Below are 57,671 nucleotides of genomic sequence, written 5' to 3' on the forward strand. Positions count from 1 at the left end.
CTTGGAAAGGGAGGGCGTCATCTCAGTCTTTATGGGCGACAGACAGAAAGCGGTCCATTGCTTGTGATTACCGATCTTACAGAAGAATTTCGTCAGGAACAGGCGCGGCGTGACTTTATCGCTGATGCTGGACATGAATTTCAGACACCGCTGACAACAATTCGCCTCACGGCGGAATACCTGCAGGACGAATTGCGGGGTAATGAAGACGCGGCAGGACACTTACAATCTATTATCCAGCAACAGGAAAGAATGACGCAACTTGTAGATGATCTGCTTCTTCTTTCCCGTCTCGAAAGCCAGCCTCCCCAGGAAGCGGAAGAAGAACTGGATCTGGCTTTTCTTGTGGAAACCATAACAGGTGAAAGCCTCCACCACCCACTAGCCGAGGCTATTGACATAGAAAAAGTGTTGCCGGAAGAAGCTTTAATGATAGGCCAAAGCAGAGACCTTGCACGGGCTATACGAAATATCATTGATAACGCTATAAAATACGTTCACGAAAAATTTGGGGAAAGTCGCGGAGGCAAGGTAAGAATCAAACTTTTCAGCAGAGATTCTTGGTGGATCATTCAAGTGCAAGACAATGGGGTAGGCATTTCAGAAGAAGCCGCCGCTACCATTTTTGACCGTTTCAGCCGCGGCGACAGCCATCGTGCACGGGGACAATGGGGATCAGGCGGTTACGGATTGGGCCTCGCCATAGCAAGAAGAATATTTATGGCCCATGGCGGCGACATCGCCCTCATTGCCGCCAATGGAGGTCAAACAATCTTTGAAATCACTCTGCCGAAGGAAATCTCGAAAGTGTAACCTGCAAACTTTTTGAAGCCGCAAAATAAAACAAGGGGCGGGTTCTTATTAAACCTGCCCCTGTTTGTATTTACATATCACTACCCTGCCATAACCAGAAGCCTTTTAGCTATTCCACGCAGTAATATAGCATACAGAGGAACCTGTATGAGTTGTGTTTGCAGTTGGGCTGGAACTGTTGTTACGAGGGGTATTCCAAACAACATCTGCAAAAAATAGGGAACGAGAAGCACAGATGTTACCAATTGGCTTATCCCGATAACAACCATAACTTGCCATAGGGGATGCTGATCTTTTGATTTAAAAACCTTCAGCAGAAGGGCTGGAAGGATCCCCGTTAAAGCGGCTGTTAGTGTGAAATGGGGCATATACGCTCCCATGGGATTGATCCAGAAACCCACCACGTCTCCTACTGCACCCACTACCCCGCCGGCCTTGGCGCCAAAATAGTATCCGGCAAAGATAACCGGCAGCGCTCCAAATCCGATACGAAGAGTTTCGATACCCGCTATTGGAATTCTGATGCTGGCCATACGGGTCAAAACAATGTTCAACGCTATGAGAAGAGAAAAATAGACCAGTTCCTGAACTGAAAAGTGATTCCTTTGCATAAAAAAACCTCCTCTAATATGGGCAGTTCTGCCACATCAAAGGAGATCTATAGTCTTACTGTAAACCATCTTTCGACGTAACAGCGAACGCGGGGCTTTACCGCAAGTCTTTACAGACTTTTCGTCTCAAAGCAACGTCCCATCTTTGAGCACTTTACGTAAAGCTCCTACTCTGCCTAATTCAATTTCCTGCACATTATATCATTTATTCCATGAATATCAATTATTTGAATACAGCAGTCTGAGGCACCCTTCCGCAAGGGCTCCCAAACTCGAAACCATGCCAAACTCAGGCAAATCAGAAGCATCGTAAGCCAGGGGTAATTCCGTACAGGCAGCTACAATAGGAACTTCCCGTTCCTTCCAGAGCTTCTCCACAACATCCTGAAGAAGCAACCCAGCTTCTCTCAACCTGTTGGCCTTAACAAGAATAATGGTTTCCTGCACTTTGTCCTGATCTTCCTCTGTAGGCAAAAAGAAGGGATACCCCTTCTTTTCGGCATATCGCTCATACATTCCACTCTGCTTCGTTCCACTTGTGGCAAGAAGCCATGCCCCCTCACGGCTTCTCTCTGCAGCCAGTCCCATTGTGGCCTCAATAATATGCACAAAAGGCACAGGCAACTCATCTCGGAAAGAGTCGATAAAATAGTGGGCTGTGTTACAGGGAACAGCTAAAATATCTGCTCCCCATCGCGCAAGGGTCAGCAATCCTTCCTTCAGCGCTGGAGCCGGGCTTTTCCCCCGCCCAAGAATCGCACTGCTGCGGTCAGGGATTTGAGGATTGGAAAGAACGTACAATTTAGGATGTTCCTGATCACGTGCAGCCGGAGCCTTCACCGCAAGCAACCTCATAAATTCAGCAGTGGCTGCCGGCCCCATACCACCGAGAATCCCAAGTACTTTAGAAGGTTCTTTTGTTGTCAAGCTCATCTTGTCACATCCTCATCTTATAATAAATTGCCATGGGGAAAAATCCTCATGCCACCAAATACGTAATTTAGCTGAAAAAGAGCCCCGTAAAAGTGACGGGGTCACCATGGCGCCACTCATGTAATATATACTTAACTTATGCCATAAAAGATATCTCCCATCGTAAAGATGTCACAATGGCACTCAAGAAAAATATCTCCCTTTTTTTGCAGAGGCCTTCCCCCAAGGCCTCTTATTTTTTTGCTGTTTCACTGTTCACAATATCTATAATAACAACTTCAGGGGTGGCTAAAAAACGCATGGGGGGGCCCCACGTCCCTGCCCCGGAGGTAACATAAAGCATTACCTCGTTTTTTAGTCTATGAAGGCCTGTTCCCATAGGATACACAGCCCGAGTCACCAAAGTAAAGGGCCACATTTGCCCGCCATGGACATGTCCCGATAACTGCAAATCAAAAAAATCAATGGAGTCTTCCATCACTATGGGCCGGTGCTTTAAAAACAAACGAAACCGGTGAGGGGACAAAGAAGAAAGAAGATTCTGCTCTGACGGGGAAAAGGATTCTGCCATTTTTATATCGTCATCATCCACGCCAGCAAGTAGAAGGGGGGCGAGATTTAGAACCTCATTTCTGATCACCTGAAAACCGCACTCCTCAATAAATGATGTGGCCTGATTGAGGCCCGCGTATACTTCATGGTTCCCGGTTACGGCAAATTTGCCCAAGGGGGCAGAAAGGCTTTGCAACAGATCGATCTCCTTCTGCCGTCCATCCATCTGTCCATCCACCAAATCCCCAGTGGAAACCACGCGGTGGGGACTAGAGGCTTCAATGGCTTCAACGATCTTTTTAAGTCGATCTTCACGAACTATAAGCCCCAAGTGAATATCTGAAATCTGGGCAACACGCACATATGGCCACTCCGGGGGCAACTTGGCAGTTTCCACCTTGATGTAGTTCACCTTAATATCCCAGGCTTGAGAGTATCCCAAAAGACAACATAGAAAAGCCAGAAAAAGAGCTATTGACGAACAACACCTCAGCCCTAAATCACTCAACGCAACCCTTCGACGCCAAAAAAGAATGCGAAAAACAAAAAAAGCAACAAAAGGCAAAAGGCAAAAAAGACAAAACCCATCCACACATAAGCAATCCACGCCGCGATATGGCGAAGTTCGCTGTGTCCCAGCCCATCCCATCGACGGAGTAAAAGGGGTGAAACCACCATGAGAGCTCCCCACATATTGCATATCCACACGGCTATCCCTCGCAAGGCCAAAACTCGAACAAGGGAAGATAATACCAACCACGTCATTCCGCCATAAATAGCTATATATAGAGTAATAACAAGTCCAAAACGCCCCATACCCGATCTCACCTCAATGGTGTCAGGTCTTGAAAATGTGCATTTGTATGCATTTGCACATTTTCAAGACCTGACACTGCCCTCTCATTCTAACAGAATATTTAAAATCTATTTTATTGACACAGTTGTGAATCTAATATAATATCCATTCTATAATAAATCTTGTTTACTAATGTAAAACTTCTTTTTGCACACCAGAACAAGGAGGGGATTTATTGGAACAAGCTAAAAAAAACCCACCAGTACTCTCCGTAACAAAAGCCTTGAAAATTCTGGAACTCCTTAATGAAAAGGGCACACTCACTATATCGGAGATCAGCGCCTCTTTAAAGATAAATAAAAGCACTGTTTCCAGGCTTCTATCTACTCTTTCCGAGGGGGGGTATACAAAAAGGATCTCTCGCAATACCGGCTACGTTAATACCTTGAAATTATTCGAAATGGGAAACAGAGAAGTTGAACGCCTTGGCATACGACAAATGGCCCAACCTTATCTTAAGCATTTAGCATGTGAAACCAGGGAAACCATAAACCTGGCTATTTTATCAGGAGCATCACTAATATATATCGATAAGATCGAAAGCCCTGATGCAGTGCGAGTAGGGCTCGGTTCCAGCAAAAGGGTTCCCGCATACTGCACGGGCCTTGGCAAAGCCATGCTCGCTTTTATGGAAAAAGAAAAGGTTAAGAGAATATTGAGCACTGTGGATTTTGTGCATTTTACACCTACAACCATTACTTCCCTTGAGCTCCTTTTCAAGAATTTTGAAGAGATAAGAAAACGAGGTGTTGCCTACGACGATTGTGAATATGAAGAAGGATTAGCCTGTGTCGCTGCTCCCATAATTAATGCAAGAGGTGAAGTTGTTGCATCCATGAGCATAGCTTACCCTCGTTCTCGCTATGGAAAAAACAGTTCAGAAGAGAGGGCTTTTTCTAATCTAATTCGTAATGTAACACATTCTTTTTCTCTGGATCTCAGATATATGGGGGATAATCTGATCTTTTAAGAAGGAGGCACAGTTTTTATGAAAAAAGCGTTTCATCTCTTATGGTTTACACTTGGCAAAATACAGCGCTACATTATGGTTATAACATCTGTTATTCTTGTAAGCCTTGTTATAGCACAGGTTTTATTACGGTATGTTTTGAAGCTTCCTATTATGGGCATTGAGGAACTGGCGTGCCTGGTAGGATTCTGGATGTATATGACCGGTGCCGCAACTGGCTCGCGAGAAAGAAGCCACATCCAGGCTGATTTGCTTCATGTAATGATCAGAAATGCTCGGGGCTTTGCCTGGGCAAAAACAGTCACATCTATTATGACCACTATTCTCACTTTTATCATGACACAATGGGCATGGAATTATGTTGTATGGTCTTTTAAAAGCTGGGAACGTTCACCTGCCCTTATGATCCCCATGATCTTTGCCCAAACGAGCCTCCTGGTGAGCTCTTTCCTAATGAGTTTCTATTCTTTTGTTATGACAGTGGATTATGCGCGCTCAGCGTTAGGGTATCCAAAACTTGATCTGCCCTACAACAGTAAAGACTGGCAAGGTTTTTGCAATGAAATTTCAAGGAAGGAGGAGGGCTTTTAATGCATATCATTATTGACCTTCTTATACTTGTTACCACTATCATCCTGGGTATACCCGTTCCCTTCTGCTTTATGGCTGCCGCTCTGTATATGGGACTGGTATTTTTCCCAGACTTCTCATTCCTTATGACAGTCGGGTTCCGCGGCCTTAACTCTCTTACTTTGCTGTCGATCCCTTTTTTCATTATGGCCGGGGCCCTTATGGGTTCAGCTGGTATCGCTGAGAAGCTTACAAACTTTGCCAACTCTATGCTCGGGCGAATCCGGGGTGGCATGGGAGCAGCCACCATTGTAGCCTGTGCCATTTTTGGTGCCATTTCTGGAACAGCTTCATCTGCGGTAGCCTGTATAGGAACCATTATGATACCCCGCCTCGAAGAACTGGGATATCCAAGAAATTACAGTACGGCTATGGTAAGCTGTGCGGCAGTGCTTGGCCAGCTTATTCCTCCAAGCGTTCCCATGATCCTCTATGGATGGGTAACGCAGCAATCAGTAGCCGCCTGCTTCCTTTCTACAGTTGTACCAGGGATCCTTACCATGACCCTTTTCTGCGTCATCAACTATTTTATGTGTAAAAAGTTCCCTAATTTACAGGTGGGGGAAAAGATCTCCAAAAAAGAGCGCAACCAAGAAATCTTCGTGGCAACAAAAAAAGGCTTCTGGAGCTTGCTTATGCCCTTCATCATTCTTGGTGGTATCTATGGAGGAATAACAACTCCTACCGAATCAGCTGCCGTTGCCGTTCTTTATGCAATCTTAGTAGGATTTTTCATTCATAAGGAGCTCAAAATGGACATTTTAGGCGAAGCCTTCCACAATTCGGCAACAACAAGTGGGGTTATCGTTCTTATGCTCTTCTTCGTCACCATACTTGGGCGCCTATATACTATGCAGCGAGTTCCCATGATGGTCGCTGACTTCCTTCTCGGAGTATCTGACAACAAATTCGTTATCCTGTTCATGGTCAACATTTTCCTTATCATCATTGGAATGTTGATGGACGACTTGAGCGGAACCATGCTCGTCGCACCCCTTCTCATGCCCCTTATGCTCAAGATCGGCGTCCACCCCATACACTTTGCGGCAATTCTTGGTACGAACCTGGGACTTGGAAATGTCACTCCTCCGACAGCACCAATCCTCTATTTAGGGGGACGCATTGGCGGCGTAAACATAGACGAGTACATCAAGCCGGCTCTTATATTCATGATCTTTGGCTCTATACCAATCGTTCTTTTAACAACGTATATCCCTGAGCTGTCTCTATTCCTTCCCAGACTTATTATGGGAATCAAATAAATAAGGGAGGTGGTTGCTTTACAGGGTAGATTAAAGTTTTCTTATCAAGGTGGGGTAAGTTGTCGTTTGAATTCTGCTTGATTCTACAACACGAAACGGAGGTGCGATATGAACCATAGAAAACGTTGGGCCTTTACATTACTTGTTTTATTTGCACTCGCATTGACCCTTGGCACTTTTGTACAGCAAGCTGAAGCAGCGAAACCCAAATACCAGTGGCGTATGGCACAAGTCCACCCGGTAGACAGTGACTTTGACATTCGCGCGAAAGAATTTGCGAGAAAAGTTTTTGAGAGAACAGATGGACAGATCAAAATTGATGTCTTCTCTGGCGGGGTTCTTGGAGACTGGACAGAAACCTTTGAAATGCTCATGCGAGGCACTATCGAGCTCAATGTGGCCCAGGCAAACTCTAACTTTGATCCCAAATTGAATTTGGCATACTACTTCCCTTACGTCGTAAAAGACATTGAAGAAGCCAAAAAGGCTTATGGCCCTGAAGGATGGGCTTTTGACATCATTAAAGACCTTTGGGCAACCCATAACATCAAAGCCCTGGCCGTTCTGCCCATAGGGATGTCTGGTGTTTCTCTAAGCAAGAAACCCGACAACTATGCAGATCCAACAGTAAGCAAAGGGATGAAAGTACGCGTTATGCCCATTAAACCCTGCGAAGCCACATATGAAGCGCTAGGATATATTCCTACGCCTATTCCATACGCAGAGGCATACAGTGCCATTCAGACTGGTATTGCTAATGGCCAGATGGGCGGACCCCCTTTCCAGGCCTGGCAGTTCAAAGACGTCAATAAGGTCTGGATCCAGTATAATGATTATTTCGAATCATGGTGGTTCTCCATCAACATGGATGTCTGGAACAAGCTGACTCCGGAAGAGCAGGGAATTATACAGCAGGCTGCTAATGAAGAATCCCTCATTCGTTGGGATAATGTTGCAAAGGAAGACGAAGAATATCGTCAGAAGCTGCACAACGAATATGGCTGGGAAATCGTTATACTGACTCCGGAAGAACTGGAAAACTGTGCAAAAGTTGTAAGGCAAAAAGTTTGGCCGAAAATGGAAGAGCTCGTTGGCAAGGATATTATGGATCGAGTTTATGAGGGATCAGGCGTTCCTCGTCAATAAGATATAATCTGCTACAATTAAAGAGCTTTTCAGCGATCCTTTGCTGAAAAGCTCTTTAAATCATGTAAAGGGGATGAATGTTATGGCTTTGCATATTCCTAAGTGTTTAGAGCTCGTTGACCTTGATCAGCAAATGACCTCTCCCGCAGCAAAAGTTCCCTATTACCCCCTGGTTGTCGATAAAGGAAAAGGAGCTACAGTTACAGATGTGGACGGAAATCAGTATATTGACCTTCTTGCCAGCGCAGGCGCTATAAATACTGGACACTGCCACCCTAAAGTCGTTGAAGCCATAAAAAAACAGACAGAGCAGCTTATTCTTTACACGCCAGTATATATGTATCACCGCCCTCTTATTGATCTTTCCCAAAAACTTATTGAAATCACACCAGGAAATTACAGGAAGAGAGTCTTCTATGGCTTATGCGGATCCGACGCAAACGACGGTGCCATAAAAATGGCCCGTACCGCCACAAAGAGAAAGAAGATCATTTCATTCCTCAGGGCCTATCATGGAAGCACCTATGGGGCTATTTCTCTAAGTGCCGTCAGCCTGCCCATGCGGCGGGGACTCGGCCCGCTACTTCCGGAAATACACCATATCCCCTACCCAGACACCTATAGGACTCCATTTGCGGGGATGAGTGAAGAAGACGTCACTGCCTATTCCATAGAGAGAATAAAGGAACTCTTCACAACATGCGTACCGGCAGAAGAAGTTGCAGCAATATTTTTTGAGCCTATCCAGGGAGACGCTGGACTTATAGTTCCCCCTACAGGTTACGTTAAAGCTTTACGGGAACTCTGTGACACATACGGAATACTTCTGATTTCTGAAGAAGTGCAACAAGGCTTCGGCCGTACAGGCAAATGGTTCGGCATAGAAAACTTCGACGTTATACCCGATGCCATTGTCATGGGTAAGGCCATAGCTTCTGGCATGCCTCTTGGCGGCGTGGTGGCAAAAGCAGAATTAATGGAACAGTGGGAGGCTCCTGCCCATCTCTTCACCGCCGCAGGAAATCCTGTATGTTGCGCTGCTGCCTCTGCTACAATCGATGTCATTAAAGAAGAAAAATTAAGAGAAAACGCCACAGAAATTGGTGCCTACACCCTTTCCCGCTTCAAAGAAATGCAAAAACGGTTTGAATTCATCGGAGATGTGAGAGGCATTGGCCTCTCCATAGGCGTTGATCTTGTAAAAGACAGAACCACTAAAGAAAGAAACACCGAAGCGGCAGCCAAGGTCTGCTATCAAGCATGGCAAAAGGGACTTCTTCTCTCTTTCTTCAGCGGTTCCGTATTGAGAATACAGCCTCCACTTGTCATTTCAAAACAGCAGATCGACACGGCTCTTGCCAAAATAGAAGAAGCCTTTGAAGAGTACGAAGCGGGAGCAATTCCTGACAGTGTATTGGAAACTGTGAAAGGCTGGTAGATATATCATGGCAGAAGAAATAATCAAAAAAGGAAGCTGGGTTCAAATCCACTATATCGTTCTTCAGCCGTCAGAACGGGCAGATAATGTTCCTGAAGATACAAAACAGGTTCCCCTGGAGCTCTGGGTAAAAGGGTATTTGGACCATGACGCTTCTATTGGAAGTTCCGTCACAATAACAACCGTGACCGACAGAAAAGTACAGGGAACTCTGGTGGCTCAAAATCCTCCCTACATACACACCTTTGGCCGTCAGATTCCTGAACTCCTATCTGTTGGCAAAGAGTTTCATGCCCTTATCTCCAAGGCAGGTGAACAAGCATGAACCCCGTATTTGACGCTGTAGCCAACCGAAAAAACGAAATTCTAAAAAAAGCGTTAGGCATTGATTACTCGGAGTTTGAACTGCCGGGCATCGCTTTCGACTACGAAGGAATGATGGGCAAGACAGGGTACACCCTTGAAGAAATCCGTGCCATACAGGCCGAAACCAACATAGGAAACACCCCCATGCTTGAACTGCGGAACCTTACCGCCGCAGCCAGGGCCCTCGCTGGACCAGGAAAAGGCGCTCGCATTTTCCTTAAAGACGAAGCGACAAATCCTTCAGGAAGCTTTAAAGCGAGAAGGGCTGCCATGTCATGCTATTATGCCCAGCAAAAGGGATACGCCGGTGTCATCGCCGCTTCAAGCGGAAACTACGGAGCGGCTGTAGCTTCCCAGGCAAACATGAGAAATCTGAAAGCTATCATCGTCCAAGAACTCTTCGATAGCAGACATGTGGGGCAACCTGAAATTCTGGAAAAAGGCCGCATCAGCGAAGCCTTTGGGGCAGAAGTGGTTCAGTTGACGGTAGGACCGGAGCTCTTTATCGAGTTTTTGAGACTCTTGGACGAAACAGGGTACTGCAGTGCCTCCCTCTATTCCCCCTTCGCAATTGCCGGAATAGAAACACTGGGAGATGAAATAGCAACTCAGATCAGGCAAAAATGCGGCAGAGATCCTGACGCTGTTGTTATAACAAACGCAGGAGGCGGAAACCTGACAGGTACTGCAAGAGGCCTTATCAAAGCCGGCTGTTCCAATACCCAGATCGTAGCAGCCAGCGTGGATATCACAGGGTTACATATGGCCAGCGACAAAGCCTTCAACCGAAAATCCTTTACCACAGGGCATACGGGATTTGGAATGCCCTTCTCAACGTGGCCCGACAGAACAGACGTCCCCCGCAACGCAGCAAGGAGCTTGCGGTATACGGATCGTTACGTCCTCGTAAGCCAGGGGGAAGTCTTCTATATGACCGAAGCCCTTGCCCAGCTTGAAGGGCTGGAACGAGGGCCTGCGGGCAATACCTCCCTCACAGCGGCCTTTGCTCTTGCCCAGGAAATGGACAGGGACCAGGTTGTCGTTATTCAGGAAACGGAGTACACAGGGGCAGGGAAACATGTTACAGCACAGCTCTCTTTTGCTCGAGAACAGCTGGGCATCGAAGTCCGAAGAGGAAACCCAGAAGAGCAGATCCCTGGCAAAAACATTATAATCCCGGAAAATCCAGGCCAGGTAAAAGCTCGTGACATAAGCCTTGATGACCTGAGACGGTCCTATTGCAAAAACGTTCTCAAAATGAACAACATAACCAAAGATCAGCTTACCAACAATGATATAAAATTCATGGCAGAGGACACAAAAACCACAGAGGACTACATCCGCAGCATCCTATAACAATTGGTGTCAGGTCTTGAAATTGTGCAATTGTACGTAGCGAATACAATTTGATCAGAAAAAAGAGGAGGGAAAATAATCCCTCCTCTTTTGTTGTGTTTCTTTTCACACATGCACAATTTCAAGACCTGGCACCATTTATTGAGACTTTAAACTTTCAAGCGTGGCACGAAGAGTCTCGTGCTTTACTCGGGTTACATCGAACTTAAGAACAGAAAAAACTATCTGAACACAAAAACCAACCCCAAAGGCCGCCAGCACGGTTCCAAAACCTACTGGTCCGCCTAAAAGACAGCCTATTAGCACTGCTGTTCCTTCTACAATGCCCCTGGAAACACCTACGGCCAAACCAGTTTTCCTTTCAACAGCCACCATAAGGCTATCTCTCGGTCCTGCTCCAAAACCAGAGCCGATATAAAAATAAGAAGCAAAAGCAATGGTAAAAAGACCTGCTATCATCATAGCAACACCTGATATAAAATCGCCCATTTCTGGTAATATGTTCAACTCCAGAATTCGATCAATAAAAAATCCCACTAGCAACATATTGAGCAACGTTCCCAGCCCTATCTTTTCTCCCATAAGAAAAACAAGGATACAAATGACCAGCCCCATCAAAATAGATACATTGCCTATAGACATGCCCACGGTCTTTGCTATCCCCTGATGAAAAACATCCCATGGGGCGAACCCAAGATTTGCTTTCATGGTAATAACGACTCCCAGAGCAAATAAGAATAGGCCAAATAATAAGTTTGTTATCCTTTTTAAGAAGTTGTTCATCTTGGAAACTCCCTTTATTCAAGAAAATATAAACCACAAGCTTGAATGATAGCGTACTTTTGTATATAAAGATAGTTGTTTCCAAAAATTTGCGGAGCAACTATTGAAAATACACAGTTCATAGAAACGGCCACAGTCAATACATGCAGTCAAGACCTGGCACCATTACCAGGCTGCGATAGAACCATCCGCACGAGGTTCCGTAGCCCCGACTAACGTTCCATCCGATGTTCTCAAGATCATTTGCCCACGGCCAAATTCGTTTGAGTCTAGTGCGGCCCCCATATGATGGCCCATACGTGCCAGTGCCTGGGCTTCGGCTATAGGAAAGCCTGGTTCCACAGAAACATTCATATCTCCCACCCACTGCCACCGCGGAGCATCGATCGCTTCCTGAGGGTTCATTGCAAAGTCCACCATATTCATAATCACCTGCACATGCCCCTGAGGCTGCATATATCCTCCCATTACTCCGAATGGCCCCACTGGCTCGCCATCTTTCGTTATAAAGCCAGGAATAATCGTATGGTAAGGACGTTTCCCAGGCGCTAGAACGTTAGGGTGATTAGGGTCAAGAGAGAATCCTTTTGCCCTATTATTCAAAGCTATGCCGGTTTCAGGTATTACAACAGCTGAACCAAACCCTGCGTAATTGCTCTGTATAAAAGACACCATATTCCCCTCACCGTCAGCAGCACTCAGATAAACTGTGCCGCTTGCCTCTGGTTCCCCCGCTTTAGGCAAGCAGGCTCTTTCTTTGATGCATGCCCGCCGGACATCACCATAGTTATCAGAAAGCATTTCAGCCACGGGCACTTGGCTAAAGCGCTGGTCCGCCACATATCTATGGGCATCGGCAAATGCCAGCTTGATCGCTTCTATCTGTGCATGGAAGGTTTCGGCATTGCGAAAGGTGAAATTGAATCCCTTTAACATGTTGAGAGCCATAAGTACAATAATCCCCTGCCCATTTGGAGGAATCTCCCATATATCGTACCCTTTGTAATTTACGCTTATGGGGTCCACCCACTCAGGATTGTGCTGTTCAAAATCTTCCTGACTGTAAAACCCACCCGTTCTGTTGGAAAAAGCTATGATCTTTTCTGCTATCTCTCCGGCATAAAAAGACTCTGCATTCGTTTTCGCTATAAGCTCAAGTGTATAGGCCTGATCAAGACATCGCCACAATTCTCCAGCTCTGGGGGAACGGCCTTCCGGACAAAAGGTATTAAACCAGACTTCGAATTCCCGACCCTTCAAAATATGGCTGTACTTTTCAAAGGCCAAGCGCCAGTTATGAGCCACAGTCACCCCCACTGCATGGCCGTCACGAGCATAAGAAATGGCTGGCGCAAGGGTTTCTGTAAGAGGCAGATTTCCCATTGTTTCGGCCAGGACAGCCCACGTTTTAGGTGCTGCTGGAACCGTTGCCGATGGCCACCCCTGTTCAGGGACCTTCTCCCATCCTCTGCCCCGAAATTTGTCAAGATCGAAGGACATAGGAGCCCGTCCACTGCCATTAATCCCATGCAGTTTCCCGTCTTTCCATATAATGGCGAAATTATCGCTGCCAAGACCATTGCTTGTGGGTTCCACTACAGTCAAAGCTGCCGCTGCAGCAATTGCGGCATCTATGGCATTCCCACCTTTTTTTAATATTTCAAGTCCCGCCTGAGCCGCTAAAGGATGGGATGTAGCTACCATCCCCCTAGAACCATATACAACATTTCTTCGTGAAGGGTACCCATAGTGGTAAGGATCAAAATTCACAGTCATCACCTCAAGTTCATTATAGTGCCTGGGCAAACCTTTCTCCACTCGGTAGAAACCCATGGCCTGGGGTAGGTTTTTATCCATCATACTTGCTGGAATAAATTCGTTTTCTTCCTCTTTAGTGAGTACGTAACGAGGGCGGGAAACCATTTCCCCGCCCTCTCTGTGTTTATATTCGCCGTAAAAGCCCTTTCTTATTTCTATTTATTGCATACATTTAATACAACTTGCACAAATTCAAGACCTGGCACCATTATTGGTTCATGGAGAGCACCAAGTTGACCATTTGAAGGAAATTATCATTCATCTCTTTTGTTACATCTTCTCCCTTTTTAACTTTTTCCCTCATGGTATAAATAAATTTTCTCCATTCATCATTGACCCCGGCCTCGTAGAACTCACTATATTTAAAGCTCCCTCTTTGAGTCTCGTAAACCGTTCCATCAACAAGGGCTTTAGGTGTAGCGCTTGCCCCCATCAGGAAAGGAATAGAATAACCATATGCTGGCAATGTTACAAAAATAGTTGTCAAAGTTTCTGGGTTTTCAGGGTCAATCAAAATTGTGGCGCTGGACTGTGCACGGGCAAAATTCCACAAGGCAGAGTGTTTTGAAACCTTGGGAGAATTAACTAGTTCTATTGTTATCTCACCATAGTTAGAAACAAGGGCATCTTCCGGAGAACCATAATCATTTCTTCTGGAAACGGTAAAATATATACCCTCATATTCATCCCCGGCATTTAAAAGGGGCGGGTTTTCTCTTTCTTCGATAATCTTATAGCAATTATCCGCTATTTGAAGAATCTTCCCTTTTGCATCGACAAACAAATAATTTGTTCCTAACTTTCCGCTGGCAATGTATCCCTTTTCAGCAAAAGAATGGAGAACTTCTTTTGCTTCGTCGACATTTTTACAGTGTTCAGCAATATAACGGGGGATATAATGATTCATAAACCCATCATATTTAGGAGGATCAACGTAGGGTAGCTCTCCCTCGTAAGAACCAACATAACATTCCTTATGCTGCCATTGGGCAGGAACATCTGCGCCTCCTGCGAGGCCTTTCTCGTTGACAAAAAAGGATACGCCTGTGTCTGCTGTGCCCATTTCTCCGAAAAACTTATAAGGTTTTTTATCACCCGAGGGCACCTCTGTTATCTTTTTAAGATAGGCAGATTGAAGATCCACCGCGGTTTCCCTCGTTTTATGGAAGATTATCTGCCCATCCTTTGTTGCTGGAGGAGCAACTGCAAACGAGGTGCATCCCACACCTTCGTAAAGAAGGGCTAAATCACGATATCTTCCAAAAGTGAAAGCGATGTAAAGTTCCCGGTCTATTCCAACCGTATCAGCAATAGCGTTAAGCTCGTCGATCCAATAAGAACAATTAATCTTTTTGGAAAGGTCTATTGAAAGCTTTGCGAATCTCCTTAACGCATCTTCTTTACCCTCAGCTCGTGACATAAATGTATTGTATGCCTTTAAAATAGATTCGCGGTTGACTTCTCCCCACATTGTCCCCACTTCAACTGCTGATCCTTGCAAAAACATAACTTCTTCTGAAGGGGCTGCAGCAAAAGCAGAAGTACTTAAAAGAACCGTTATAGCCATTATTAACACTATTAAACGCTTCATTTTAATGCCTCCTTTTAATAAAAAAGAAGGAGGTGTTTCTCTCCTTCTTTTTTCCAACCATGGAGCGACCCCACCATATTCTTACTTCAACATATAGTATGCATTTTACACAACTTGCACAAATTCAAGACCTGGCACCATTTTTTATTCGATGAATTTGGGGAGATACTGTTTTTCCAGGTCGCGGAACTGTTCGAAACCTACAAGGTCTTTAAACTCTGAGAATGCCGCAACGAGGTCTGTTCTGCCCTCAGCGAGCTTGCCTCCCTGTATCTCATTGAGGTAATTGACCATGCCTTTCACAGCCGCAAAAAGAGGGCCAACAGGAATGCTTATTCTTCCCACGCCAAGTTCTTTAAGCTTTTCGATGGGAACGAGAGGCGTTTTCCCCCCAACAACGGCATCCATGAGATTGATGCTCACTGGCGCATTGATCTCTTTAACAGCCTGTTCTATCTGGTCTATTGACCGTGGAGCCTCTACGAAGATCAGGTCTGCTCCAGCCTCGGCGTATGCGTTTCCTCGTTTTATAGCCTCTTCTATTCCGTGAACCGCAATGGCATCGGTGCGAGCATTGATGACAAAATCAGGATCAATTTCATCCTTCACAGCCTTGCATGCCTTGATTTTCATGACCATTTCCTCTATAGGAATGATCTGCTTCCCCTCGAGATGGCCGCACCGTTTAGGGAACACCTGATCTTCGATATTCATTCCAGCGGCGCCTGCTTTGATGAATTCCCTCGTGACATGCATGGCATTGATGCTATTTCCATATCCAGTATCAGCATCGGCCATGACAGGAATTCCAACAGAATCAACTATATTTTTTGTAAAATGAACGACATCACTGAACCCGATGAAAGCCATGTCCGGCAATCCTAAATAGGTAGCCGACAACCCAAACCCGCTGACCTGAAGGGCTTCAAAACCCGCTCTTTCAATAAGCTTGGCAGAAATCGCATCGTGAGCTCCCGGGCACACTAGGGCCCGCCGTTCAAGGATCATATTTTTAAGCTTCGTTGTTTTTTTCAACACTTACCCCTCCATTGAGACCAGAACATTCTTGTTTTAAGATTTGCTTGTTCCATACAAAGGCTACAGCCACGCCGACCATACCCGCTGCTGAAAGTTTGAAGTCAGGGAACAGCAGCAATATACCACTCACAAAAAAGAGAACTCTGCTCAATACAGCCATTGCGCCTTTGCCGAAGCCAAAGAACCCGTACGCAATGGCAATGGCCCCTACAAATGCTGTTAAACCATGGATCACAATAGAACTAACAGGGCCTCTCCCCACCAGTGAGGGGTTGAGAGCAAAGAAATAGGGCAGAATAAAGGCCACAGCCCCAAGCTTCACCGCATTCAGGCCAGTTTTGACCCAGTTCCCCTTCGAAATACTTGCCGCCGCCACTGCTGCCGTGCAGGTAGGAGGTGTAACCCCTCCAAGAATGGCCCAATAGATAAAGAAAAGATGGGCCGCAACCGGGTCAATTCCTATTTTCATCAAAGGCGGCACAAGGATGGAAACAGAAAGAACGTACGTAGGGACAACAGGAAGAGAGGTTCCCAAAAGGAAGGGAACAATAGTGGCCACAAGAAGAGCGATAAAAATATTGGAACCGCCATGCTGCAAAATCAACCCGCTTATTTTAGGGGCAATACCCGTGATTCCTATGAGGTTTACAAGCACACTCACCGAGATAAGGATGGGAGCAATCCGCGCCACATCTGCCCCGGCCTCGCTTAAGGCATCAAGAATCTTACGGGGGGTTTCATTGATTTTTTTCTTCAGCAAATCACTTAAAACCAAAACGATAATGGAAGAAACACAGGCATAAAAACCCGCTTTCAGCAAAGGCTGGCCCGTTCCAATGAGATAAAGAAGAACAACAGTGGGAATAACAAGGCCCGCCATCCGTTCAAAGGTTAATATATCCTTCCATTTTGGAATTTCATCTTCTGGAACCGCAGAAAGCCCTCTTCGTTTTGTCTGAAAATGGACGCCGCTAAACACCCCTGTATAAAACAATAGACAAGGCAGCAAGGCATATCCGATGATGTTCATATAGGAAATATTTAAGAATTCCGCCATCATGAAAGCAGTGATACTCATGATGGGGGGCGTAATTCCCCCCCCGGTCGAGGCAATGGCTTCCACAGCTCCGGCAAATTCTGGTTTATACCCAAGACGTTTCATGAGAGGTATGGTGTAGCTTCCCGTCACCATCACATTGGCTACAGAACTTCCAGAGATGCTGCCAAAAAGAGCACTTGAAATAACAGCTGCTTTGGCAGGGCCTCCAACAAAGCGGCCTGTCAGAGCCAGGGCCAGATCTATAAAGGTCTTGCCCCCGCCCGTAGCAGACAGAAGAGACCCAAATATGATGAACATGGCAATAAAGGTCGCCGACATCCCCGTCACACTGCCAAACAATCCAAGGGGAGAATAATACACGGAATTCATAATAAAATTAAAAGATAAACCCCGAATTTTCCAGAGCCCCCCTAAATAGGGCGCCACATAGATATAGACAAAAAGCATTGCAACGAGTATGGGTATGGCCGCTCCAACGGTGCGACGAGCCGCCTCTAATACAATGATCAGAAGAGCAGTTCCCAGAAGCAAATCCAGCGATGTGGCTCCTCCAGGCTTCATGTAAATATCAAGGGCCTTTACCACAACATTAAAACAGGCGAGAACAATGACAGCAATCAGAAAAACATCCCATATGAAAGAACGCTCATGTTCTTGACCTTCCCTTTGACGAAATGGGAAACAGAGCAAAGCTATAGATACGCCCAGAGTCACATGAAGAGCTCGCACCTGAATGTCGAGCAAATTCTGAAAAAACATGGGTACAATCAGCTGGGTTAGAGAAAAGACGATACCGCTCCAGAATAAAAAGTGATTCATATGTTTATTTAAAAAATTTCGCACATTCACCCTTTCTTCCCCCCTCTTTTAACTCATGCGCTGCCGACGAGGGTGCGGGAAACAGCGAGGCGTTTATACCTTCTGTTTCCCGCTCTCATAAAGTCTATTTCTTGTATTCCGGTGGAAGGAAAAACTCTGGAACCTCTATGCCCTTTTCTTTGGCGTAACGAATAAGACCTGGGTGGGCAGGAACAAAGGCATCTTTTGTTGCGTATTTAAAGTAATCTGCAACAGGATCCCATCCCTTTACGGCCCCATAGGCCGCTGCAACTTCTTCAAACCCTTCCACATAGGCTTTAACGATGTTATAAGCCACTTCTTCTGACATTCTGGTGCTGGCCACTGCTCCAGCGATAGGGCACTCTTCCCAAATTGGGCCCACATCTGGAAGCTGGCTGATAGAACCTTTTTGAGTTTCAAGGAAGCTCATGCTAGGAATTTTTTCCCGTATTTTCTTTATGTCATCTTCTGAGTAACCAATGACCACTAGCGGGGTTGTAATATTCACTTCTATGAGGGAGGCATCCATAGAGGTCAAACCGCTCGATTTCTGAACCCCCACGATGCGCCCTTCTTTAAGAGCATTGACGGCATCCCCATAGGCCATGGGCATAAGGTTGATATTGGCCCCTGTAATGTCGTTGTACTCCATAACGTAAGAAGCTGAAGCAGAACCTGGAATGCCCGGGCAGAACCGTTTTCCAGCAAGATCTTTAAAGGTGGTAACATTGGCATCTTTCCTAACATAGAGACGGTCGGCAAATACGTTTCTCAAAAACAGCCAACGGACATCTTGATAGGGTTTTTCCCCTTCAAAAGCCCCTGTTCCTTCATAGAGCTGAAGGGTTGACGGCAAGTCGATGCACATAGCAAAGTCAAAAACACCATCGCGAACTTTCTTCAGGTTATCAATACCGGCTCCACTTTCCACAACAGTCACATTAAGCCCAACATTCGCTTTGTTGACCACGTTGGCGGCGGCTACGCACCATGCATAGACACCGGAAGAAGAGGACGTACTGCCCATATTCAAACTCGTTTGGCCATAGCCTGCTCCTGCAACGACGAAAGAGAAGAGCACTAGCAGACACCCAAGAAGCAACTTCTTTCTACTTTTCTGCATTGTGTTTCCCCCTTTTTTCCCTTTTAAAAATCATCTCTGTTCCATGGAAAACCACGGAAAAGCCTCAAGCACCCAAGCTTTTTCAGCCTTCCTGCACTGTACTTCGTCTTTTGCCTTCCTTATAAGCGTCCCTCCTTCTCCTTCATGGTAGCATAATCATCAATAGCGGCCGTGCCATCAGCGGCGACCCGATATGTCAAAAGACTTATGCTGTTTTAAGTAAGGGGTTAGCCCCCCCGCGGAAAGAATTCGGATCATTACATCAGGAAGCGGTTCCATAGGAATTATCTGGTTTGTAGTGAGATTGAAGATTCTTTGAGTAGAGAGATCAATGCGCAATTGATCGAGGTCGTGGATATCGTCAGTATTACATACTATAACAGGAACCCCAAGATTTATGGCGTTTCTAAAGAATATGCGTGCAAAGGATTTCGCTAAAACACCCCCTACTCCAGCATATTTCAATGCTACAGGCGCCTGCTCTCTTGAGGAACCGCACCCGAAATTTCGACCGGCCACAACAAAATCCCCAGGCTGTATCTTCTTGCTGAACCCGGGTGAAATGTCTTCGAAAAGGTGTTCCACCCAAACGGTATGATCGAGGGTTTTGGTGTATTTACCGGCGATGATGTAGTCGGTATTTATATTGTCGCCAAAGATATGGGCCTGTCCCTGAATCATCGTACATCCCCCATTTCAAGAAACTCTCGGGGATCAGTAATGCATCCCTTTAAGGCCGAAGCAGCACAGGTTACAGGTGAAGCCAGATAGACAGAGGCTTTATTGTTCCCCATCCGCCCCTTGAAGTTCCTATTGGCCGTAGAAAGCACCGTTTCGCCATCTCCAGGCACTCCTAAATGGGTTCCGGGACAGGGACCGCAGCCTGGAGGGATAAGAGTAGCTCCCGCTTTAAGGAATGTTTCCACAAGACCTTCTTTAACCGCCTCGAGAAAGATTTGCCGCGATGCCGGCCCTATGATCAGGCGACAGTTGGGGTTCACCCTTCCCTTTCGCAAAATAGCCGCAGCTGCTCGTAAATCTTCAAGTCTTCCATTGGTGCATGTTCCGATAAATACCTGCTGCACCTCTCTCCCCGCCACATCCTCCACTGGATGAACGTTGTCAACGGCGTGGGGACAGGCGACTTGCGGCCCAATGGCATTAACGTCTATTTCCATCACATTGTGGTAAACAGCGTCTGCATCGTCAAAAATAGGGGTGTAGCTTTTATGGGTTCTGCCAGTCAGATAGGCGGACGTTTTTTCGTCACACTCCATAATTCCGGCTTTCGCCCCGCACTCAATGGCCATATTGCACATGGTCATACGATCACAGATCTCCATATCGGCAATAGTTTTTCCTGTAAAGCTGATGGCCAGGTAATCGGCCCCATCAAATCCCAGTCTGCCAATGGTGTAGAGCATTACGTCTTTCGCGGTCACTCCTTTGCCCATGGCTCCACTGTAAACTATCTTCAGCGTCTCCGGCACCTTCAGCCAAAGCTGTCCTGTGAGCATCACTCCGCTCATGTCAGTGGAACCAATTCCAAAAGAGAGAGCGTTCATGGCTCCATAGGTACAGGTGTGTGAATCGCATCCCAGCACGATCTCTGAGGGAACCACGAGTCCCTTTTCCACAAGAAGCTGGTGGCAAACCCCTTCCCCAACCTCGAAAAGACGCACATTCTGTTCCTTGGCGAAGTCCCGCATGAGGGAGTGAAGGCGGCTCGCCTGCTCATTAGGGCAGGGAACGGCGTGATCAAGCACAAACACCAGACGGGAAGCATCCCAAATGTGAGGTTCCCCATATTCGCGGAAAGCCTGAATCGCCAGGGAAGCCGTGCTGTCGTGGGCCATGGCAAGATCTACATTGACCACAGCAATATCTCCGGCCCGCACATCCTGACCACAGTGAGATGATATTATTTTTTCAACAATGGTCTTCCCCCGCCCCATACTTACGCCTCTTTTCTAAGAAGATTTGTCAGAACTTTCACGTTATCAAGATCTTCAAGATGCATCACAGCGTCAACAATCTTCTTCCGCCGGTCTGCGCAATCAAAGACCTTCCCCGCCAGAGAATCGAATTTCCAAAGAAGCTCTTCTTCTGTAAAGGGATTCAGCGGGTGTCCCTTGGGATATTCTGTTCTCAGATTGAAGACACGGCCGTCGTTGAGTTCGATCTGGACCTTCACTGTATAACGAAGGTTTCTTGGCAGATTCTCAATTTCTTCGTCGGGATATACCTCGACTTTTTTGGCGTACTCGAGAATCCTCTGATCGCGGATCTTTTCTTCGTTAAACTGATCCACAAAGGCGTTTCCTTCAAGCATGGTCACGGCGCATACATAGGGGTGGCTCAGCTGGGCCGCTACAACACTGGTAATGGCGTCAGCGTTCACCGAATATTTATGTGTAATGGAAGTGGTTCCAACCCTGATCTTTTTCACGTCGTCGGGATTGATCTCAGGGTGCTCTTGTCTGAATCTCCGCAGCGTATCGATGGTGGAATGTTTGCTTCGGCAAGTGGAGTAGAACTTCAGGCCTATGCCAAGGAGTTCCCACCGCTCTCCCAGTTCTCCAGCTGTGCGCTCTACGTTATAGATATCGTCTGTAAAGCAGTTGTAGAACCCGCCGAATTTATTCTCAAAAACATCCTCGATGCCGGTAAAGCCCTCTTTAGCCAGCAGACATCCAATAATGGCCCCTTCAGAAGACTTGGAGGGAACTATTCGCTTGGCCATGGAAGCGAACTGTACAGCCTGCAATCCGCTCGACCAGTTTCCGGTAATGCCCATGGCGTGGATCATCTGATCTTTGCTCAGCCCCAGCATCTTCCCCACCCCTGCGGCAGAACCGAAGGGGCAGCACGTACCCGTATTGTTAAAACCCTGATGGGCCAGCTCCATACCAATGGGAGCCGCTACCCGGCAGGCCACTTCAAAGGCCAGAACCGCGGCGGTGAGAAAATCTTTTCCCGAAACAGTGCCAAGGGTTTCGGCAAAGGCTGTAATGCAGCCAAGAACACCTGTGGAGACGTGGATGATACCGTCGGTGTGGGTATCGTCAAGCTCAAAGGAATTGATGGCAGAACCGTTGAGCATCATGGCCGATGTAACCGATGTCTTAACATTCGTACCCCAAACAGAGGCTTCCTGCCTGTCAGACATTTTCAAAAGTACGTCTTTATAGATCTTCATCCATGGAGTGGTGGAACCAAAGAGACCGCATCCATAGGAATCCAGCAGAATGTTCTTCAAATGGGTTGTGACCTCAACGGGGATATCTTCATATTTGAGCTGTGCGATAAATCGAGAAAGACCTTCATTAATTCTGTCTGCCATCTTGCTTCTCCTCCTTATAATTCACCTGATCTTATTTCAGATGCTGCACGTGATCGTACTGCCATTACCATAGAAGCATGTCGGTCAGTTCTTGAATCGGATTCGTTAAAGTGCCTTCATCCATTATCCAGTCCATAACTTTTTTCTGACGCCCAGCCGTCAGAACAGTCTGGGTCACATCCCTGAACTTATCCATCAGATCTTCATCAGACATGGGGTTAAGGGGATCTCCCTTGGCATAATCCACCCTTGACGCAAAAATCTGCCCGTCGGTATCGGTTATTTCTACAATGGTGGTTCGTATTTCAGGATAGGTCTTCTGAATCTCGGGATCTGCCTCTATTTCTATAAGAGAAGCTATCTTTTTAACCCTCTCGTCTTTAATACTCTCTTCCGTGTATTCCTGGAGACCGGCTCTTCCCCGCACGATCATGGAACCCATGCCGTACTGAAGGCTCAGTCTGGCGTGAAGCACTGTCTGGTAGTCGGGAATATCTGAACCCTGTTTGGCATTTTTGTGGGTCAGCACCCGAATGGATTGAATGTCATCCATCGTCATGGGGTGCCCCCTTAAAATATTTTCCACAGCCTCAACAGCGTAATGAACATACCGGCATGAACAGTAAGGTTTGAAGTATATTTTCTGGAATTCCCACTTCTCGCCAAGGTCTTTTTCAAGAATGGAAGGATTGAAGGTATCTGAAAAACAGTGGGCGAAGCCCAGACGGCCTTCAAGAATTTCTTCTGGCCCCGTAAAGCCATTTTGAGCGAGAAGGGCGGCAAACATGCCGTTTCGCGCCGCATTGCCCGGGTGAAGGTGTTTCACAAAAGAGCCGTCGATTTCGTACTGGTTAATACCTGAGGCCAGACTGCCAACAATGCCAATGGCCGAAACAAGCTCGTCCGCATTCAGCCCCAGCAGGCTGGCACTCACCACTGTGGTGCCAAAGGTTCCCACCGTTCCCGTGGGGTGAAAGCCCTTAAGATAGTGGGAGGGGTTAACCGAGGTGCCAATTCGAAGAGAAACTTCATACCCCAACGCAATGGCAAGAAGTACATCCTCCACAGTGGCTCCCCGCTCTTCCGCAAGAGCCAATGCAGCTGGAATCATAGAAGCCCCGGGATGGTAGGTCGCATACTTTGACCCGTCATCGAGCTCCAGGGCATGGGCCGCTACTCCATTGGCAAGAGCGGCATGAGCGCTATCAGTCTTAAGGAGTGTTCCGATCACCGATGCCTTGCCGGCAGGGGCGCATTTTTTGACAAAACCCTGAATGGCCTGAGCCGAATCTGCCATGGCTGAGCCAGCAATGATCACACCCACAGTATCGAGAAGACACCGTCGTGCCTGATGAACAATAGCTTCAGGCAGGCTTGAAAAGGATGTATCAGCGGCAAATTCCGCCAGCTTCCTCGAAAAGGTTTTGTCACTCATCCCAGGGAACCTCCAGAGAGAAGAGTGGGGCATACTGCTGGCACCCGTACACGTCTGTTTCTGAAGGGCCTCCGCTGGCTATCGACCGCCGAATATTGGCCTTAATACCCATCCCGGGATCGAAGAACATAAAATCAAGCACTTTTTCTGTTGGCACATCGTAGGCCCGGGCAATGGCTTCTTGAGTAACGACACCGCTTTGTTTCACTTTTTCATAGATTGAACGGTCACTGAAGATAATCTCGAGGGTAATCATAAAGCTCCCCGCATTCTTGCTGCGAACCGTTCTGGCTAAATCACATATATTTTTTGTTTTCATGAGTGGAACCTCCCGAAATGGTCAACTATTTCCCCATAGGCGACTGAGTCTATGGGTCTTTCCACACACAGATCCCACAAGCCCGCTAAAAATTCTGCCGGGTAATACACATTCACCATGCCCTGAAGTTTCTCTAAAAGATCCTGATCGTTCACTGGATTTTCAGGCTCTCCCTTGGCTACGGGAATATGCTTTTCAAAAGAACGTCCGTCCTTGAGCTCAATTCTCATCCAGGCTCCCCGCTCCTCTGGATAGATGCGGTTCATGGCTTCATCTTCTTCGAGGTTCATTTTCAGGGCGGTTTGGCGAAGTTTCTCGTTCTTCAGAGTTTTTTCGTCATAATCCCGCAGAGTCACATGGCCCCGCTCAAGGGCAATAGACACGGAGAATGGAAGACTGAACATGGCTTCTTCAAAGGTAGCGGGGGTAAAGATCCGTCCCACTTCCGCAATCCCCAGGGCATAGGTCTTTACGTGGATGGATTCAATATCGTCAAGGGTGAGGCCAAGAGCCTGTTTCCCCTCTTTGGCCAGGTCGATGGCAGCGTGGCAGTGGCGGCAGGTAGGATAAAGCTTGGTATAGGTGTACATAATCTCCCACCGATCTCCCAGCTCTCCCATGAGGGCTTCTTCAGAAAATTCGTTGCGGCACATGGCCTTTAACCAACCGTGCTCTCCCTCGAAAAGAGACCTGGGCCCTTTCGCTCCCCGATCAACGAGGTCTGCTGCCAATACTCCCGCCATGGCGGCCTTGCCCGGCTGAAGTGGCTTGATTCCCGGATGGTCGTGAAGCATCTCCTGAAGTCCGGCGCTTTGCAGCCCTCCAAGTGCAACAGCGTAGGCAAAAGATTCAGGGCCGAAATTCTTAAGGCTGGCGCAGGCAGCGGCAGCGCCAAGGGATCCGCATGTACCTGTAGAATGAAATCCCCACTTCAGATGGGAAGGGTTAATGGCTCTCGCCGCCCGAAGCATTACATCGTACCCCACCACAATGGCCCGAAGAAGGCTGGTAAAGTCAGATCCTTCCCGTTCTGCCATCACAAGGGCAGCCGGAATAATAGCCACTGCAGGGTGGCATGTTCCCCACCGATGGCCGTCATCAAGCTCTATGGAATGCCCCAGAGCTCCCAGGGCCAACGCTCCATTAATAGCAGGAACCTTGCTTCCATGACAAAGGATGGTGGATTCCGGAGCCCCGCCAAGGGAAATGAGGTACTCTGCGCAGAGGGCAGGAAACTCTCCTGTTTTGTGTCCGGCCGCTACTTCCGAAAGAAAATCCACTAGAACGCGGCGAGCCTTATCAAGAACTGCTTCCGGTATGGGGGAAGCCCCCCTATCGCCATAGAATCGGCTTAATTTTGAAAGATAGGTGGCATTTACATCAAGTGTTTGAGTCATTACTAACCCCCTACCGTCTCAAAATGATATTTAAAGATTTTGCTGTCCAGTGGATCTTTGAGGGTCAGCAGATGATCGATGGTCCACCGATAACACTTGTTCTGAGGATAAAGGGGTTCGTCGGTAAGAAGGGCCACAGAGCCGCCCGATGAGTTCATCTGGCCAGGGTAGCTCATATAGAAGAAACGGAACTTGGCGCACTTTGCCACAGTGGTGGCAAGATCCAGATCTTGAGAAACCACTTCTATAAAAACTCCCAGCTCATGGGCCTGGGTTTTTATAACGGGCTCATACTCTCTCATAACGGCGTTTCGGCCATATACGTGGAAATAGAGATCATAGTCTTTGTCCCGGGAAGGCCCAATAATGTGAGACACTTTCTTTCTCGTGTCTTCAAGAATCATGTCGATATTATCGATGGCCCTGGGGTCGCGGATTCCAACAAAGTGATAGACACGGTGCCCCGCTTCGCCGGCCCCTTCCAGTTTCACCTTATAGCTTCCGTCGGGAGAAGAAACAAACTTGCTTCCCGATACTTTGGCGATACGGTCGGTAACAGACTCATAAACGCTCTCATGCATATCGAGAATTCCGCCGGGCAACCCCTGAACGAAGGGATTCGTTCGCTCGTACATAGAGTGGGCCGCAAGGCTGTGTGGCGTTGCCTGCTGTTTCGGATGCATGGGCTCGATTGTAAAATGGTCTGGATGGACAGTGGCAATAATCGACTCTTTCACCATCTGGGGCCAACAGACAAGGGAGGCGCATTCCGCCGCTTTCCCCATATGAAGGCTGATCCCCCTGTCAAAACCCTTAAAGATGGGATAAGCTGCCAAAACGGCATCGTCACAGGCCCGGCCGGCCATAATTACATCCGCTCCCTGCTCAAGGGCATAAACAAACTGCTCAATACCCATACTGGCAGTTACATTCGTCGTCTGCTCAATTACTTCTTTCGTAAGGGGAAAATCTGCTTCAAGAGGTTCAGTGTCTCCGTTTTCTACGCGTTTTAACAGTTCATTTTTGTCCACTTGAGAATAGATAAGAGCCATTTTGAAGGGGGCGAGGCGATGTTCTTTTGCTATATCGCGAATAAGGTCGGCGTACAAATCCACAGTTCTGTCTGTTCCAGTGGTGCTGCATGATCCAACAATCATGGGAACATTCTTTTTTCTTGACTCCACAAGCATTACTTCAAGGTCGTGTCTTTCCCATTCAATTGGGTTGTGGGGCTTGTTGGCTCCTAAAAAGGTGGGGCCGGCATCGGCTGTTCCCGCATCGGCTGCGAAACAGTCGATATGATGCTTCACACCTTCGTAAAAGGATTCTTCTTCGATAATGTTATCGCCCAAGTTGCCGGTAGACACGAGAAGCGAACATTTTTCCACAACATTCCCTCCTCTATTTTCGGAAATTGACTTCCGTTTGGCTATAGGTTAATATACTCAGACTCTTTTGTCAACTTCAAATAGTGCGGGTTTAATAGCTATAAAAAGGCTAAAATAGGGGTGTTTGGCGCAAACACGGCGCAAAAAAGAAAATTTTTAATTTATTTCATCGGATAGCAACTTCCGAAAATAGAGAGGGCTTTAAAATGCAAAATTTTACGTATAATAGTAGCAAAACCAGCAAAGGAGTTTCACTCATGTTTGCCAATGAAAAATATGCGGCCACAGTTATAGAGATTCTACGCATCCTCTACTTCTCTGATGGCATTCAGTCATCAAGCCATATACGCAGCCAGCTCGGAGAGCGAGGATTCGACCTCGACTCCAGAACGGTACGGTATCATCTTTCAAACATGGAATCTGAGAACCTTGTGAAGAGAAAGGGAAACAGAGGGGCTTACCTTACCGAAAAAGGAATCAGCGAAGCAAAAATGCTCTTCGTTTTCGACCGCGTTGGCACTCCATCCTTCGAAACTGAAAAACTTTCTTCTTTTTACTCTTTCAATGGGGAAAAAAAGAAGGGCTTCATCGTCGCCAACTGCCTCCTTCTAGAAAAGAACAAGCTATCAATCGCCTTGCAAGAACTTAAAAAGGCTGCTTTTACAAACGTATGGGTATCGTCTCTCCTCGGCATTTCAAAAGAACCGGAAAAGCTGTGGAAGTGCGACCTTCCTGACAAGTATGTAGGTCTTGTCTGCGTATCATCCAGGAATTACGATGTGGCTCTTCAGAAGAAAGGAATCTATGTGGAAACCTCGGCAACAGGTCTTTACAGCCTCAAAAACTTCACTCCCCGGGGATTTACAGAGATCATATCTCATACAGGAACAACCCTCAGCCCTGGAGAAATCCTCATTCGAGGGCGATACACATCTGTCTGCCGTCTGGCAGAAACCGGGGAGGGGCTTGTTACCGCTGCCATCAAGACCTTTCCATCATTCTTATACAAAGAACTTCAAGAAGCCCTGGCGCACCTTGATCCATCTATCTTTTCAGGTCTCATTTTCCATGGCGGGCTCATTCCCCCCTCATATCGCATCAGCTCAAAAGACCGCAACAAAGGCTACATGGTCATATACGGCGGCGCCAACCTCTTCTCTCCCCTTATTGAAAAAGGAATCGCCACCAACCTTTCCATCGCCAGCAGCCTCTACGACGTAGAACAAATGACCGACATCAACAGCCTGTAGTGGCACCACTCATTAATGTTATTTAAAATTACGCTATCCCCTTTTAACAAAACTATTCAAGCCACATTTGACTCGAAATGTTATTTTTAGTATCATTTGGAATGAAAATGGATACGAAGTATCGAAAGGAGGCTCTAAGGTGAAAAGGTTATCAACAACTAAACTTGCAGAGACACTAAAAACAAAACGTGAAGAAAAGGGTTTTACACAAAATGAGCTTAGCAGCCTCACTGGAATAAACCGAGTGATGATCAGTCGCATAGAACACAAAAGTTTTATTCCTTCCATTACCCAGTTTGAAGCTTTAGCGAGAGTGCTGGACTTTGAAATTACCGACATGTTTGTTGAAAAGCAGCAAACAAACTCATTTATTGCGCTACGTAGCGAAACCTTAAGTGGAAATGAGAAAAAAGGCGTCGATAAGCTCTTCTCTATGATACTGTCTCTCAGACAGCAAGTCTTGCTAAGGAGCAAATTCGAAAATGAACAACTTCGTCGTTCTTGACGAATTCCAGATCGAGAAAATACGGAAACTAGCTAGCGAGAAACGCCTGGCATTAGGCTTCGTAGGGGAAACACCAATCGCAAATGATATTTTTATGATTCTCGATAATATGAACATTATTTTGTTGGAATACCCTATTGAATCAGAGAACAACAAACCTGCTTTCTCTGCCGCCCTCATGTATTCAGAGGAAGGCGGCCAGAAACTTGTTTTTATTGGACTAAATACCGCTGATTTTTTTGATAAGCAAATCTTTGCAACAGCGCATGAGCTCTATCATTTCTATACAAAAACTGGTACGCCTCATATTAGCCGATTGGACAACGAAAATAATGATGCAATAGAAGCTCAGGCCAACCGGTTCGCGGCGGAATTTCTGCTACCCAAAAATATATTGGAAAGCATTATTCTTAGAGAATTCAAAACATCCTCGCTCCTAAAGGTCCAAAGCAAAACATTAATGCGCTTTATCGCCAGATTGCAGTGTACGTGGTGGCTTCCATATCATTCATTAGTCAAAAGGTTAAAAGAAATCGGCGCAATTTCTGACAAACAATACGAAACCCTCTACTCCATTGACGAAAGAGATCTGGAGGGAGAGTATGGACGTATGGGGAGGGCTATTAACGAAGATGTTTTCCTGAAGCTCAACACTCCAACGAATCGGATTGGAACCTCCCCTAAAGAGATCGAAGTCATCATTCGAAACTTTGAAGACGACATCATTAACGAAGACACATTTATTGATACTCTACTACTATTTGGCAAAAAACCAGACGATTTCGGGTATGAATCCGGCGTTTCTCAAGAAGACATTGATGAATTTAATGCCTTTTTCAACAGAAAGAGCAACGATGAAGGTTGATCTAACTTCTCGCAACCATGCTCTTATCAGCATTTCTAAAAATTCTGAACAAATTATCACTCTTGACGCTAATTTCCTTATCCCACCCAATAGAAGCCGACACACTAAAAGAGGATTCGACTTCCCTCAATTTCGAGAAACGTGGCTTAACCCAATATTCACAGCCTTTCCCAAATTGGCCATTCACGAAGCTGTTTACGATGAATTAATATCGCCACCCGTTCAAGTTTATGTTCAAGCCATGATAAGCAACATTCCTCCCCGCCTAGTTATTCACAAAGATTCCACGTTAACAGCTGAAGAAAAGGTAATTAGAGACACTATTGAAGAAAAGATCTCTCCCCTGACAAAGTATTCGCCGCTAATTAACAATAAAGAAGACCGAGGTGAAGTTAAATCCCTTGCATACATCGCCGTAAAGGGGCTTCTTTATTTCGCAGCCCATGATTCCATTGCAATCCAGCTCATTGAAAAGGCTGAGAAATGGTCTACAGGACTAGACAATGTACATGCAATTAAAATGTACGAACTTCTTTTCTATCTCTATAAGACAGGATTTGGCGACAACAAATCATTGAAAATGCTGTATAAGTACCAATATTATTTAACGTCAAAAGAGAAAGATATGAACCCGCAATGGGGACAGTTCACCGATGCGATGGAAGCCCTCTACGGTGCCACCCTCTACGGTGCCAGGTCTTGAAAATGTGCAATTGTATTAAAAGTATGCACGAATGCCCCACGAATGCCCCCACAAGAGAGTCTTGAAACCTCTTTTGAGGGCATTTGCTATTTTTCTGCCTGCCAACATGTGAAATTAAAAACTAATGCACATTTTCAAGACCTGGCGCCATTGACGGAAATTATAGTAAGAATAATAATAGAGTGGTTAATTTTATAGTTTTGCCTTTTGAAACGTCAAAGACACAGGAAAGGGGCCATTGCAACATGGAAAACGAATACACTAATACACAACACTCTCATCTACCCATCGAAGAAGACGAAATAGACCTTCTCGACCTTTTGCTGACGATCATAAAAAACAAGAGACTAATACTCGCTACAACCGCTGTTTTTTTCTGTATAGCCTTGATTGCCAGCTTTACTATAACACCTGTTTATCAGGCAAAAGCTACGGTGTTTTTATCTCGATCAGATCAGGTGATAACAGATAAAAAACCCGAAGGGGTTTATTCCACCTCTACCATTACCCCTGAAATTATTACAACGCTTTTTTCCAGCACAAGTGTAATTAACAAGACAAAAACCAGTTTGCCCGAATCAGAACGGGCTTCCTTTGTTAGTCTTCAAGCTGATATGGATAATAAAACCAAAGTCATAACCCTCACAGCTGCGGCCAGCGCCCCTGATACAGCCGCCGCAGCAGCAAACCATGCCATAGATATAGCACAGGCAGAACTTCACTCAGCTATTGAAACCAGAAACCTTGAAACTGCCAAGTTAGAAGATACTCTAGCCTTTGAAATAGAAGAAGCTAAAAAAAGTCTCTCTGAAAAAGAAGTGGATTTCGCCCGATATATACAAAAAGTAACGCCATCTAAGGACAAAGAAACCTCTCAATTACTTTATTCTCACTTGGAGTTAGAAAAGCCTCAAAGTGCTACGGCCCTCTTCGATCTGCCAGACGGCGGCCTTGAATATCTTCGCTACCTTCGCGAAATACAAATACTGGAAGACCAGTATCTTTTACTTCAGCAACGCAAAATGGCCCTTGCTGAGCTAAGACGACCCGTATCGATCATGGCTCTTGAAAAAGCTACGCCGCCTTCATCTTTCATTAAACCCAAACGAACACTCATGGTAGTTCTTGCCACCATGCTTGGCCTTTTTACAGGCGTCTTCGCCGCCTTTATTATGGAATTTGTGAGAAATGCAGCGAACGACCCCAAGCGCGCAGAAAAACTCGCCGCTATTCGCAAATCCCTATCTCTTAAAAAGTAAAACCTGTAGTGGTGCCAGGTCTTGAAATTATACGCTAATGCACATTTTCAAGACCTGGCACCACTTTTTTGTAAAACCGGTACACAACTTTCTGGTTCAGCTGGGCAGGCCCCATGCGATCTTCTTCCCATTTTTTCAGGTCATCCCAGCTCCACAGATCAGTATGGGGGCTCACTAGCGACTCAAGCTCCAAATACCACGGCTCTTCTACCATCTTCACAACCAGGCCGGGTGACTGTGTATCTCCCCAGCAAGATAAACGGTGCTCATAAAAATTCCGAACCTGGCCGTTCTGCCAATAGGTTCGTATTCGTTCAGCCTCAACTTCACCAACAAGAACGTAGTCTGTGGCCTGCAAAGCGCCATCTTCGCCAGGCTTCATCAGAACGCCTTTAAAAAGAGGCTCTTGTGTTGGGTCGACCCTCCGAACACGGCCTATCGTTCCAGACAGAAGGGGAATCTGAACAGCGTGACCCCGCGGGGCACGGGTGTAATCGAAAGCCAGCTCTCCCATTTTTTTCGTCTTATCTCCCTGGGCAAAGCGCACCACAATCCCCGTGTAAGCCGGCTGATCCTCTAATTCCTCATACAAGAAGCCTATAGACCAGTTCTTAAAGGTGCGGCCCACAAAAAGGTTAAATCCCTGGGCCGTTTCCCCCATCACTTCTTCTCGTATGGGTAAGTCACCGAACCTTGCTTCATAATGCCACAAACCAGAATCGTTGCGATAGAAAATATACCGTTCTGCCCAATTCGAAGAGCGGTCTACACCAAAACCCCAGTCTATCCACGCAGCATGAACGCCCAAGCCGCACTTGTGGGCATAATCAGCAGTAAGAATCAGGCCGGAATAGCCTGTTTCATCTCCGCCCTTGAGGTCACCGATTCCCGGCACCTGATCAAAGGTGGCGATAGCATCCGGATAGGGGAAACGTAAATAGCGGCTTCTTCCAAGCTTGGCACTCAAACTCAGTGTTCCGTTTGCATCTACATAAAAACCATATTTCTCAATAAAAGCTTCGTCAAAACGGGGGGCCCACTCCCCTAAACCGTTCATTTCTTTATTAGAGCGGATAATACTATGCCATCGCAGGCCAGCCCCTAAATCCACATCTGTCAAAAGCTGCAAGTTTCTGAAATCCAAATGGTCTGTCCAGAAATGAGCCCCTGCACTGAGTCCCCAAAAGCCATTGCCTTTCCCAATGCTTGGAAAGCACCACCCCTTCTCGTATATCTCTTTTTGTCTGCACAAAGCCTTTTCCCCAAAAGGAAAAATCATAAGCAGAAGAATGAGGATAAAGAAAAAGCATTTCTTCATTGTATATTCGCCCTTGCTACCTTGACGACCTGGAAGGCACTAAGCCTTTGAGCACCCTTTGCAGCCAATGCACTCCTAAAGCTTCTTTAAATTCCTTTAGCTTTTTTTTCTGTTCAGGGTCTTTTTCAGCCCTGCTCCACGCCTCCGCCAGGAAGGCACAAAAAATAGAAACGAACAGCCCTAACATGGCAGCCAGCACCACCATCATTTTTCGCTTTGGCTTGATACGCTGCTCTGGAGTCACCGCTTTATCAAGCACCTGAATAGTCACAGGCGTATAGGCTTCGTCGAGACGAGACGTCTCGTACATCTTGAGCAGGGTATTATACAGAACCTCCTGAAACTTCCAGTCACGGAACTTCTCAAGGTACTCAAATCGAGCCGCCGGCATACCTCCAACAGGATTGAGGGGATCACCAGAGTCTGTTACCAACTCTAAACGGGCTATCTCTTCTTTTAATCCATTTATCTCTTTTTCAAGCTTTACCACTTTAGGGTTCTGATGTGTCGCATAGGATAAAAGGGATCGCAGCTGTATTTCTCTTGCAGCAATCTGAGCTCGCATATTCACCCTGTTCTGAATATTGGCCGTTAGCTGGGCGTCTCCCATATATACACCTGTTTTTTCCTGAAACTCCCGCAAACTTTTTTCAGCCTGGGCCAAAGCTTCACGGGCATAATCCAGTTCATTCTCATAATATCCTCTCCGCTGAGCCGCTTCTGTGGAAAAAAAATGGTCTGCCATATGCTGCAGTTCTTCCACATAGGCATTGGCTATATCCGCCACTTTATACTGATCAGTGTAAGATACCGTTACAAGAATGGTTCCATTCTTTTCTTCAGTTACAGACATTTCTCCTATGTTTTCAGCAACAAAATCATGACGTCTCATTTCTTTCCCTGCCCCAACCATATCCCTCCAGCCATTTGAAACAAAACGATCAAGCACCTGGTCTTGTAAAGAGCGGCTCTTCAGCATGCTCACATAAACGTTGCCGCCAGTGGGGCCCAAAGACAGCAAATCACCCATTAACCCAGCCTTTTCTTCCATCAGACTGGCAAAAGACGGCCTCTGAACAGGATTCAAAATTCTCGTCGATGCCTGGTATACCTTTGTCATAAGCAAACTGGCTATAATTGCCACGACCACAAAAAGGGTCGTTATTCCCATTATTATTTTTTTCTGCCGGGCGAGTACAAGCAGCAGATCAAGCAGGGAAATCTCGTCGTCTTCAAAGTAATGAATTTCTTCTCCATTCTTCATTTCAGCCATAATCCTATCCTCTTCATTATTTTGTAATGTTATGTATGCTCGCTGCTGTTACCGCTACTTTATAGAGCATATCCACATAATCCCGGGTCTGACGCATTCCCCGGTAGCTGGCCATCTTCTGCGGCACCACAATAGCGTCTCCCGGCTCAATGAGGTTCCAGTCATCCCCTTTGTTGAACTCCTTCACCCAGGGTGTAACCTCCCGAGCTGAAGGCTTCACACGCATGGCCGTACCATCCGCTTTAAGAACATAGATCCTGGCTGGGCTCGCCTCGCTGGTATAACCCCCTGCCATCAGTACATAATCCTTAAAAGAAAGTCTTTTATCATAAATAAAGGCCGAAGGGTTGAGAACAGATCCTATTACCTGAACAGTAGACGGGTTCGCCGGAACGTAGAGGGCATCCCCTTCTTCCAGTACAAGATCATAGGCTGTTCCCTTCAACACCCCTGGCTCTGCGACCAACGTGGCAATACGGCCAGTGGCCTGGATTTCTTTCATCTTTTGCAGCAGATGCCGTTTCTGCTCTGCCTCAGACTGAAGAATTTTTGCCTCTTCTGATGTGAGAGCCGATGACATTTCGTTGGTATTCACGGCTAGAAGCTCTCGTTCCATCCGCTTTGCCATTTCATCAACCTGCCGTTGCTGGGCGGCTTTCACGCTCGCTCTTGTAAAAATTGCACCACGTGGGTAAGCCCTGTCGGTAAAACCCCCTGCCCGTGTTAAAAGGGAAGAAAGAGTTTCTTCCTCCTGAATGGGATAAACACCTGGGTATTTAACCTCCCCATAGATTTCTACTCTTTTATAAAGTTTCCAATTAGGGATGGCCCTTACTGAAATAAAGTCATTCATCTGCACAATTATGTTTTCTGAGGGGTCTCCCGCCAGAACCCTTTTAGCATTCACACGCAACTGATGTGTCTTCGGCCCCTGAGGAGTCGCCTCAACCCGGGTAATCTCGACATCATCTGCTGCGTAATAGAGAAGCCCGCCGGCCCAATCGAGAACATCTTTCAATTTGGTTACATTAGGCTCAATAGAGAAAATACCAGGCTTCGCCACAGGCCCGGCAACTTTTACCGTACTCTGCCGCTCAATAACAGAAAAAATACGCAAGAAGTCGCCATCATTAAGCATGGTAGATCCTATGGAGTTTTTTGAAAGGCGCTTTAAATCCCCTTCAAAAATCGTTCTGTATTCCTGATCCACAACCCTCATCATTTGTACACGGCCTTTATACCCTGTAGCAGTCATACCGCCGGCCATAGCGATAAGGCCTTCCACATTCAGAGGATTTTTAAGTTCGTAGATAGCCGGCCGCCTCACATTTCCCACAATGGCCGCCTGAGGCCCTACCACAGGAATAAACACCACATCTTCCGGCATCATCCTGATATCTTTTGTTTTATCGCCCTTCATGAGCAGATCGTACATATCAAAGGTTGCAACAATCTTGTCGTTCCGTTTTACTGTTATGTTACGCATTGAGCCGTTGCTGTCGGGCCCTCCAGCCTGGAGAAGCACGTTTACAAGGGTCGCAAGTGAAGAGACTGTATAGGCTCCGGGCCTTTTCGCATTTCCCACCACATACACCTTGATGCTTTTCAGCGCGCCGAGGGTCACATTCATTTCGTAATTGGAGTAGTACTTTGAAAACTCCTGATGAAGAGCATAGCGAAGCTCTTCGAAGGTCATTCCCGCCACTCCTATTACGCCAACTCTGGGAATAGTAATGGCTCCCTGGCGATCCACTGTTTCAACCCAGCTTCCTTCCACCATGCCCCAGACATTGATTCTAATCTCATCACCAGGCCCAATCACATAATCCGGACGAACAGGAACAGTATCTCCCGGAGCAAAAGTAGATGGAGGATTTCTAAAAAAACCGGCTCCATATCGCTGAATGCGAGTCAGGCGCTCTTCTGGCAAACTTCCTGTAATAAAACGCTGGAACTCATCTATATTGGAAGCAGGGTCTCCTGTGTCTATTGTTTCTTCTGTGTAATGTGCTGAATCATTCCCAGTCTCATGGGAAGAGGAAGGGGAGATGGAGTTCTCGGGCTGCGAAGGAAAGATGTCAGGAATATCAGGAGCGCTGCCACCTGGAAGAACAATGGGCGCGTGTATTTGTCCCCCTTCCTGAACATCCGGGACGTTTGGCAGGGCAATGCCGCCACTTCCACCCACTCCATCTAAAACCGCCGTCTGGGCCATGGCAAAGGGCGCAAAGAAAAAGATAAAAACAAAGCAACACAATAGAATTCCCCACTTGCGCACAACAAAAACCTCCTCGAAAGATACACTAAAAATGTCCCGCATCTTTTTAATTTTATTATACGAAACTATTTTGAAATCTGCAAAACAACAACAATAAGGAAAAGTCTGTTAAACACACGGACTGGGCCAATGAACGTCTACATAAAGCAACAATCAACTATTCCATCATGTACAAAAAATGAACAGAAAGCCCCGGCTTGTTTCAATTGACGAAACATATTGTTCGTCTTATATTACAGTGTGAGCAATTAATTTGCTAGTGCAATTTAAACTTTTATAAACAAAATAGGTTTTGCCAGCCAATTACGCTGAAACCTCAATTTTAAAATCCGCATTTGTTTTTTGAGGAATGACAATGCATAATAAGATGCAAACCTTGAAAAGAAGAAAGGAGACACTGCAATACGTGCTCTTTCTGAAAGGACTAACACTTCATGAATGTCTATAAAAACTACTTTCACCAAATACAAAAAATTTTCACCCCACTCTCAAACGTCTTTGGCCCAAGGCAAGATCCTCACGGCGCTTATGCCGCCGTCATCCCGGCATGGATAACAGCCCTTCTAAAGCAACAGCCGGCTTTTATATATGGAGACGGCGACAACACTCGAGACTTCTGCTATATTGATAATGTTGTTCAGGTCAATTTGCTTGTAGCCACAACAGAAAACACACAAGTTTTTGGTAAATACTTTAACAATGCAGGCAGAAACCGCCTCTCGCTGAACGAACCGTACAATGGCTTTCTAAAATTAGGTGGCTCTCATGACTAAAAGCAAACAGATGCTTCTTATAAAATTAGGTATCGACATTTTGCTCGGCGCACTCGCGGCCTACTGCGCTTTCGCTCTTCGCATTGGCTTGCCTCTTGGCAAATACGCCCCCCGTGCCTTTACCTACACATATATAAGTGTTTTTATCAAAGTGGCCCTCAATTATTACTTCAACCTCCACCGCCAGTCATGGCGCACAGTAGGCACCAGGGATGCCCTTGCCCTCGCTAAATCTACTGTTACTTTCGCCTTAATCGCCTCTTCCATCGCCTTTATGCTGGGACACAACTACAATATCCCTCGCAGCATTCCCCTTATCGACGCTCTTGTCTACGCCGTCTTTATGGGATCAAGCCGATTCGCCAGCAGAATAATCTTTGAAGAAATTGTTGGCCGCAAAACAGGCATAAACAAAAAAAGAACCCTGATCGTAGGGGCTGGCGATGCTGGAACCATGATCGCCCGTGAAATATTCCGCCATCCTGAGTCTGGGCTGGTTCCTGTTGGATTTCTCGACGATGACCCTTCGAAAAAAGAAACCCGCTTTTTAGGCCTCGATGTATTTGGCCCCATTGGCGACCTGAGACAAGTGGTTCGAGGACACAGTATTGAAGAAGTTATCATAGCTATGCCTTCTGCCCCTGGAACCACCGTAAGGCGCATTGTTGAACTTGCGAAGAAAGCCAAAGTACAATACCGCATTATTCCCGGCATCTATGAAGTAATCAGCGGAAAAGTTTCAATATCACTGCTTCGCCCTGTAGACGTGGAAGACCTGCTTCGCCGTGAACCAGTGAGGCTTGATATCGACTCAATAGCCGGCTACCTCTCTAGCAAAGTAGTTCTTGTAACGGGGGCCGGCGGATCCATCGGCTCTGAGATATGCAGGCAAATATGTCATTTTTCACCTAAGCTTCTCATCCTCCTCGGTCGAGGAGAAAACAGCCTCTTTAACATTGAAAGGGAGATGAAAGCAAATTATTCTCATATTCCCTATGTTACGATGGTAGCAGACGTGCGAAACACCCATAAAATCGAGCATATTTTTGAACAATACAGGCCTGAAGTTGTGTTCCACGCGGCGGCTCATAAACATGTGCCCATGATGGAAACCAACCCTGACGAAGCCATTTTAAACAACATTGGAGGCACACAAAACCTTGTAAAAAATGCCTTGCGCTTTAACACCAGTTACTTCGTCAACATATCCACAGACAAGGCGGTAAACCCCACATCTATTATGGGAGCCTCTAAGCGGGTGGCCGAAATGGTGGTGCGAAAAGCGGCAAAAGAAGCCAGGGAAGGGCAGCATTTCATGTCTGTTCGCTTTGGAAACGTGCTTGGATCACGAGGCAGCGTCGTACCCATTTTCAGAGACCAAATTAGAAAAGGTGGCCCTGTAACGGTCACTCACCCAGATATGACACGGTACTTTATGACCATACCCGAAGCAGCCCAGCTTGTTCTGCAGGCCGGGGGCATGCAGAAGAACGGGCAGGTCTTTGTGCTTGACATGGGAGACCCCGTAAAAATTGTTGACCTCGCCAAAGACCTTATACGCCTCTCAGGTTTTGAACCAGGCGAAGATATAGATATTGTTTATACCGGCGTTCGCCCAGGAGAAAAGCTCTTTGAAGAATTACTAACAGCGGAAGAAGGCACCACAGCAACACACCATAAGAAGATATTCGAGGCCAAAAGCAACGATTTGCCAGCGGACCTGGATGCAAAACTTGCCGGCCTTTTTGAAACCGCAGCCAGCGGCAACAATGAAGACATATGCAAAAGGCTATTTGAAGTTGTACCCCAATTCAAGTCTAAAGAAATAGAAGGTGCTGTTCATGAACAAATATGAGAATAAGAACAGGATTTATCTCTCATCCCCTCATATGAGCGAAGAAGGGTATGAGATGCAGTATATACAAGAAGCCTTTGACACCAACTGGATTGCTCCTCTTGGGAAAAACGTAAACGAATTCGAAAAAGACTTCGCTTCAAGGGTCGGCGCAAAACATGCTGCGGCACTGACTTCTGGAACAGGTGCCATTCATATGGCCCTTAAAGCAGCGGGGGTCGGCAAAGGAGATATTGTCTTCTGCCAAAGCCTTACTTTCTCTGCCACAGCCAACCCCATTATTTATCAGAACGCCATACCGGTTTTTATAGATAGCGACTATGAAACATGGAATATGAACCCTAAATTACTGGAAGAAGCCTTTGAAAAGTACCCTCAAGTTAAGGCCGTTCTGGTTGTACATCTTTATGGGCTATCGACAGATATGGATAAGATCATGGATATTTGCAATAAACACAACGTCACCGTTATTGAAGACGCAGCAGAGTCGCTGGGCACCTATTACAAAGGAAAACATACCGGCACCTTCGGCGAGTATGGAATATTCAGCTTTAACGGCAACAAAATCATCACCACATCAGGCGGCGGAATGCTCGTTTCTGATAACGAAGAGAGAATTGAAAAGGTACGCTTCTGGGCAACTCAGGCCAGAGATAAGGCGAGGCACTACCAGCATAGCGAACTAGGCTTTAATTACCGCATGAGCAATGTAGTTGCCGGCATTGGCCGAGGCCAGCTAAAAGTTCTTGATCAGAGGCTTGCCAAAAAGAAATACATCTTCGAGTTTTATAAGAGAGAGCTAGGCAATTTAGACGGAGTACAGTTCATGCCCATCAATGAGTGGAACGAACCAAATTGCTGGCTATCATGCCTGACCTCAAAAAGAAAGGTAAGCCCTATTGATATAATGGAAGCTCTTGAAAAAGAAAACATTGAATCAAGACCGGTATGGAAACCAATGCACATGCAGCCCTTCTTCGCAGAATATGATTACATAGGAACAGACGTATCTGAGAAGTTGTTTCAGAATGGCATTTGCCTCCCCTCTGACACTAAAATGACAGATGAGGATTTAGGAAGGATTGTAGAGATTATTAAAAAGCTATGGAGAGGATAATGGAAACACCTAAGAGTGGAATTTACAGAAGGTTTTTCAAAAGACCTATGGACTTCTTTTTATCATTGACAGCTTTGATAATACTGAGTCCGGTTCTCGTGATAATCGGACTACTGGTCAGAATAAAACTTGGCAGCCCTGTAATTTTTAAACAGGAAAGGCCAGGCCTCAACGAAAAGATCTTTACTATGTACAAGTTTAGATCCATGACTGATGAAAAAGATGAGAACGGGAAGTTGTTGCCTGATAGTACCAGGCTCACAACCTTTGGAAGAATTCTTAGATCAACGAGCTTAGACGAGTTGCCGGAACTGTTTAATGTTCTTAAAGGCGATATGAGCCTTGTGGGGCCAAGGCCCCTTTTACCTGAATATGTTCCTCTTTACAACAAGCAACAACGAAAACGTCTTAGCGTACTTCCCGGAATTACAGGCTGGGCCCAAGTAAATGGCAGAAATGCTTTGACATGGGAAGAAAAATTTAAATTAGACACATGGTACGTAGAAAACTGGAATCTCATACTCGATTTGAAGATCATTGCAAAAACAATCCAGGCCATAATAAAACGGGAAGGAATATCGGCACAGGGAGAAGCTACAATGCCACGTTTTACCGGGAGTGTTCTTACAGAAATAAGCAAGCAAGGGAAAGATTATTATGAATGAAGTAAGTATTATAGGTGCAGGCGGGCATGCAAAGGTTGTCATTAGCACTTTACAAGCATGTGGATGCGCGATAAATGCGATTTACGACGACAACCCAACCTTATGGAACTCTTCCATCTGGAATATTCCTATTGTTGGGGGAACACACCTTCTCGCTAACGAAGAAACTTATGCAATAATAGCTATTGGAGACAACAAAACTCGTCAAAAAATAGCCTCATGCTTGCCTCATGTCAAATGGGTTACAGCCATACATCCTTTTTCCATGGTTCACTCTTCTGTTTCTATAGGAGAGGGAAGCGTCGTTTTCGCAGGAGCCGTGATACAACCTGACACCATCATCGGCAAACACGTCATAGTAAATACCAGTGCGTCAATAGATCATGACTGCCGCATTGGGAATTTTGTACATATTGCCCCTGGCTGCCACTTAGCCGGAAATGTGCAGGTAAAAGAAGGGGCTTTACTTGGAGTTGGTACTACTGTTATTCCGAATGTAACTATAAACCAATGGGCTATTGCAGGAGCTGGCAGTAATGTTATTACTTCGTTAGAAAACAATAAGATTTATATAGGAAATCCTGCAAAAAGAATGAAAGGGTGAGTATAAGTGAAACTTTGGTGGATAAACCAACATGCCCGCCCCCCTATCTTCGCAGGAGGGACGAGACATTTTAATTTAGCAAAAAAGCTTTGTGTTTTAGAAAATAACGTAATGATCGTTAATGGAACTTTTGATCACTTGGGAGACACTGTTCTTCCAGAAGAAAGAAACAGTGAAAATCCTATTTCCCACACATATGAGGGCGTGTCATTTTTATCCATCAATTTACCTTCGTACAGTGGGAACGCTTCGTTGGGACGAATAAGAAATATGTACTCATTTTATCTTAAAACAACGAAAATTCTTTCTCCCAACAAGACTAAATACGAACACCCAGACATTATCATAGGCTCAACAGTTCACCCGTGGGCAGCTTATGCTGGCTATAAGCTGTCACAAATGTACAAAGTACCATTTGTATATGAGGTTAGGGACCTATGGCCTTTGACCTTAATAGAACTCGGTAGAATTAAAAAATGGAATCCACTAGTATTCTATTTCGATAGAATAGATAAACTTCTCTCTAAAGAAGCCGCTCTTATTATAACAACAGCTCCTCTTATGAAAAAATATTACATTGATCGTTGGGGGCTTCCAGAAAGTAAATTTTTATGGGTCACGAATGGGACTAACATAGATATTAATTCAACTAATGATTCAGGAGAAACAATTCTGCCTGAAAATAAAAAAGAGGCTCGCCCACCCTTCCGCATTGTTTATACGGGAGCATTAGGGCAAGCAAATGGGCTAGATGAAATCTTACGGGTCATTCAAGCAAGTAAAGAAAAACTTAAAAACTTTGAATTCCATTTTTGGGGAAATGGCCCCCTTAAAGAATCATTATCCAGTTATATTGAGCAGAATGGATTACCCTGTTTTATACACAATCCAGTACCCAAGGCGCAAATATGGTCCGTTCTTAACCAAGCAGACGCATTGTTATTTAATCTAGTTTCTTCCTCTGTAACATTATTTCAATATGGAATTAGCCCAAATAAGTTGGCGGACTATCATGCCGCTGGCAAACCCATAATTTCAATCGGACAATATGCACAAAACCCTGTTATTGAATCTGGGGCAGGTTTTGCTGTTTCATCAGCACGAGAATTGCCTGTAGCCTTACTAAAATTTCAAGAATTGAGTCCCGAAAAAAAGATTGACATGGGAGAAAAAGGTCTGAAGTATGCGGAGGAGCATTATAATTGGGGAAAGTTAGCAAAAAAACTTGCTATAGAACTCAAAAAACTAGTATAGTATTGACTTTTAAACACAAAATTAGGAGCATAAAATTAATGGAAAATACAATTATTTCCCTCGTTGGGGCCCGTCCCCAATTTATAAAAGAAGCAGTTATCGCGTCTGAAGTTCATAAAACCAATGCCTGGAATCATATACTAGTACATTCCGGTCAACATTATGATGTAAATATGTCTGATCTCTTTTTTGAGGAACTTCAAATCCCAACCCCTAAATATTTTTTAGAGGTTGGGTCTTCCAGTCATGGAAAGCAAACAGCGGCAGTGCTCGAAAAGTTTGAAGACATTCTTCTTCAAGAAAAACCCGATCTCGTTCTTGTATATGGAGATACAAATACCACTGTTGCTGGAGCGTTAGCAGCTGCAAAACTTAACATTCCCGTAGCTCATATTGAAGCAGGTATGCGCCAATATCCTAAAAATATGCCAGAAGAGGTCAATCGCGTAGTAACAGATCACTTATCATCTCTCCTCTTTTGTTGCTCTGAACTTTCTTATCAAAATCTCCAGCGAGAAAATATAACAAGCGGTGTTTATATTGCAGGAGACGTAATGTATGACCTTTTTCTTCGAATGAAACCACATTTTATGAAAAATAAGATGTTGCATAATCTGAACCTTCAAGAAGGCAAATATATACTTGTCACTTTACATCGAGATTTTAATGTTGATAACAAAGAGAATTTTCTTTCTATTCTCAGAGGGCTAAATGGTTTGATTGAAAGAACAAAACTTCCTATCATTTTCCCCATGCATCCAAGAACTCAAAAAAGAATAGAGGAATTAAACCTCACTAAATACGTTGACACTATGCACATTATCAAACCCGTCGGTTATTTGGAACTCATGGGACTTCTTGAAGGGTGTTCAAACGTTGTTACGGACAGTGGAGGCCTACAAAAAGAAGCATACTACGCAAAAAAGCAAGCAGCTGTAATTATGCCCGATACAGGATGGAAGGAAATCATAGAATCTGGTTGGAATCAACTTGTACCAGGAAACGCAGCAAAAGAACTTTTGCCTCGTATCTTAGAAAATAAATTTATAGCATATCCTGTCAATCTCTACGGAGATGGAAATGCAGCAAAAGCTATTGTGAAAAATATTATGACATACTTGAATAAATGAGGTCCTTTAAAAACTATGAGAAAAAGAATTTGTCATATTACAACTGTACATTCCGCAAATGATATTCGAATATTCGCAAAAGAATGCCAATCATTGAGCCAGTCAGGCTATGAAGTATTTTTGGTTGCGCCAGAAACGCCTATGTCTTTAACAGATATCTCTGTGAAGGTAAAATTCATACACAAAGAACACGGTCGTTTTCTTCGTTTGATACGTGGCCAATGGCATGCCTTAAAAGAAGCAGTTAAACTAAAAGCTTCACTCTATCATTTTCATGACCCTGAACTTATTCTCATGGGGCTTATACTTAAATTTATAGGCAAAAAGGTAGTATATGACGTGCATGAAGACCTTCCTCGTCAAATACGCACTAAAGAATGGTTACCAAGTTGGAGTCGAAAGGGTATTGCATTCGCAGCAGAATTTGTTGAATGGATAGGAGCAAAATTTTTTGATGGCATTGTAATCGTTGCTCCCGTGCAGCAACATAGATTCCCTTCTCATAAAACTATTATGGTACAAAACTTTCCTATTCGTGAAGAGTTTTTAGAATTGGACTTAAAAAATTACTCAAACCGTCCTCCATATTTTGCTTACATTGGGGGGATAACAGTAATTCGTGGGATTAAAGAAATGGTAAAATCTTTAGAATACATGGCGAATTCTCAAGTAAACCTTATTCTTGCAGGAAAATTTAGCACTGAAAAATTATCTAGAGAAATTAAACTTCTCCATGGATGGAACAAAGTTCAATATGAAGGTTTTGTTGGTAGAAAAGAAGTTGTCGAAATATTAAAAAAAGCAAAAGCTGGGCTTGTACTTTTTCATCCGGTACCCAATCATATTGGGGCTCAACCTAATAAGTTTTTCGAATATATGTCTGCAGGAATTCCTATAATAGCATCAGACTTCCCTTTATGGAGGCAAATTGTAGAGGAAGCCAAGTGTGGCCTCCTCGTTGATCCTCTTAGTCCTGAAAAGATAGCAAAAGCAATGCAGTGGGTATTAGATCATCCAGAAGAAGCTCAAAAAATGGGAAGAAACGGTTTAAAAGCAATAGAAACAAAGTATAATTGGGACAATGAATGCAAAAAACTTATTATCTTCTATAAAAAGCTGTTTCAAAAGTAACGCACAAGAATAGCAAAAGAGGGGTCTAAATGGAAATAAAAAAACTAATAACTAAATATACAGGATATGATTCTTTTAAAAATAAGATAGAACACACTGGATTAATGGATGCCATTTATTCTAATACTGTAAGTTTTCTCTCTGATCCTAAATTTGCTTCTAAATTAGCTCAAAATTCTAATATCGTTGCTATTTTAGTCAATCCAGAAGATGCACAAAAAATAGATGTTGAAATAGAAAAAATTATTATAGAGAAACCTAAAAGTATTTTTTTCGATATCCATAATGAATTTTGTAAATTAAATATATCACGTCAGGTAACTAAAATAGATCCCGATGCGAACATAGCTTCATCAGCTTATGTTTCTCCTTATAATGTAAGCATAGAATCAGGAGTAATCATACATCCCCAAGCCGCCATATTAGATGGCGTGTCCATACAAAAAGGTACAATAATAGGGCCCGGAACAATTATTGGAACTCATGGTTTTCATTGTTATGATGATATCAATGGAAACAAAAAGAAAGTTTACCATGACGGGAAAGTCATTATAGGAGAAAATGTAGAGATCGGGTCTAATGTGTCAATAGATAAGGGACTGATGGGACGTGATACTATCATCGGTGATCATACTAAAATAGACAACTTAGTACACATAGCTCATAGAGTTCATATCGGATGCTCTTGTCTAGTAGCAGCAGGAGCTATCATATCTGGTTCTGTAACGACAGGAAACGACATCTGGATAGGTCCTGGGGCTACCCTTTCTAACAGAATTACGCTAGGAAACAACGCCCAAGTATTAATCGGATCAGTAGTAGTAAGAAATGTGAAGGATAACGAAAGAGTTTCAGGAAATTTCGCGATGGACCATTTTAAACGGATGTTAAGAACTCGCTCTAATATATAAATAAACAGCGATAGGGATGATTTGAATGCTAAGTATTGCTAGAATTGCCTATTATTTGCCTCAAAATATTTTAACAAATGAAGAACTAGAAAAAGAATATGAATCATGGTCTGCGAATAAAATCTACCGGAAGACAGGCATTGAAAACCGCCATATTGCCAATGAAGAAGCAACATCAGAAATGGCCGTAAAAGCAGCAGAAGCTCTCTTTAATTCGAGTCAAGATATTATAAAAGATAACATTGACTTTCTTCTTCTCTGTACGCAAAGTCCAGACTATTTTCTTCCAACAACGGCCTGTTTGGTACAAGAAAGACTCGGCTTGAAACAAACGATCGGAGCGTTAGATTTCAACCTTGGATGTTCCGGTTATATTTATGGATTGCTTTTAGCCACATCTTTGATGCAAGCAAAACACGTCCACGATGTATTACTGTTAACATCAGAAAAATATTGCCGCTATATTAATCCTCAAGATAAAAGTACGCGTACAATTTTTGGCGATGGAGCAACAGCTACACTTCTATCAGAAACTCAAGGAATGGCTACTCTTGATGCTTTCGATTGGGGAACAGATGGAGCTGGAGCCAAGAATCTTATCGTTCCAGCTGGTGGAGATGCATTGCATTGTTCCTCTGAAACAGCTAAGGAACAAGTTGACGCTAATGGTAATATCCGTTCTCTTGATAATCTATATATGAATGGCCCTGAAATCTTCACTTTTACATTAAATACAGTGCCTCTGACAATAGAACGAGTTTTAGCAAAAGCATCGTTAACAATGCAAGACATAGATTTTTTTGTTTTCCACCAAGCTAACAAGTTTATGCTTGAAACTCTTCGCGCAAAGCTGGATATTCCTGAAGAAAAATTTATTATCGATATGAAAGATTATGGAAATACTGTATCTAGTACAATTCCTATTGCTCTTGAAAACACTCGAATGAAAGGACTTTTTCATAACGGAGCAAAAATTCTCCTCGCTGGATTCGGTGTTGGATATTCATGGGGATCTGCCGTACTAACATGGAAGGAGTAATGAAACATGACATTGGAACAAAAGATAGCATTACTTGCAGAAACTATAGAAACTGATTCTAAAAATCTAATTTCTACTCGCTCTCTTGACTCTTTAGACGAATGGGACTCTCTGGCATTAATTTCTCTGATTGGAATGTTCAGTAAATCCTTTGGACGAAACATTTCTGTCGAAAAGTTAAGAGAATTTAAAATAGTTCAAGATATCATAGATGAGATGCATGAATAACTTTAAAAACCCTTTTTCTCTCGAAGACAAGAAAATACTGGTAACCGGCGCATCTTCAGGAATAGGACAAGCTATAGCTATATGGATCAGCCGCATGGGAGGACAAGTAGCTCTTCTTGCACGATCTAAAGAAAAGCTTGAAAAGACATTTTCCTTGCTTGAAGGATGCAATCATAGAATTGTCCCTCTTGATTTGCTCTCTCAAGAATATGAGATTGAAGAGACAATCGACAACCTTATTCAGAAATGGGGACTTTTACATGGGATGGTACATAGTGCCGGATTAACAATTACTCAACCATTAAACAGAATTAGAACGGAAAAAGATTATAATAATATCTTTAATGTAAACTACAGGAGCTTTCTCTTCTTATCTCAAATTTGTTGTAAAAAGAAGAACCATACAAAAAATGCGAGTATAGTTGCTATATCTTCTATTACAGCTCTAAAGGGGAAAAGTGGACTAATATTATATGCTAGTTCAAAAGCAGCTCTTGCATCTTCAGTTCGCTGTCTCGCACTAGAATATGCTCCTATAGGAATACGTTTTAATTCTATTTGCCCTGGGTGGGTGGATACTCCAATGTTAAAAAGTACTCGAGAGAAACTGGGAGAAGAACTATTTGAGCAAAATATAGTATCTTCTCACCCTCTAGGTCTTGGCACACCAAATGATATTGCCTACGCAGCCATCTACTTACTTTCAGATGCCAGTAGATGGGTTACTGGATCTAGCTTAATTATTGATGGTGGATATTCTTGTTAATATTTGAGGCGGACAAAAAATGAAAACTTTACTTCAAAAAATTCAATCAAAAAAAGCTTCCGTTGGCGTTATTGGCCTTGGTTATGTTGGCCTTCCTTTAGCAGTTGAAAAAGCAAAAGCCGGATTTCATGTAACTGGTTTTGATATTCAATCGGAGAAGGTCGAGAAAGTAAACAAGGGAGAAAACTATATAGGGGATATTATTCCCCAAGAGCTTAAAGAGTTAGTCGCTTCGGGGCACTTGCATGCTACCAGTGATTTTGTTGATATTGGCAAATGTGACGTCATTACCATTTGTGTACCTACTCCATTAGATGTATTTAAACAGCCAGATCTCTCTTTTGTGGTGAGTTCAGCACAATCTGTAGCAAATCATATACATAAAGAAATGCTTATAGTTTTAGAATCAACAACATATCCTGGCACAACAGAAGAAGTTCTTTTACCTCTGTTTGAAGAAAAAGGGTTAAAAGTAGGTAAAGACTTCTATCTCGCTTTTTCTCCAGAACGCGTAGACCCTGGGAATCATATTTATAAAACAAAAAACACTCCTAAAGTTGTTGGCGGATGTACTCCCTTATGTACAGAGCACGCAAAAGCCTTGTATGAAGCTGTGCTTAATGCCCCTGTCTGTGCCGTTTCTTCTCCCAAAGAAGCAGAGATGACGAAAATTCTTGAAAATACATTCCGTATTGTTAACTGCGCTCTAGCTAACGAAATGGCCCTTGTATGCAATAGAATGGGCATTAATGTGTGGGAAGTTATTGACGCAGCTGCCACAAAACCCTTTGGCTTTGTCCCTTTCTACCCTGGCCCCGGGGTCGGCGGACACTGCATTCCCATAGACCCATTCTACCTTACCTATAAGGCCAGAGCCTACGATTACCATACACGGCTCATAGAGATGGCCGGAGAAATTAACGACCTCATGCCAGAGCATGTGGTGGAACGACTTATGAACCTTCTGAACGATCAGGCGAAACCTCTTAAAAACAGCGCAATACTTCTCTGTGGAATAGCCTATAAGGGAGACATCGACGACCTTCGAGAATCCCCTGCCCTAAAGATCTGGCAGCTTCTAGAGCAAAAGGGAGCCGTCGTCACCTATACAGACCCTTATTGCCCTGAAGTTTTATTAAATGGGGAAAAAGTTCTTTCTTCTCCCCTTACGCAAGAACTTGTACAAAAGGCAGATGCCGTGGTCATTACAACGGCCCATAAAGAGAACGTTGATTACAAGCTTATTGCTGACAATGCAAAGCTGATTTTTGATACCAAAAACATTTTAAGCCAAAGCCTTAACATCAGGCCAGAGACTTTAGAAAACTTACATATCTTATAAAGGAGCTATGCCATATGTATAAATTTGCCCTGCTCGGCTGCGGTCGAATCAGTAAAAACCACATAGAATCTTTAGCTGAACTGAAGAAAGAAGGTAAAGCAGAGTTTGTTGCCTGTTGCGACATCATTCCTGAACGGGCCGATTCTGCTGCATCCCAAATTGGCTGCAAGGATTACTACAACTATCAAAGCATGCTTAATGAAGCAAACTTTGATGCAGTTTCTATATGCACTCCATCGGGCCTTCACCCAGACCACGTTATTATGGCAGCTCAGGCTGGTAAACATTCCATCAGTGAAAAACCAGCAGGCACATCCCTTGAATCAGTCAATGCCGCTATAGACGCGTGCGATAAAGCACAGGTTCACTATCTTGTAGTAAAACAAAACCGTTTTAACAAAACAGTCCAGCTTCTGCGAAAAGCCCTTGAGGCCGGGCGATTTGGAAAGCTCTATATGATCACATCTAATGTGTTTTGGACCCGCCCTCAAGACTATTACGACCAGGCCCCATGGCGGGGAACGTGGAAATACGATGGCGGATGCCTTTCAAACCAGGCAGCGCACTACGTGGATATGGTACAGTGGATGGGCGGGGATGTGGAAAAGGTCAGCGCCTTCGGCTGTACCCTGGCCCGGCGCATTGAAGCAGAAGACACTATCGTAGTCAATCTGAAATTTAAAAACGGAGCCCTTGGCTCTATTAACGTAACTACCCTCACCTACCCCAAGAACCTGGAAGGCAGCCTTACCATACTTGGAGAAAAGGGAACTGTACGAATTGGCGGAGTCGCCATGAACAAAATCGAAACATGGCAATTCGCAGATAGCAACCCCATGGATGAATCCATTCATGAAGTGAATACGTCCCCCAAGAGCGTCTACGGCTTTGGGCATCTTGACTACTATCGCAACGTTGTAGACGTTTTTGATGGCAAGGCAGCGCCTATCGTCACGGGGCGAGAAGCACGAAAAACAGTGGAGATTCTTCAAAAGGCTTATGAAAATCAGTAATAAAAGGAGTTCTTGACAAAAAATAGCTTTAGAGCTTAACAGAAAAATTTAAGATATATACGCGCCACAAGTGTGTTTGTGAAAATTACCCCAGCAAAGCAACAAAAAGAGGCGCCAAAAAATTATAAAACTTTACATAAAACATAATCACAGGGGTGACCTTTGAGCATGTTAAAAAAACGGTAAACAACATTAACTTTCCCATATTTACCTTTAAATTAATAAGTCTAATCATGATAACTATCATTTCTTTATTTTGTGCGGGGCGTTCTGAAAGTGCCAATTTAGCACCATTTAAATACGGTATAACATCTTCAGCAACAGAATATGCAAACTCAGGAAGACGCTCTTTAGATAAAAACAGAATACTGGTATTTGATTATGGGAAAGCCTACAGTTCGCTGGGAAAGTGGCACAACCCCTTTTTTATAGCTAGGTATGCGCATGCACTATATAACGACTGGTATAAGACTAATTGTACAGATGATAATCTAAAAAATGATTTTCTTCTGCAAGCAAAATTTCTGCTTTCTTCGTACAAAGAAGAGCGAAAAGGGATGGCCTATTGGATATATCCTTTTGAAAATACATATTTTGGAGCCAAACCTGGTTGGATTTCGGGGATTGGACAATCTCTGATTGCTGGCGTTCTTCTTAGAGCCTATGAAATCACTGGTAACCAGGATTTTGAAAATATTGCTAAAAAGGCAATAGAAGTTTATTTTCATCCTATGTCCTCTGGTGGCGTGGTCACTAGCGGTGAAATGGGTTTATGGATACAAGAAGTAGCGAGTCCCGATTGCAAAGGATTTTGCATTTTGAATGGGCATATAACGGGTCTACTCGGCTTAATTGACATTGCGAATCTAACTTCTGATAAAAAAGTATACGATGTTGTAACTCGTGGAATAGCTACTGTTCGTAACCATCTACACGATTTCGATGCAGGGTTTTCTTCTTTTTACTCTCTCAAAGTTAAAGATGGGGATCAGCCAATCATTGCTCCCAGAAATGGCTATAATGCTCTACATGTTTGGCAGCTCGAAAAATTATTTGAGATTACAAAGAAGCCTGAATTTTTACATGCAGCAATTTTATTTAAAAAATACGAAGAGTTAAAGGATATAAGAAACGCTAAAGGTTCTACTAATCCCAATACACATGGACCTGATGAAGCAGCCGGGTGGTTTGGCAACCGTTATTGGTCTCATAATAAATTCCCTACATACTACGAGGTTCATATGGCATCCGAGGAAGCTCTTGAAGGGGTATTTATAGGTGCACATTTTCAAAAAGCTGCTCCCCTGTCTCTATCGGTTTCACTTTTTCAAAATGACAAATGGATAAAAATATGGAGTACAGAAAAGAACATCCAAAAAGATATTTTTCTTTCTTTCAGCAATCCCGTGCTCGCATCTGCTATACGTGTCGATATATATAGCGATAACGGGAATAAAAACGTTGCTCTCAATGCGGTAATGCCTATGCGAAGATTAAAAAGCGTTTCTGCCAACTATGACCGGCCCGTAGTAACTTTGAGTACATTAGTGCCTGGGTTTAGGAAAAACGACTAATTTTATTGCTTTTAATAAAATTTTTATGTGTGCCTTATTTGAGATAGACATAAAGTGAAGTAAAACAGAGCTTTTGACGAGTCACTACATCGCTCATAAAAATTTTTTCTGTTACTGGCAGATAAGATACATGCTCCGTTATGACTTATTCGATTATGTTTACTTAATCATGATAATTTAGGCAAATGGTACAGAATATATTGTGTTGCCTGCATATATGCTAAGGGCTCTTGCTATCGGTAATGGAATAACAAACGGCGTCACAGAAACACAGCAGGCAGCAAACCGTTTACATAATTAATTCCGATTTTACATTGTTGCCACTGTAAAGAAAAAGGTGAGGGTAAGAAATGTGACACATAATGTTTGAAGTCATATAGCCATCATTGAGCTAAAAAGAGTTGTCGCTTATATTATTGATATCTTCAATGGCAAGGCAGCGCCTATTTTAACAGGACGAGAGGCATTGAAAACAGTGGAGATTCTTGAGGCGGCTTATAAAAACAATTTACAATAAAAAGCACGGCGCAAAGCGAAAGCCCATTAAGGTGTTTTTAAATAGTGATCATTGTCTCTATTTTCTTTCCTTGAAATTAGTTTTAAGGGAGAAAATTTGTCGTGGTTCTATTTGCACATCTGAAACTTCCCTTTTCTTTTTTTGTAACCCAATGAATGAGAGAGGTAAATAAATGTTCTCAACAAAAACAATAATCAAAAGAGAGTGCGCCAAGGATAGAAAAATCAGCATTGCTATTATGTCCCCATTTTTTGTTTTGATGGCTCAGTTCTTTGTACTCTATTATTTTAATATCATCAACACAAATATGGGACAGATGGTACAGCTGCTATCCAAAGCTACCGTTGGTCTATTCTTTATATATTCCTTTCTGACTGTTTTTAAAAGAAATGGTCTTATATTCATATTCATATATTGTGGTTTTGCCACAATTTTTTTGTTAAACTTTCTTTTTTTCCAACAAAACGCTCCTTATTTGAAAGCCACCTTGTTTAGCTTTTTTTTCATGTGTTTACCTTGCTTCGTTTACAGCTTTAGTATAAATAACCTATTAGTTTTTAAGTCTATTATGAAAAAAACTGGTACTATCGTCTTTTTTATAGGGGCAATGACTGCATTTTTAGCCATCACTAACAGAATATCTTTAGGACCATATAGCATGTCACTATCGTATTACATGCTTCTTCCCGTCATAGTACACATGAATAATTTTTTTGTAAAAAGGTCCATTGAGTCTGGCCTAATTACAACCATAGCTGTGTTTATCATATTTGCACTCGGCTCTAGAGGAGCCATTCTATGCATAGGAATTTATGTCATTTTATATTTTATGACTCAATCAGGAAAGAATTCCGTTAAAAATTGGGTTTTTAAATTGTCAGTTTTTTTTACGTTATTTTTTTCAGTGTTTTTTTTAAAGGAAATCTTTACCTTCTTAAACAAAATCCTAATGAAATATAATATTCACAGCAGAACTATCGCGTTGTTTTTAAGGGACAAAGTTCATCTTAGCGGAAGGGAAGTTATTTACAGCACTATTGTGGATCAAATAAAAGCTCACCCTTTAATGGGAATAGGCCTTGCAGGAGACAGGCTTTATACAGGGGGAACATATTCTCATAACATTTTTTTGGAAATCATATCTGGATTTGGAATCATAGTTGGAATAATTATTCTCCTATTTTTAGGGTGTATAACTATCAGATCCCTGTTCTTAAAAAATAAAACAAGAGCAAACCTAATGTTAATGTGGTTTTGCATCGGGTTCGTGCCTTTGATTGTAAGCGGTTCATATTTGACATCTTTCCAATTTTGGATATTTTTAGGCTTGATAACTCGTTTTTCAGTTACAAAGGAACAAAAATGTCTCCCTGCTAACTATTAAGCATTCTTTTTTGCTGAAAAACTATTCCCCGGTTATCATCTTCGATTTGAGAATCCAAAACATATAAATTAAGCTAGAAAAAATCCATGCGCCTATACTTAAAAATGCTGGCGCTCGATAAGAGCGAGCAACTATTATTGGAGCAATAAGCAACATGGCAATAAAAAACTCCTTTATTATTCCTCCTAAATATTCGCTCATCCCTTTACCCACCAATTTCATAATAATAACGAGGTACAAGAAGTAGACTATAAATTTCCCTACTCCATAAATAATAATAGGGGCATAAGAACCTTGGACTAAATAACCTATATATAGAGATGCCACTCCCATAAGTAACATGAATCCTTGAAAAAGAGTTAGATACCTTTGTTTATTCACTATCAAAAAAGTAGCAGAGATAGGAGATGATAAAAACTGCATCCATAGGTAAGGAGCAAGGAAAAGAGTGTAGTAACCAGCTATCTTCCAACTGTCCCCTAAGATTAAAGGGAAAAGATCCGGGGCTATAAAACCTAAAGATAAAATAGGGAATGTCCCTAAAGTAACCAAAGCCTTAAGAGTACGAACCGTTACATCTGATAATCGTTCCTCCCTTTGTGCAACGCTTGCTTTCTGAAAATAAACCTGTCCTATAGACTGACCTAAAAAACTGGCGGGCAGCTGAAGAACTCTCATGCTCATAGCAAACCATCCAGTTACATCTGAGGAGAAAAAAGAGGCGAGCAAAAGTGGCATTATTTGTATACTTAGCACGTTAAGGAGGGTTCCCCACGTTTGATAAAGAGGGAAATTGTAATATTTTTTAGCAACGATTGCTGACATTTTTTTATTGATTACGCTTAGGGAAAAGTTTTTTTTCGTTATACGAACAAGAGAAGTAATTCCGCCTGTCATACCTATAATCTGCCCCCATAACAAACCAGAGGGTGTAAAACCTGTTACCCCCATTAAAACACTTGTTCCCGCACCAAACAATTTTTGGGTTACCTTTGTTTGAGCAATGGTTTGATAGGCTTTAAATCGAAGTGCAAAGTAGGTTAATGTCGTATATAGACCGGTAAAAAAAACCCCTAAAGGAAGGAGCCATTGGTACGGTTTTATTGCCTCCCAACCACATTTAGCTAAAAAAAAGTCACCCTTAAAATAGATAACAAGAGATAGAAAGCAAACTACTCCTGCATGTGCCAAACAGCTTAAAACAAGTAGGTTTATAGCTGAAGCATCTTCCTCAGGCAGAGGTATAGCTAAATGATATGATAAGCTTGTAAAAGCCCCCAAAATGCTTAGCAAGGCTGCATATATAGCTAAAACCCCAAAATCTGAAGGAGAATAGAGCCTAGATAAAATAGGGGTTACAAAAACATAAATAGCCTGACCAATAGCGGTACCTCCAGCTAAGAGGAAAACGCTTTTAACTGCTGATTCTGATTTAAATTTATTTTTCAGCGATATTATCAAGTTTATAAAATTTTCTTTCATTTTAAGCTACCAAGTTATTCAAAGGATGATTTTATCAAGTGACCAATTCCAAACAAAACATAGCTATTATGGCGCGAATTTGGCAGCCCCCTCCTCTTTGTATAATTTAGAGGGTAAATTGACATATTAGGTAGCCCATAATTTTTTATGAGAAGATCCAAACACCTTGTTGCACTTTTGATGTTTCCCTGCCTCGAATAAACAGCCATAGCCATACCAACTCCCCATAACTTGGCTAAATATTTATAGTTCCTCTTAATTTTCAAAGCAGTCATCCTTTCTAAGATATTCCTGTACTAATTCTCTTGCATTTTTACTGTCTTTTTGTTTTATCAAGTTATTAATTTTGTGGAGAAAAAATGAATTAGGGAGAGCGTAAGAATATAAATTGCGCTCTGCCATAAACAAAAAATCGGAACTATTTTCTTTTGTTATATGTTGTAAGAATAATGCTGGTTTTTGCTGCAATAAGCCAGAAATGATTACTTCTCCTGTTGCATCCCTGTAATGGGATGCATCATAGAATGAGCTTTTATCCTTTGTAAGACTATTAATAAAAGCAAAATCGTAGTAACTCGCAACTTCTGCAAGACGTTTTTTCACATTCCTAAAATTATATTGTTGTCCCGTTGCCCATATGATCGATAGAAGATCCGCTGAAATAGGGTTAAAAAATAAAACGATATCTATCTCTTCTTCTCGTGCTGTTTCTATTATCTTTTCTAAACAAATAAAGCTCTCATCACATAAAGAAAATTGCTGATAGGTTTTAAAAAAACTCATCATTGTATGTACATAAGCCTCTTCATTAACTTCTAATGCGCTGCCCCTAATGACATCCCATCCCTTATTAAATAGGATTGTATTTGTCTCTTTGCGGCTTTTCAATACAGTAGGTTTTATCATTCTACGCAGACCTGCAGTTTCGTGTAACTTAAACGTTATATATGAAAATCCATTACTTGAGATTTTATCCAGCCGTTCTTGAGAAAAACCTCGTCGGGAATCGCCAAAATTATTAGAGTCAAACTGAAAAAAGTCTAATCCCAAATACACCTTTTTAGGTTTATGAACCTTGATCATGAACTTAAGATATTGATAGGCATCTCGTATGGATAAAGAGCTCATGCCCATGTTATAGACTTTTACACTCTTATCGGGATAGTCATCAGGGCATAAACCAACATATACTCGAGATGAGCCAAGAAAAACCACATCCGGTTTTATCATGCGATACTCGTAGGGTTTAAAGAAATCTAGATGAGCCGGCTGGGATACTTTGTAATTGTTAAACCCCCTTATTATGGGGAAATGCCATATTCCCAGAGGGTCTACGGCAATAAGGCTGCCCCAGAAAATGAAAAGCCCAATTCCTACAACAAAAAGCCAAAGAGAAACCAATCGTTTATTTTTCATAGCAATACCTCAAAATTGGAAATAAAGAAATTCTGTGGGTTTTGTACCTATAAGTATCACAGCTAATAAAAAGACAAGGGCCGCTGCCGCAATTTTTATTTTAGATAGAGAAAGTTGCCTGGTATCACTATTAATTTCATAGAAAGAAGCCATCTCCCAAGATTGGGGCATAAACACACAAATAAAAAGACAAAGCAATAACTCAGGGAAATGCGTTCCTCGCAATAATGATAAGTTTAAAGAAGGAATACCTTGAACGCCTATCATTGCTTTTATTACCGTGCAGCCTTGAGCAAAAGAATGAGATCTGAAAAAAACCCATCCCAAGGTAACACTAAAAAACGTCGCTCCCCATTTTATAAATATGGGAATTTTTCCTAAATGATATTTTTTGAAAAAGTTCGATAACACTTTATGAGCTAAAAGCAATAAGCCATGGTATAACCCCCAAAAGACAAATGTCCATGAAGCGCCATGCCATAAGCCGCCAAGGGTCATTGTTATCAAGAGGTTCTTATATTGGTTTAATTTTCCTTTTCTATTCCCTCCCAGAGGAATATAAAGATAATCTCTCAAGAAACTTGATAGCGTAATATGCCAGCGTCTCCAGAAATCTGTTATAGAAAGGGCCTTGTAAGGAGAATTAAAATTTATAGGGAGGCTGATGTTAAATAATTTTCCCAATCCCAGTGCCATATCTGAGTAGCCACTGAAATCGAAATATATCTGAAAGGTATAGGCGAGAGTGCCGCTCCATGCTGTCCAAAATTGTAACGACCCCGTCTTATCAAAAACTTGTGCAACCCATGGAGACAAAGAATCTGCTATTATGACTTTCTTTGCTAAACCAATAGAGAAAAGAAACAAACCCAGAGCGATATTCCTGTAACTTACTCCAAATGTTTTTTTGCGAGAAAAATAGGGAACTATTTCGGGATAACGAACTATGGG

At 43.7% G+C, this 57,671-nt stretch carries 52 protein-coding genes and 1 riboswitch (2 of these 53 only partly in view); of the genes, 29 read left to right on the plus strand and 23 right to left on the minus strand.

The window, feature by feature from the left end:
- Positions 1 to 813, plus strand: partial view of a sensor histidine kinase gene (locus B2U56_RS01685; RefSeq protein WP_286951854.1) — the final stretch only. Its footprint begins 951 nt before the window's first position; only the last 813 of its 1,764 coding nucleotides appear in the window; its start codon lies beyond the left edge, outside the window; its stop codon occupies positions 811 to 813.
- 80 nt (positions 814 to 893) lie between these two features.
- Here the strand turns inward: B2U56_RS01685 and B2U56_RS01690 are convergent, their stop codons facing one another.
- The 4 genes from B2U56_RS01690 to B2U56_RS01705 all read right to left on the minus strand — a co-directional run bounded on the left by B2U56_RS01690 (position 894) and on the right by B2U56_RS01705 (position 3,725).
- Entirely contained in the window at positions 894 to 1,424 is a 531-nt protein-coding gene (locus B2U56_RS01690) for a folate family ECF transporter S component (RefSeq protein ID WP_286951856.1), read from the minus strand.
- Between the two features lie 79 nt (positions 1,425 to 1,503).
- A riboswitch (THF riboswitch) is annotated at positions 1,504 to 1,601 on the minus strand.
- Positions 1,602 to 1,643: 42 nt separating this feature from the next.
- The gene (locus B2U56_RS01695) at positions 1,644 to 2,357 is read right to left on the minus strand and encodes an aspartate/glutamate racemase family protein (protein ID WP_286951857.1); all 714 of its coding nucleotides are present in this window, start codon (positions 2,355 to 2,357) and stop codon (positions 1,644 to 1,646) included.
- A gap of 232 nt (positions 2,358 to 2,589) precedes the next feature.
- Complete coding sequence (locus B2U56_RS01700; protein ID WP_286951859.1) at positions 2,590 to 3,321, minus strand: metallophosphoesterase; 732 nt, start codon at positions 3,319 to 3,321, stop codon at positions 2,590 to 2,592.
- 92 nt (positions 3,322 to 3,413) lie between these two features.
- Positions 3,414 to 3,725, minus strand: a complete 312-nt coding sequence (locus tag B2U56_RS01705) for a hypothetical protein (RefSeq protein ID WP_286951861.1) — start codon at positions 3,723 to 3,725, stop codon at positions 3,414 to 3,416.
- A gap of 215 nt (positions 3,726 to 3,940) precedes the next feature.
- On the opposite strand from B2U56_RS01705, the gene B2U56_RS01710 reads away from it, so the two are divergent.
- The 7 genes from B2U56_RS01710 to ortB all read left to right on the plus strand — a co-directional run bounded on the left by B2U56_RS01710 (position 3,941) and on the right by ortB (position 10,933).
- Positions 3,941 to 4,735 carry an IclR family transcriptional regulator gene (locus B2U56_RS01710; RefSeq protein WP_286951863.1) on the plus strand — a complete coding sequence of 265 codons (795 nt, stop codon included), beginning with the start codon at positions 3,941 to 3,943 and terminating at the stop codon, positions 4,733 to 4,735.
- A gap of 18 nt (positions 4,736 to 4,753) precedes the next feature.
- Positions 4,754 to 5,326: a TRAP transporter small permease gene (locus tag B2U56_RS01715; RefSeq protein WP_286951865.1), complete on the plus strand. Its 573-nt coding sequence runs from the start codon at positions 4,754 to 4,756 to the stop codon at positions 5,324 to 5,326.
- Complete coding sequence (locus B2U56_RS01720) at positions 5,326 to 6,627, plus strand: TRAP transporter large permease (protein ID WP_286951868.1); 1,302 nt, start codon at positions 5,326 to 5,328, stop codon at positions 6,625 to 6,627. The genes B2U56_RS01715 and B2U56_RS01720 overlap by 1 nt, the downstream gene beginning before the upstream one ends.
- Before the next feature lie 108 nt (positions 6,628 to 6,735).
- The gene (gene dctP, locus B2U56_RS01725) at positions 6,736 to 7,773 is read left to right on the plus strand and encodes a TRAP transporter substrate-binding protein DctP (protein ID WP_286951870.1); all 1,038 of its coding nucleotides are present in this window, start codon (positions 6,736 to 6,738) and stop codon (positions 7,771 to 7,773) included.
- Positions 7,774 to 7,855: 82 nt separating this feature from the next.
- Entirely contained in the window at positions 7,856 to 9,211 is a 1,356-nt protein-coding gene (locus tag B2U56_RS01730) for an aspartate aminotransferase family protein (RefSeq protein WP_286951873.1), read from the plus strand.
- 7 nt (positions 9,212 to 9,218) lie between these two features.
- On the plus strand, positions 9,219 to 9,536 hold the full coding sequence (gene ortA / locus B2U56_RS01735; RefSeq protein ID WP_013049071.1) for a 2-amino-4-oxopentanoate thiolase subunit OrtA: 318 nt from the start codon (positions 9,219 to 9,221) through the stop codon (positions 9,534 to 9,536).
- Entirely contained in the window at positions 9,533 to 10,933 is a 1,401-nt protein-coding gene (gene ortB / locus B2U56_RS01740; RefSeq protein ID WP_286951876.1) for a 2-amino-4-oxopentanoate thiolase subunit OrtB, read from the plus strand. The genes ortA and ortB overlap by 4 nt, the downstream gene beginning before the upstream one ends.
- Positions 10,934 to 11,071: 138 nt before the next feature.
- Here ortB and B2U56_RS01745 read toward each other — a convergent pair whose 3' ends face one another.
- From B2U56_RS01745 to B2U56_RS01805, 13 genes are all read right to left on the minus strand, one after another.
- On the minus strand, positions 11,072 to 11,716 hold the full coding sequence (locus B2U56_RS01745; RefSeq protein ID WP_286951878.1) for a YczE/YyaS/YitT family protein: 645 nt from the start codon (positions 11,714 to 11,716) through the stop codon (positions 11,072 to 11,074).
- 165 nt (positions 11,717 to 11,881) lie between these two features.
- A complete protein-coding gene (locus B2U56_RS01750) occupies positions 11,882 to 13,492 on the minus strand; it encodes a gamma-glutamyltransferase family protein (protein ID WP_286951981.1) in 1,611 nt (536 codons plus the stop codon).
- Between the two features lie 250 nt (positions 13,493 to 13,742).
- Entirely contained in the window at positions 13,743 to 15,125 is a 1,383-nt protein-coding gene (locus B2U56_RS01755) for a carcinine hydrolase/isopenicillin-N N-acyltransferase family protein (protein ID WP_286951880.1), read from the minus strand.
- A 144-nt stretch (positions 15,126 to 15,269) separates the two neighbouring features.
- Entirely contained in the window at positions 15,270 to 16,163 is an 894-nt protein-coding gene (locus tag B2U56_RS01760; RefSeq protein ID WP_286951882.1) for an isocitrate lyase/PEP mutase family protein, read from the minus strand.
- The gene (locus B2U56_RS01765) at positions 16,138 to 18,072 is read right to left on the minus strand and encodes a TRAP transporter permease (RefSeq protein WP_286951884.1); all 1,935 of its coding nucleotides are present in this window, start codon (positions 18,070 to 18,072) and stop codon (positions 16,138 to 16,140) included. The genes B2U56_RS01760 and B2U56_RS01765 overlap by 26 nt, the downstream gene beginning before the upstream one ends.
- Before the next feature lie 94 nt (positions 18,073 to 18,166).
- Positions 18,167 to 19,186 carry a TAXI family TRAP transporter solute-binding subunit gene (locus tag B2U56_RS01770; RefSeq protein ID WP_286951886.1) on the minus strand — a complete coding sequence of 340 codons (1,020 nt, stop codon included), beginning with the start codon at positions 19,184 to 19,186 and terminating at the stop codon, positions 18,167 to 18,169.
- Between the two features lie 177 nt (positions 19,187 to 19,363).
- Positions 19,364 to 19,867, minus strand: coding sequence for a 3-isopropylmalate dehydratase small subunit (locus tag B2U56_RS01775; protein WP_286951888.1), 504 nt, complete (start codon positions 19,865 to 19,867; stop codon positions 19,364 to 19,366).
- A complete protein-coding gene (locus B2U56_RS01780) occupies positions 19,864 to 21,141 on the minus strand; it encodes a 3-isopropylmalate dehydratase large subunit (protein WP_273015201.1) in 1,278 nt (425 codons plus the stop codon). The genes B2U56_RS01775 and B2U56_RS01780 overlap by 4 nt, the downstream gene beginning before the upstream one ends.
- Positions 21,142 to 21,143: 2 nt before the next feature.
- Positions 21,144 to 22,529: an MmgE/PrpD family protein gene (locus tag B2U56_RS01785; protein WP_286951890.1), complete on the minus strand. Its 1,386-nt coding sequence runs from the start codon at positions 22,527 to 22,529 to the stop codon at positions 21,144 to 21,146.
- Between the two features lie 64 nt (positions 22,530 to 22,593).
- The gene (locus B2U56_RS01790; RefSeq protein ID WP_013049084.1) at positions 22,594 to 23,964 is read right to left on the minus strand and encodes an MmgE/PrpD family protein; all 1,371 of its coding nucleotides are present in this window, start codon (positions 23,962 to 23,964) and stop codon (positions 22,594 to 22,596) included.
- Positions 23,957 to 24,283, minus strand: a complete 327-nt coding sequence (locus B2U56_RS01795; RefSeq protein WP_013049085.1) for a DUF4387 domain-containing protein — start codon at positions 24,281 to 24,283, stop codon at positions 23,957 to 23,959. Before B2U56_RS01795 ends, B2U56_RS01790 begins: the two co-directional genes overlap by 8 nt.
- On the minus strand, positions 24,280 to 25,680 hold the full coding sequence (locus tag B2U56_RS01800; RefSeq protein WP_013049086.1) for an MmgE/PrpD family protein: 1,401 nt from the start codon (positions 25,678 to 25,680) through the stop codon (positions 24,280 to 24,282). The genes B2U56_RS01795 and B2U56_RS01800 overlap by 4 nt, the downstream gene beginning before the upstream one ends.
- A 2-nt stretch (positions 25,681 to 25,682) precedes the next feature.
- Positions 25,683 to 27,068, minus strand: a complete 1,386-nt coding sequence (locus B2U56_RS01805; protein ID WP_286951894.1) for an acyclic terpene utilization AtuA family protein — start codon at positions 27,066 to 27,068, stop codon at positions 25,683 to 25,685.
- A gap of 257 nt (positions 27,069 to 27,325) precedes the next feature.
- Between B2U56_RS01805 and B2U56_RS01810 the strand changes: the two genes are divergently transcribed.
- The 5 genes from B2U56_RS01810 (at position 27,326) to B2U56_RS01830 (ending at position 31,650) form a co-directional block, all read left to right on the plus strand.
- The gene (locus B2U56_RS01810) at positions 27,326 to 28,318 is read left to right on the plus strand and encodes a DUF128 domain-containing protein (RefSeq protein ID WP_273015198.1); all 993 of its coding nucleotides are present in this window, start codon (positions 27,326 to 27,328) and stop codon (positions 28,316 to 28,318) included.
- Positions 28,319 to 28,457: 139 nt separating this feature from the next.
- Complete coding sequence (locus tag B2U56_RS01815; protein ID WP_273312769.1) at positions 28,458 to 28,823, plus strand: helix-turn-helix transcriptional regulator; 366 nt, start codon at positions 28,458 to 28,460, stop codon at positions 28,821 to 28,823.
- Complete coding sequence (locus tag B2U56_RS01820) at positions 28,801 to 29,688, plus strand: ImmA/IrrE family metallo-endopeptidase (RefSeq protein ID WP_273312766.1); 888 nt, start codon at positions 28,801 to 28,803, stop codon at positions 29,686 to 29,688. Before B2U56_RS01815 ends, B2U56_RS01820 begins: the two co-directional genes overlap by 23 nt.
- Positions 29,678 to 30,391, plus strand: a complete 714-nt coding sequence (locus B2U56_RS01825) for a hypothetical protein (RefSeq protein WP_286951897.1) — start codon at positions 29,678 to 29,680, stop codon at positions 30,389 to 30,391. Before B2U56_RS01820 ends, B2U56_RS01825 begins: the two co-directional genes overlap by 11 nt.
- Positions 30,392 to 30,636: 245 nt before the next feature.
- Positions 30,637 to 31,650, plus strand: a complete 1,014-nt coding sequence (locus tag B2U56_RS01830; RefSeq protein ID WP_286951899.1) for a Wzz/FepE/Etk N-terminal domain-containing protein — start codon at positions 30,637 to 30,639, stop codon at positions 31,648 to 31,650.
- A 34-nt stretch (positions 31,651 to 31,684) separates the two neighbouring features.
- On the opposite strand, the gene B2U56_RS01835 is transcribed toward B2U56_RS01830, so the two are convergent.
- Genes B2U56_RS01835 through B2U56_RS01845 form a run of 3 tightly spaced genes read right to left on the minus strand, consistent with a single transcriptional unit; the run spans position 31,685 to position 36,519 of the window.
- Positions 31,685 to 32,968, minus strand: coding sequence for a hypothetical protein (locus tag B2U56_RS01835; RefSeq protein WP_013049089.1), 1,284 nt, complete (start codon positions 32,966 to 32,968; stop codon positions 31,685 to 31,687).
- A gap of 16 nt (positions 32,969 to 32,984) precedes the next feature.
- Positions 32,985 to 34,241 carry a GumC family protein gene (locus B2U56_RS01840; protein WP_286951901.1) on the minus strand — a complete coding sequence of 419 codons (1,257 nt, stop codon included), beginning with the start codon at positions 34,239 to 34,241 and terminating at the stop codon, positions 32,985 to 32,987.
- A gap of 16 nt (positions 34,242 to 34,257) precedes the next feature.
- Entirely contained in the window at positions 34,258 to 36,519 is a 2,262-nt protein-coding gene (locus B2U56_RS01845; protein WP_273313141.1) for an SLBB domain-containing protein, read from the minus strand.
- A gap of 434 nt (positions 36,520 to 36,953) precedes the next feature.
- On the opposite strand from B2U56_RS01845, the gene B2U56_RS01850 reads away from it, so the two are divergent.
- The 16 genes from B2U56_RS01850 to B2U56_RS01925 all read left to right on the plus strand — a co-directional run bounded on the left by B2U56_RS01850 (position 36,954) and on the right by B2U56_RS01925 (position 53,822).
- Positions 36,954 to 37,292: an NAD-dependent epimerase/dehydratase family protein gene (locus B2U56_RS01850; protein ID WP_286951903.1), complete on the plus strand. Its 339-nt coding sequence runs from the start codon at positions 36,954 to 36,956 to the stop codon at positions 37,290 to 37,292.
- Positions 37,285 to 39,147, plus strand: a complete 1,863-nt coding sequence (locus tag B2U56_RS01855; protein WP_286951905.1) for a polysaccharide biosynthesis protein — start codon at positions 37,285 to 37,287, stop codon at positions 39,145 to 39,147. The genes B2U56_RS01850 and B2U56_RS01855 overlap by 8 nt, the downstream gene beginning before the upstream one ends.
- Positions 39,134 to 40,264, plus strand: a complete 1,131-nt coding sequence (locus B2U56_RS01860; protein WP_286951906.1) for a DegT/DnrJ/EryC1/StrS family aminotransferase — start codon at positions 39,134 to 39,136, stop codon at positions 40,262 to 40,264. Before B2U56_RS01855 ends, B2U56_RS01860 begins: the two co-directional genes overlap by 14 nt.
- Positions 40,264 to 40,929: a sugar transferase gene (locus B2U56_RS01865; protein ID WP_286951908.1), complete on the plus strand. Its 666-nt coding sequence runs from the start codon at positions 40,264 to 40,266 to the stop codon at positions 40,927 to 40,929. The genes B2U56_RS01860 and B2U56_RS01865 overlap by 1 nt, the downstream gene beginning before the upstream one ends.
- Positions 40,922 to 41,533, plus strand: a complete 612-nt coding sequence (locus tag B2U56_RS01870; RefSeq protein ID WP_286951910.1) for an acetyltransferase — start codon at positions 40,922 to 40,924, stop codon at positions 41,531 to 41,533. Before B2U56_RS01865 ends, B2U56_RS01870 begins: the two co-directional genes overlap by 8 nt.
- A gap of 6 nt (positions 41,534 to 41,539) precedes the next feature.
- Positions 41,540 to 42,787 (plus strand): glycosyltransferase family 4 protein, encoded by a 1,248-nt coding sequence (locus tag B2U56_RS01875; protein WP_286951911.1) that lies wholly within the window; start codon positions 41,540 to 41,542, stop codon positions 42,785 to 42,787.
- 38 nt (positions 42,788 to 42,825) lie between these two features.
- The gene (gene wecB / locus B2U56_RS01880; protein ID WP_286951913.1) at positions 42,826 to 43,917 is read left to right on the plus strand and encodes a non-hydrolyzing UDP-N-acetylglucosamine 2-epimerase; all 1,092 of its coding nucleotides are present in this window, start codon (positions 42,826 to 42,828) and stop codon (positions 43,915 to 43,917) included.
- Between the two features lie 15 nt (positions 43,918 to 43,932).
- Entirely contained in the window at positions 43,933 to 45,048 is a 1,116-nt protein-coding gene (locus B2U56_RS01885) for a glycosyltransferase family 4 protein (protein WP_286951915.1), read from the plus strand.
- Between the two features lie 29 nt (positions 45,049 to 45,077).
- The gene (locus tag B2U56_RS01890; RefSeq protein ID WP_013049099.1) at positions 45,078 to 45,959 is read left to right on the plus strand and encodes a UDP-glucose 4-epimerase; all 882 of its coding nucleotides are present in this window, start codon (positions 45,078 to 45,080) and stop codon (positions 45,957 to 45,959) included.
- 25 nt (positions 45,960 to 45,984) lie between these two features.
- Entirely contained in the window at positions 45,985 to 46,998 is a 1,014-nt protein-coding gene (locus B2U56_RS01895) for a 3-oxoacyl-ACP synthase III family protein (RefSeq protein WP_013049100.1), read from the plus strand.
- 6 nt (positions 46,999 to 47,004) lie between these two features.
- Positions 47,005 to 47,226, plus strand: coding sequence for an acyl carrier protein (locus B2U56_RS01900; RefSeq protein ID WP_013049101.1), 222 nt, complete (start codon positions 47,005 to 47,007; stop codon positions 47,224 to 47,226).
- Positions 47,219 to 47,992, plus strand: coding sequence for an SDR family NAD(P)-dependent oxidoreductase (locus tag B2U56_RS01905; RefSeq protein ID WP_286951918.1), 774 nt, complete (start codon positions 47,219 to 47,221; stop codon positions 47,990 to 47,992). The genes B2U56_RS01900 and B2U56_RS01905 overlap by 8 nt, the downstream gene beginning before the upstream one ends.
- Before the next feature lie 19 nt (positions 47,993 to 48,011).
- Positions 48,012 to 49,334 carry a nucleotide sugar dehydrogenase gene (locus tag B2U56_RS01910; RefSeq protein ID WP_286951920.1) on the plus strand — a complete coding sequence of 441 codons (1,323 nt, stop codon included), beginning with the start codon at positions 48,012 to 48,014 and terminating at the stop codon, positions 49,332 to 49,334.
- A 14-nt stretch (positions 49,335 to 49,348) separates the two neighbouring features.
- Positions 49,349 to 50,347, plus strand: a complete 999-nt coding sequence (locus tag B2U56_RS01915; RefSeq protein ID WP_286951922.1) for a Gfo/Idh/MocA family protein — start codon at positions 49,349 to 49,351, stop codon at positions 50,345 to 50,347.
- A gap of 233 nt (positions 50,348 to 50,580) precedes the next feature.
- Positions 50,581 to 51,921: a D-glucuronyl C5-epimerase family protein gene (locus B2U56_RS01920; protein WP_286951923.1), complete on the plus strand. Its 1,341-nt coding sequence runs from the start codon at positions 50,581 to 50,583 to the stop codon at positions 51,919 to 51,921.
- Positions 51,922 to 52,610: 689 nt separating this feature from the next.
- Positions 52,611 to 53,822, plus strand: coding sequence for an O-antigen ligase family protein (locus B2U56_RS01925; RefSeq protein WP_286951925.1), 1,212 nt, complete (start codon positions 52,611 to 52,613; stop codon positions 53,820 to 53,822).
- A 21-nt stretch (positions 53,823 to 53,843) separates the two neighbouring features.
- Here the strand turns inward: B2U56_RS01925 and B2U56_RS01930 are convergent, their stop codons facing one another.
- From B2U56_RS01930 to B2U56_RS01940, 3 genes are all read right to left on the minus strand, one after another.
- Positions 53,844 to 55,304 carry an oligosaccharide flippase family protein gene (locus B2U56_RS01930; RefSeq protein ID WP_286951927.1) on the minus strand — a complete coding sequence of 487 codons (1,461 nt, stop codon included), beginning with the start codon at positions 55,302 to 55,304 and terminating at the stop codon, positions 53,844 to 53,846.
- 255 nt (positions 55,305 to 55,559) lie between these two features.
- Positions 55,560 to 56,720 (minus strand): hypothetical protein, encoded by a 1,161-nt coding sequence (locus tag B2U56_RS01935; protein WP_286951929.1) that lies wholly within the window; start codon positions 56,718 to 56,720, stop codon positions 55,560 to 55,562.
- Between the two features lie 9 nt (positions 56,721 to 56,729).
- Positions 56,730 to 57,671, minus strand: the 3' portion of a protein-coding gene (locus B2U56_RS01940) for an MBOAT family O-acyltransferase (RefSeq protein ID WP_286677069.1). Its footprint extends 489 nt past the window's final position; the window shows 942 of its 1,431 coding nt (coding positions 490-1,431); its start codon lies beyond the right edge, outside the window; the stop codon is at positions 56,730 to 56,732.

This window comes from Aminobacterium sp. UBA4987 (assembly GCF_002396985.1).
In the GTDB taxonomy this organism is placed as follows: Bacteria; Synergistota; Synergistia; order Synergistales; family Aminobacteriaceae; genus Aminobacterium; species Aminobacterium colombiense.

Bases quoted from the DNA above. Each gene is read 5' to 3' on its own strand.
- B2U56_RS01690 (WP_286951856.1), bottom strand. From the start codon at position 1,424: ATGCAAAGGAATCACTTTTCAGTTCAGGAACTGGTCTATTTTTCTCTT.
- B2U56_RS01695 (WP_286951857.1), bottom strand. From the start codon at position 2,357: ATGAGCTTGACAACAAAAGAACCTTCTAAAGTACTTGGGATTCTCGGT.
- B2U56_RS01705 (WP_286951861.1), bottom strand. From the start codon at position 3,725: ATGGGGCGTTTTGGACTTGTTATTACTCTATATATAGCTATTTATGGC.
- B2U56_RS01715 (WP_286951865.1), top strand. From the start codon at position 4,754: ATGAAAAAAGCGTTTCATCTCTTATGGTTTACACTTGGCAAAATACAG.
- B2U56_RS01720 (WP_286951868.1), top strand. From the start codon at position 5,326: ATGCATATCATTATTGACCTTCTTATACTTGTTACCACTATCATCCTG.
- dctP (WP_286951870.1), top strand. From the start codon at position 6,736: ATGAACCATAGAAAACGTTGGGCCTTTACATTACTTGTTTTATTTGCA.
- B2U56_RS01730 (WP_286951873.1), top strand. From the start codon at position 7,856: ATGGCTTTGCATATTCCTAAGTGTTTAGAGCTCGTTGACCTTGATCAG.
- ortA (WP_013049071.1), top strand. From the start codon at position 9,219: ATGGCAGAAGAAATAATCAAAAAAGGAAGCTGGGTTCAAATCCACTAT.
- ortB (WP_286951876.1), top strand. From the start codon at position 9,533: ATGAACCCCGTATTTGACGCTGTAGCCAACCGAAAAAACGAAATTCTA.
- B2U56_RS01745 (WP_286951878.1), bottom strand. From the start codon at position 11,716: ATGAACAACTTCTTAAAAAGGATAACAAACTTATTATTTGGCCTATTC.
- B2U56_RS01750 (WP_286951981.1), bottom strand. From the start codon at position 13,492: ATGACTGTGAATTTTGATCCTTACCACTATGGGTACCCTTCACGAAGA.
- B2U56_RS01755 (WP_286951880.1), bottom strand. From the start codon at position 15,125: ATGAAGCGTTTAATAGTGTTAATAATGGCTATAACGGTTCTTTTAAGT.
- B2U56_RS01770 (WP_286951886.1), bottom strand. From the start codon at position 19,186: ATGCAGAAAAGTAGAAAGAAGTTGCTTCTTGGGTGTCTGCTAGTGCTC.
- B2U56_RS01775 (WP_286951888.1), bottom strand. From the start codon at position 19,867: ATGATTCAGGGACAGGCCCATATCTTTGGCGACAATATAAATACCGAC.
- B2U56_RS01780 (WP_273015201.1), bottom strand. From the start codon at position 21,141: ATGGGGCGGGGGAAGACCATTGTTGAAAAAATAATATCATCTCACTGT.
- B2U56_RS01785 (WP_286951890.1), bottom strand. From the start codon at position 22,529: ATGGCAGACAGAATTAATGAAGGTCTTTCTCGATTTATCGCACAGCTC.
- B2U56_RS01790 (WP_013049084.1), bottom strand. From the start codon at position 23,964: ATGAGTGACAAAACCTTTTCGAGGAAGCTGGCGGAATTTGCCGCTGAT.
- B2U56_RS01795 (WP_013049085.1), bottom strand. From the start codon at position 24,283: ATGAAAACAAAAAATATATGTGATTTAGCCAGAACGGTTCGCAGCAAG.
- B2U56_RS01800 (WP_013049086.1), bottom strand. From the start codon at position 25,680: ATGACTCAAACACTTGATGTAAATGCCACCTATCTTTCAAAATTAAGC.
- B2U56_RS01810 (WP_273015198.1), top strand. From the start codon at position 27,326: ATGTTTGCCAATGAAAAATATGCGGCCACAGTTATAGAGATTCTACGC.
- B2U56_RS01820 (WP_273312766.1), top strand. From the start codon at position 28,801: ATGAACAACTTCGTCGTTCTTGACGAATTCCAGATCGAGAAAATACGG.
- B2U56_RS01825 (WP_286951897.1), top strand. From the start codon at position 29,678: ATGAAGGTTGATCTAACTTCTCGCAACCATGCTCTTATCAGCATTTCT.
- B2U56_RS01830 (WP_286951899.1), top strand. From the start codon at position 30,637: ATGGAAAACGAATACACTAATACACAACACTCTCATCTACCCATCGAA.
- B2U56_RS01835 (WP_013049089.1), bottom strand. From the start codon at position 32,968: ATGAAGAAATGCTTTTTCTTTATCCTCATTCTTCTGCTTATGATTTTT.
- B2U56_RS01840 (WP_286951901.1), bottom strand. From the start codon at position 34,241: ATGGCTGAAATGAAGAATGGAGAAGAAATTCATTACTTTGAAGACGAC.
- B2U56_RS01850 (WP_286951903.1), top strand. From the start codon at position 36,954: ATGAATGTCTATAAAAACTACTTTCACCAAATACAAAAAATTTTCACC.
- B2U56_RS01855 (WP_286951905.1), top strand. From the start codon at position 37,285: ATGACTAAAAGCAAACAGATGCTTCTTATAAAATTAGGTATCGACATT.
- B2U56_RS01860 (WP_286951906.1), top strand. From the start codon at position 39,134: ATGAACAAATATGAGAATAAGAACAGGATTTATCTCTCATCCCCTCAT.
- B2U56_RS01865 (WP_286951908.1), top strand. From the start codon at position 40,264: ATGGAAACACCTAAGAGTGGAATTTACAGAAGGTTTTTCAAAAGACCT.
- B2U56_RS01870 (WP_286951910.1), top strand. From the start codon at position 40,922: ATGAATGAAGTAAGTATTATAGGTGCAGGCGGGCATGCAAAGGTTGTC.
- wecB (WP_286951913.1), top strand. From the start codon at position 42,826: ATGGAAAATACAATTATTTCCCTCGTTGGGGCCCGTCCCCAATTTATA.
- B2U56_RS01885 (WP_286951915.1), top strand. From the start codon at position 43,933: ATGAGAAAAAGAATTTGTCATATTACAACTGTACATTCCGCAAATGAT.
- B2U56_RS01890 (WP_013049099.1), top strand. From the start codon at position 45,078: ATGGAAATAAAAAAACTAATAACTAAATATACAGGATATGATTCTTTT.
- B2U56_RS01895 (WP_013049100.1), top strand. From the start codon at position 45,985: ATGCTAAGTATTGCTAGAATTGCCTATTATTTGCCTCAAAATATTTTA.
- B2U56_RS01900 (WP_013049101.1), top strand. From the start codon at position 47,005: ATGACATTGGAACAAAAGATAGCATTACTTGCAGAAACTATAGAAACT.
- B2U56_RS01905 (WP_286951918.1), top strand. From the start codon at position 47,219: ATGAATAACTTTAAAAACCCTTTTTCTCTCGAAGACAAGAAAATACTG.
- B2U56_RS01910 (WP_286951920.1), top strand. From the start codon at position 48,012: ATGAAAACTTTACTTCAAAAAATTCAATCAAAAAAAGCTTCCGTTGGC.
- B2U56_RS01915 (WP_286951922.1), top strand. From the start codon at position 49,349: ATGTATAAATTTGCCCTGCTCGGCTGCGGTCGAATCAGTAAAAACCAC.
- B2U56_RS01920 (WP_286951923.1), top strand. From the start codon at position 50,581: ATGATAACTATCATTTCTTTATTTTGTGCGGGGCGTTCTGAAAGTGCC.
- B2U56_RS01925 (WP_286951925.1), top strand. From the start codon at position 52,611: ATGTTCTCAACAAAAACAATAATCAAAAGAGAGTGCGCCAAGGATAGA.
- B2U56_RS01930 (WP_286951927.1), bottom strand. From the start codon at position 55,304: ATGAAAGAAAATTTTATAAACTTGATAATATCGCTGAAAAATAAATTT.
- B2U56_RS01935 (WP_286951929.1), bottom strand. From the start codon at position 56,720: ATGAAAAATAAACGATTGGTTTCTCTTTGGCTTTTTGTTGTAGGAATT.